The sequence below is a fragment of the Carboxylicivirga sediminis genome (genome assembly GCF_018156225.1).
GTDB classification, from domain to species: Bacteria; Bacteroidota; Bacteroidia; order Bacteroidales; family Marinilabiliaceae; genus Carboxylicivirga; species Carboxylicivirga sediminis.
The window spans coordinates 1-57671 of sequence record NZ_JAGTAR010000028.1 but is presented as its reverse complement, the minus strand read 5'-3'; the positions used below and the strand labels follow the sequence as shown (position 1 = coordinate 57671).

General features: G+C 39.6%; 43 protein-coding genes and 2 tRNA genes (1 of these 45 running past the window's edge). 29 read left to right on the top strand and 16 right to left on the bottom strand.

Translation table 11 applies throughout. The features are described 5' to 3' along the window. The 5 genes from KDU71_RS16705 to mutS all read right to left on the bottom strand — a co-directional run. Positions 1-506, bottom strand: partial view of an SDR family NAD(P)-dependent oxidoreductase gene (locus KDU71_RS16705; RefSeq protein WP_212192237.1) — the 5' portion only. The gene continues 445 nt to the left of window position 1, outside the view; the window shows 506 of its 951 coding nt (coding positions 1-506); its start codon is at positions 504-506; its stop codon lies off the left edge, out of view. 176 nt (positions 507-682) lie between these two features. Beyond that, entirely contained in the window at positions 683-1888 is a 1206-nt protein-coding gene (locus tag KDU71_RS16700) for a site-specific integrase (protein WP_212192236.1), read from the bottom strand. A gap of 280 nt (positions 1889-2168) precedes the next feature. Then, positions 2169-2255 (bottom strand) — tRNA-Leu (locus KDU71_RS16695). Between the two features lie 5 nt (positions 2256-2260). Further along, positions 2261-2336 (bottom strand) — tRNA-Gly (locus KDU71_RS16690). Between the two features lie 164 nt (positions 2337-2500). Continuing rightward, positions 2501-5083 (bottom strand): DNA mismatch repair protein MutS, encoded by a 2583-nt coding sequence (gene mutS, locus KDU71_RS16685; RefSeq protein ID WP_244828536.1) that lies wholly within the window; start codon positions 5081-5083, stop codon positions 2501-2503. 548 nt (positions 5084-5631) lie between these two features. On the opposite strand from mutS, the gene KDU71_RS16680 reads away from it, so the two are divergent. The 7 genes from KDU71_RS16680 (at position 5632) to KDU71_RS16650 (ending at position 21819) form a co-directional block, all read left to right on the top strand. Then, positions 5632-8730: a SusC/RagA family TonB-linked outer membrane protein gene (locus tag KDU71_RS16680; protein ID WP_212192234.1), complete on the top strand. Its 3099-nt coding sequence runs from the start codon at positions 5632-5634 to the stop codon at positions 8728-8730. Between the two features lie 22 nt (positions 8731-8752). After that, positions 8753-10168, top strand: coding sequence for a RagB/SusD family nutrient uptake outer membrane protein (locus KDU71_RS16675; protein WP_212192233.1), 1416 nt, complete (start codon positions 8753-8755; stop codon positions 10166-10168). Between the two features lie 361 nt (positions 10169-10529). Further along, on the top strand, positions 10530-13658 hold the full coding sequence (locus tag KDU71_RS16670; RefSeq protein WP_212192232.1) for a SusC/RagA family TonB-linked outer membrane protein: 3129 nt from the start codon (positions 10530-10532) through the stop codon (positions 13656-13658). Positions 13659-13689: 31 nt separating this feature from the next. Beyond that, positions 13690-15336, top strand: a complete 1647-nt coding sequence (locus KDU71_RS16665) for a RagB/SusD family nutrient uptake outer membrane protein (protein WP_212192231.1) — start codon at positions 13690-13692, stop codon at positions 15334-15336. 1104 nt (positions 15337-16440) lie between these two features. After that, a complete protein-coding gene (locus KDU71_RS16660; RefSeq protein ID WP_212192230.1) occupies positions 16441-19413 on the top strand; it encodes a SusC/RagA family TonB-linked outer membrane protein in 2973 nt (990 codons plus the stop codon). 20 nt (positions 19414-19433) lie between these two features. Then, a complete protein-coding gene (locus KDU71_RS16655) occupies positions 19434-20867 on the top strand; it encodes a RagB/SusD family nutrient uptake outer membrane protein (protein ID WP_212192229.1) in 1434 nt (477 codons plus the stop codon). Between the two features lie 19 nt (positions 20868-20886). Continuing rightward, the gene (locus KDU71_RS16650; RefSeq protein WP_212192228.1) at positions 20887-21819 is read left to right on the top strand and encodes a Calx-beta domain-containing protein; all 933 of its coding nucleotides are present in this window, start codon (positions 20887-20889) and stop codon (positions 21817-21819) included. Between the two features lie 307 nt (positions 21820-22126). Here KDU71_RS16650 and KDU71_RS16645 read toward each other — a convergent pair whose 3' ends face one another. The 3 genes from KDU71_RS16645 to KDU71_RS16635 are packed head-to-tail and all read right to left on the bottom strand — an operon-like array spanning position 22127 to position 24241. Then, positions 22127-22828, bottom strand: a complete 702-nt coding sequence (locus KDU71_RS16645; RefSeq protein WP_212192227.1) for a hypothetical protein — start codon at positions 22826-22828, stop codon at positions 22127-22129. 32 nt (positions 22829-22860) lie between these two features. Beyond that, a complete protein-coding gene (locus KDU71_RS16640) occupies positions 22861-23553 on the bottom strand; it encodes a hypothetical protein (RefSeq protein WP_212192226.1) in 693 nt (230 codons plus the stop codon). A 7-nt stretch (positions 23554-23560) separates the two neighbouring features. After that, a complete protein-coding gene (locus KDU71_RS16635) occupies positions 23561-24241 on the bottom strand; it encodes a hypothetical protein (RefSeq protein WP_212192225.1) in 681 nt (226 codons plus the stop codon). 200 nt (positions 24242-24441) lie between these two features. Between KDU71_RS16635 and KDU71_RS16630 the strand changes: the two genes are divergently transcribed. The 7 genes from KDU71_RS16630 (at position 24442) to folK (ending at position 31726) form a co-directional block, all read left to right on the top strand. Then, entirely contained in the window at positions 24442-24852 is a 411-nt protein-coding gene (locus KDU71_RS16630) for a hypothetical protein (protein WP_212192224.1), read from the top strand. Between the two features lie 30 nt (positions 24853-24882). Next, the gene (locus KDU71_RS16625) at positions 24883-28839 is read left to right on the top strand and encodes a T9SS type A sorting domain-containing protein (RefSeq protein WP_212192223.1); all 3957 of its coding nucleotides are present in this window, start codon (positions 24883-24885) and stop codon (positions 28837-28839) included. A 251-nt stretch (positions 28840-29090) separates the two neighbouring features. Beyond that, positions 29091-29591 carry an RNA polymerase sigma factor gene (locus tag KDU71_RS16620; protein WP_212192222.1) on the top strand — a complete coding sequence of 167 codons (501 nt, stop codon included), beginning with the start codon at positions 29091-29093 and terminating at the stop codon, positions 29589-29591. 156 nt (positions 29592-29747) lie between these two features. After that, positions 29748-30209, top strand: coding sequence for a GAF domain-containing protein (locus tag KDU71_RS16615; protein WP_212192221.1), 462 nt, complete (start codon positions 29748-29750; stop codon positions 30207-30209). Then, positions 30209-30928, top strand: coding sequence for an SDR family NAD(P)-dependent oxidoreductase (locus KDU71_RS16610; protein WP_212192220.1), 720 nt, complete (start codon positions 30209-30211; stop codon positions 30926-30928). Before KDU71_RS16615 ends, KDU71_RS16610 begins: the two co-directional genes overlap by 1 nt. 34 nt (positions 30929-30962) lie before the next feature. Then, positions 30963-31313: a FolB domain-containing protein gene (locus tag KDU71_RS16605; RefSeq protein WP_212192219.1), complete on the top strand. Its 351-nt coding sequence runs from the start codon at positions 30963-30965 to the stop codon at positions 31311-31313. 20 nt (positions 31314-31333) lie between these two features. Continuing rightward, entirely contained in the window at positions 31334-31726 is a 393-nt protein-coding gene (gene folK, locus KDU71_RS16600; protein ID WP_212192218.1) for a 2-amino-4-hydroxy-6-hydroxymethyldihydropteridine diphosphokinase, read from the top strand. 74 nt (positions 31727-31800) lie between these two features. Here the strand turns inward: folK and KDU71_RS16595 are convergent, their stop codons facing one another. Next, on the bottom strand, positions 31801-32574 hold the full coding sequence (locus KDU71_RS16595; RefSeq protein ID WP_212192217.1) for a hypothetical protein: 774 nt from the start codon (positions 32572-32574) through the stop codon (positions 31801-31803). Between the two features lie 245 nt (positions 32575-32819). Here KDU71_RS16595 and KDU71_RS16590 point away from each other — a divergent pair, with 245 nt between their 5' ends. The 5 genes from KDU71_RS16590 to KDU71_RS16570 all read left to right on the top strand — a co-directional run bounded on the left by KDU71_RS16590 (position 32820) and on the right by KDU71_RS16570 (position 38269). Then, complete coding sequence (locus KDU71_RS16590; protein ID WP_212192216.1) at positions 32820-34910, top strand: tetratricopeptide repeat protein; 2091 nt, start codon at positions 32820-32822, stop codon at positions 34908-34910. A gap of 13 nt (positions 34911-34923) precedes the next feature. Beyond that, positions 34924-36318, top strand: coding sequence for a sigma-54-dependent transcriptional regulator (locus KDU71_RS16585; protein WP_212192215.1), 1395 nt, complete (start codon positions 34924-34926; stop codon positions 36316-36318). Positions 36319-36603: 285 nt separating this feature from the next. Then, positions 36604-36957, top strand: coding sequence for a CidA/LrgA family protein (locus tag KDU71_RS16580; protein ID WP_212192214.1), 354 nt, complete (start codon positions 36604-36606; stop codon positions 36955-36957). Next, the gene (locus tag KDU71_RS16575; RefSeq protein ID WP_212192213.1) at positions 36950-37648 is read left to right on the top strand and encodes an LrgB family protein; all 699 of its coding nucleotides are present in this window, start codon (positions 36950-36952) and stop codon (positions 37646-37648) included. The genes KDU71_RS16580 and KDU71_RS16575 overlap by 8 nt, the downstream gene beginning before the upstream one ends. Positions 37649-38011: 363 nt before the next feature. Further along, positions 38012-38269, top strand: a complete 258-nt coding sequence (locus KDU71_RS16570; protein ID WP_212192212.1) for a hypothetical protein — start codon at positions 38012-38014, stop codon at positions 38267-38269. Positions 38270-38508: 239 nt separating this feature from the next. Here the strand turns inward: KDU71_RS16570 and KDU71_RS16565 are convergent, their stop codons facing one another. From KDU71_RS16565 to KDU71_RS16540, 6 genes are all read right to left on the bottom strand, one after another. Then, positions 38509-39969 carry a monomeric [FeFe] hydrogenase gene (locus KDU71_RS16565; RefSeq protein ID WP_212192211.1) on the bottom strand — a complete coding sequence of 487 codons (1461 nt, stop codon included), beginning with the start codon at positions 39967-39969 and terminating at the stop codon, positions 38509-38511. Next, positions 39956-40225 (bottom strand): NAD(P)H-dependent oxidoreductase subunit E, encoded by a 270-nt coding sequence (locus KDU71_RS16560; RefSeq protein WP_212192210.1) that lies wholly within the window; start codon positions 40223-40225, stop codon positions 39956-39958. The genes KDU71_RS16565 and KDU71_RS16560 overlap by 14 nt, the downstream gene beginning before the upstream one ends. Positions 40226-40238: 13 nt before the next feature. Beyond that, positions 40239-41426: a SpoIIE family protein phosphatase gene (locus KDU71_RS16555; RefSeq protein WP_212192209.1), complete on the bottom strand. Its 1188-nt coding sequence runs from the start codon at positions 41424-41426 to the stop codon at positions 40239-40241. Further along, positions 41419-43128, bottom strand: coding sequence for a [Fe-Fe] hydrogenase large subunit C-terminal domain-containing protein (locus KDU71_RS16550; RefSeq protein WP_212192208.1), 1710 nt, complete (start codon positions 43126-43128; stop codon positions 41419-41421). Before KDU71_RS16550 ends, KDU71_RS16555 begins: the two co-directional genes overlap by 8 nt. Beyond that, positions 43119-43385: a (2Fe-2S) ferredoxin domain-containing protein gene (locus tag KDU71_RS16545; RefSeq protein WP_212192207.1), complete on the bottom strand. Its 267-nt coding sequence runs from the start codon at positions 43383-43385 to the stop codon at positions 43119-43121. The genes KDU71_RS16550 and KDU71_RS16545 overlap by 10 nt, the downstream gene beginning before the upstream one ends. A gap of 187 nt (positions 43386-43572) precedes the next feature. Continuing rightward, positions 43573-45345, bottom strand: a complete 1773-nt coding sequence (locus KDU71_RS16540; protein WP_212192206.1) for a sigma-54 interaction domain-containing protein — start codon at positions 45343-45345, stop codon at positions 43573-43575. Between the two features lie 329 nt (positions 45346-45674). Here KDU71_RS16540 and KDU71_RS16535 point away from each other — a divergent pair, with 329 nt between their 5' ends. The 6 genes from KDU71_RS16535 (at position 45675) to KDU71_RS16510 (ending at position 51305) form a co-directional block, all read left to right on the top strand. Further along, positions 45675-46355: an energy transducer TonB gene (locus KDU71_RS16535; protein WP_212192205.1), complete on the top strand. Its 681-nt coding sequence runs from the start codon at positions 45675-45677 to the stop codon at positions 46353-46355. A gap of 403 nt (positions 46356-46758) precedes the next feature. After that, complete coding sequence (locus tag KDU71_RS16530) at positions 46759-47427, top strand: energy transducer TonB (RefSeq protein WP_212192204.1); 669 nt, start codon at positions 46759-46761, stop codon at positions 47425-47427. 203 nt (positions 47428-47630) lie between these two features. Continuing rightward, positions 47631-48647: a DUF4837 family protein gene (locus KDU71_RS16525; RefSeq protein ID WP_212192203.1), complete on the top strand. Its 1017-nt coding sequence runs from the start codon at positions 47631-47633 to the stop codon at positions 48645-48647. A 93-nt stretch (positions 48648-48740) separates the two neighbouring features. Then, positions 48741-49736, top strand: a complete 996-nt coding sequence (locus tag KDU71_RS16520; protein WP_212192202.1) for a tetratricopeptide repeat protein — start codon at positions 48741-48743, stop codon at positions 49734-49736. 101 nt (positions 49737-49837) lie between these two features. Further along, positions 49838-50032, top strand: coding sequence for a sporulation protein Cse60 (locus KDU71_RS16515; protein ID WP_212192201.1), 195 nt, complete (start codon positions 49838-49840; stop codon positions 50030-50032). Positions 50033-50591: 559 nt separating this feature from the next. Continuing rightward, positions 50592-51305, top strand: coding sequence for a phosphatase PAP2 family protein (locus KDU71_RS16510; RefSeq protein WP_212192200.1), 714 nt, complete (start codon positions 50592-50594; stop codon positions 51303-51305). 276 nt (positions 51306-51581) lie between these two features. Here the strand turns inward: KDU71_RS16510 and KDU71_RS16505 are convergent, their stop codons facing one another. Beyond that, positions 51582-52769, bottom strand: coding sequence for a hypothetical protein (locus tag KDU71_RS16505; RefSeq protein ID WP_212192199.1), 1188 nt, complete (start codon positions 52767-52769; stop codon positions 51582-51584). 111 nt (positions 52770-52880) lie between these two features. Between KDU71_RS16505 and KDU71_RS16500 the strand changes: the two genes are divergently transcribed. The 4 genes from KDU71_RS16500 (at position 52881) to KDU71_RS16485 (ending at position 57257) form a co-directional block, all read left to right on the top strand. Next, a complete protein-coding gene (locus KDU71_RS16500; protein WP_212192198.1) occupies positions 52881-53972 on the top strand; it encodes a hypothetical protein in 1092 nt (363 codons plus the stop codon). 80 nt (positions 53973-54052) lie between these two features. Then, entirely contained in the window at positions 54053-54505 is a 453-nt protein-coding gene (locus KDU71_RS16495; protein ID WP_212192197.1) for a hypothetical protein, read from the top strand. 142 nt (positions 54506-54647) lie between these two features. Then, on the top strand, positions 54648-56900 hold the full coding sequence (locus KDU71_RS16490; RefSeq protein ID WP_212192196.1) for a TonB-dependent receptor plug domain-containing protein: 2253 nt from the start codon (positions 54648-54650) through the stop codon (positions 56898-56900). A gap of 21 nt (positions 56901-56921) precedes the next feature. Continuing rightward, positions 56922-57257, top strand: coding sequence for a heavy-metal-associated domain-containing protein (locus KDU71_RS16485; protein WP_212192195.1), 336 nt, complete (start codon positions 56922-56924; stop codon positions 57255-57257). Positions 57258-57671 lie beyond the last annotated feature (414 nt).

Here is a 57671-nt window from a genome sequence, read left to right as displayed (position 1 = left end):
TTTATGGTTTTAATACCCATGTTATAGCCCATGCTGCCAACCGTTACTATACGTCCCTTCGACTTTTCAATAAGAGGATACAGCAAAGCCTGCTGTGTAAAATGCCCGAAATAATTCACCCCCATTTGACTTTCCCAGCCATCAACAGTAATTACTTGTTTGGGTACTTGCGCGATAGCTCCGTTACACATTAGTGCATCAATGCGCGAAACGGTATTTAGCACCTCGCTAGCAGCTTTCTTTACCGAATCCTGTATGCCCAAATCGATAGTGATGTACGATACATCTATGTTGTTCCCAAGCTCGTTTTTGTAGGCAGCAATCGTATCTTCCGATTTTTTAGGATTACGGTTTAGCATCACCACTTTGGCACCTTTCGATAAAAGTATCTTGGCAGCCTCATATCCTGTACCGCTTGTAGTTCCCGTTATTACAAATGTTTTACCATTTTGAGGCTTCATTAACTCAGGTGTCCAACCTTTTTTTCCAAATCTTTTGTCGCTCATCATTCAATTTTTTAATTTAAATTATCATGATACAAAGGTCGTGAGTAAAGCATGTTTGGCACTTAAACATTTTGGTAGAAGATGTATACATTCTAGTAACCTTCAGATATTTAACTATCGTATCTCCAAAGAATAAGTCAGCATGTCGGCAATATTCAAGTTTTACGTTGCGCCAATTACATCCCCAATTTACCTTTAATAGCCATCATATCTTCTGATATCTTATTTTCCAATACTCTGGCATAAATCTGAGTAATTTTTAAAGATTTATGTCCAAGTACTTTTGAAACCGTTTCAATAGGTACCCCGTTTGATAATGTCACAGTTGTGGCAAAAGTATGTCGGGCCATATGCATCGTTAGGTTTTTGTTGATGTTGCAGATGTTTGCCAACTCTTTTAAGTAGCTATTGAGTTTTTGATTGGAAGCAACTGGTAATACCCTACCTTTTAAAAGTGCCTCAGGATAATCGGCGTATCGTTCAAGTATTTTAAGAACATTTGGATAGATGGGGATACTGCATTGCGACTTGGTTTTTGTTCGATTAATAATTATCCATTGGTTACCATCGTCTCGTTTTTGAATATGACGCGGACTTAACTTCGAAATATCCGAATAGGCTAAGCCTGTATAACAGGCAAAAATGAATATATCTCTGACGATGGATAGTCGGTCAATTTCTAGGCTTTTTGTTTCGAGTCTGTGAAGCTCATCTTTGGTTAGGAAATTACGATTGGCCTGTTCTAATTTTGTTTTAAACTGATTGTACGGACTCTTTTGGATATATTCCATCGAAATGGCCAAATTCATCACTCTTTTGAGGTGTTTGTGGTAATTCCAGGCTGTATTCTGATGAACGCCATATTCTGTCTTCAAATGTATGTCAAATTGGTTAAGGAAATTGTAGTCAACATCTGTAATTGGAATATCCTTCTTTCGAAGTTGAGACTGGATAAACACAGCTAATTTTTTGCGCGAAACTCGATAGTGTTTTAAGGTGCGGTAGGCATAGCCATGACCAATATTATTTTCAATTGTCTTCAGATAATAATCAAAAACCTCCAATACACCCTTCGAATCGCTTTTCCCAAGGAATTCATTTTTAATATCGTCAACAGTAAAAGTTTTTCCTGATGACACTAATCGATTATAAGTGTCATGAAGTGCAGTGTCTACTTTCTTTAGCCTATTGTTTAACGTATCTGCATTTTTTGAGTTATCCTTGACTAACTGTTTGACTTCGTCCCAATCATCTGGTCTGATTATAACTGATGTAGAAAGTTCCAGTCGTCTTTTGTTGTAGGTAAATCTTGCAAAGACAGTACATGTTCCATCTTTGCGAATCCTCTCTTTGCGCAGGGCAAAACATAAATAAAACCTCATAACAATACTTTTTTTAAGGTTTTGAGCTTGTTCACTTTGTTCACGAAAGTTGAAAAGTTAAAATCTCAAAACCAAGTTCAAATAATATCAATATGAGTCAAATTGTATTCTGTGAACCAGTGGTTTAGGTGTTAGCGTGAACAGGATTCCAAAATAATGGCTGTTCACGTCTTGTTCACTCACACTACAGTTTTGAACATGTTTTATTGGGAGTTACTGATAACAAAAAAGCGCTTAAAACATTCGTTTTAAGCGCTTTTGGTTCTAGATGAATCTAGATTGGTACCCGAGGCGGGACTTGAACCCGCACGGCCTAATGGCCACAGGATTTTAAGTCCTGCGTGTCTACCAATTCCACCACTCGGGCATCCTTGGAGCGAAAAACGGGACTCGAACCCGCGACCCCGACCTTGGCAAGGTCGTGCTCTACCAACTGAGCTATTTTCGCAGTTTTGTATTTCACCAAACCTAGTTGGTGTCCTACTTTCAGTGTCATTTGCCCGCTCTGCGTGTCAGAGTTTGTTTCTCAAATGCGGATGCAAATATAGAGGCTTTTTTTTTATCTCCAAACAAAAAAATATCATTTTTTGCAGAAAAAATAGGGACTGGAAGCTATTTGCCTCCAACCCACCTTTTTATATCATTTAATTTATTCAGGGCCTCAACAGGGGTTAAATTATTTACATCCAAGGTGAGTATTTCATCGCGTATTTGTGTCAGAACAGGATCATCCAGTTGGAAGAAACTTAACTGCATGCCTTCGCGATTATTGGAGATGTCATCCATTGGTTTGTTTAATTCACCTTTGCGGTTTGACTTCTCCAACTCGCCCAATATATCGTTGGCCCGGTTAACGACACTTTTTGGCATTCCGGCCATTTTAGCCACATGAATACCAAAGCTGTGGTTACTGCCACCTGGCACCAGCTTGCGCAGGAATATCACCTTATTATCAACCTCTTTTACCGAAACATTATAGTTTTTACAACGTTTATGAGTCTTCTCCATTTCATTGAGCTCATGGTAGTGAGTTGCAAAAAGTGTTTTAGCTCCGGCGCGCTTATGTTCATGGATATATTCCACAATAGACCAGGCAATGGAGATGCCGTCATAAGTACTGGTGCCTCGTCCCAATTCATCAAATAGAACCAGGCTGCGGGGAGTCAGATTATTCAGGATGCTGGCGGCTTCATTCATTTCCACCATAAATGTTGATTCACCCAAACTAATGTTATCAGAAGCGCCTACACGTGTGAATATTTTGTCAACTACTCCGATGGTAGCTGACTCAGCTGGCACATAACAGCCTATTTGTGCCAATAGTGTGATAAGTGCCGTTTGACGAAGAAGAGCTGATTTACCGGCCATATTCGGTCCTGTGATGATAATGATTTGCTGCTTGTCGTTATCAAGGTAAAGATCATTGGGTACATATTCTTCACCGGCGGGTAACTGTTTTTCAATCACCGGATGTCGGCCTGCCTTGATGCTTAATTCCAGTTCATCATTAATGACCGGGCGAACATATTTTGATACTGTTGCCAGATTATTAAAAGATATCAATACATCAATTTTAGCAAGAAGAATAGCATTTAGCTGAATGGCCGGAATGAATTCAGAGAGCGCCAGTACTAAATCGTTGTACAGTTTTGTTTCAATGGCCTGAATCTTTTCTTCGGCCCCCAGTATTTTCGATTCATAGTCTTTTAGTTCCTCAGTGATGTATCGTTCGGCATTCACCAGGGTTTGTTTGCGAATCCATTCAGCAGGAACTTTGTCTTTATGCGTGTTTCTGACTTCAATATAATAGCCAAACACATTATTAAAGGCAATTTTGATGCTGGTGATATTGGTTTCTTCACTTAAGCGTTGTTGTAAGCTCGCCAGGTAATCTTTGCCTGAATAGGCAATTTTGCGCAGGTCATCCAGCTCGTTATTAACACCGGTTTGGATAACGCCTCCCTTGGCTATAAGTGTTGGAGGCTCCGCTTCAATCTCTCTATGAATACGTTCACGGATAGTTGTGCATGGATTAAGCTGGTCACCTATGTGTTGCAAATGCTCGTTTGTGCTTCTCAGGCAGCTTTCTTTTATAGGTTCAATGGCAAAAAGGGCTGTTTTTAGCTGAATGAGTTCCCGCGGCGTAATGCGTCCGGCTGCTACTTTTGCAACCAATCGCTCTAAATCACCAATGGAATGTAACTCATCGGTGATGTTGCTTTTGAGATCAGGTTCTTTAAAGAAGTGTTCAACTACTCCCAGGCGGTCTTCTATTGGCTTAACATCTTTCAGTGGAAGAGCAATCCAGCGTTTAAGCATTCGTGAGCCCATCGGACTAATGGTGCAGTCAATTACTTCGGTAAGTGATTTTCCCCCTTCGTTCAATGATGAAAATAGCTCCAGGTTGCGTATGGTAAACTTATCAAGCCACACATATTTGTCTTCATCAATTCTACTCAGTGTAGTGATGTGTTGTACTTTGTGGTGCTGAGTCAGGTCGAGGTAATGCAGTATAGCTCCTGCAGCCGTTATGCCATAGCTGAGGTTGTGCACGCCAAATCCTTTCAGCGAATTAGTTTCAAAGTGCTTTAAAAGGCGATCGTGAGCCGAGTCCGTGGCAAATGCCCAATCGTCAAAAGCATAGGTATAGTATTTGTCACCAAAATAGCTTTCAAAGTCCTTTCGTTTGCCTTTCTCAAATAAAACCTCTTTAGGTTTAAAATTGGTTAGTAATTTTTCAATGTATTCAAATGAGCCTTCAGCAGTCAGAAACTCACCTGTTGATATATCCAAAAAACCTACACCAGCTACTTTTTTATCGATGTGTACGCTGGCCAGAAAGTTATTCTCTTTATGCTCTAATATATTGTCATTGATGGCAACACCAGGGGTGACGAGCTCTGTAACACCACGCTTGACAATCTTTTTTGTCATTTTTGGGTCTTCCAGTTGGTCGCATACAGCCACTCTTTCACCAGCTCTTACCAGTTTAGGCAAGTAGGTATCTAAGGCGTGATGAGGAAAACCGGCTAATTCAACATAGGATGCAGCTCCGTTGGCTCTTCTTGTTAAGGTAATGCCCAATATTTCTGAGGCTTTAATGGCATCCTCTGAAAAGGTTTCGTAAAAATCCCCAACTCTGAATAGCAGGATAGCATCAGGGTATTTATCCTTAATGCTATAGTATTGTTTCATTAAGGGAGTTTGAACCGGAGCTTTTGTTGTTTTAGCCAAAGTATTGGTGTTTAAAAGTTTGAATCTAGTATTATGAGTAAGGCAATATCACAAAGGTTGCCTGCTGCTTATTTGGGTTTCAAAAGTAAAATTATTCAATCGAAAAACCGAATTCGATGAATGATATCAATATCACTTTTAAGGATTGTTTCGGAATGTTACCGCCCTTAAAGATTAATGAAAATTAACTAAAGACAGTTCGGAATTAAGACAAATTAACTTAAAAATAATAGTTTGAAAGACAACTTTTATTAAGAGATAAAAGTAGATAAAAAATGTTAATCTAATAATTGTATACTAGAGTACATAAGAGTTATGGAATAATTGTTATACTTGCGCCCGCAAAAAATATCAGATAGTAAATTGCTATAGTGCTTTCAAATTGAAAGCAAAAGAAAAATAGCATGACTATAATCATGAATTGTAGTTATTTTTAAATAGGAAGTAGTACTATTTTAGTGGCGTAATTTTTATAAACAACTAGTATATTAATTTAAAACCTTTAGTCTATGAAGAAAGTACTTTTCGCACTTTCGTTTTTGGTTATATTGGGTTTGCAGTCTGTTTTGGCTCAAACGACTAATGTAACCGGTACAGTGACTGACGCTACAGATGGAAGTCCCATCCCTGGAGTTTCAGTGTTTGTAAAAGGAACAACAATTGGTACAGTTACCACTCCGGATGGTACGTACACTTTATCGGTTCCTAATGATGCGCCTGCTGTTGTTTTCTCTTTTGTTGGTATGACAACCCAAGAGATTGCTTATACAGGTCAAACTGTTATTAATGCAGCAATGCAGAGTGATGCTGTTGATGTTGATGAAGTAATTGTAGTAGCTTATGGGACTGCAAAAAAATCTTCTTTTACAGGTTCAGCATCTAATGTAAAAACAGAAAAGATTCTGTCTTCAAAAACAGAATCTGTCGACAAGGCTCTTGCTGGTAAGGTCTCTGGTGTTCGTGTTGCTTCAACAACTGGAGATCCAGGAGCAAGTGGTGAAATTCAGATTCGAGGAATTGGCTCCATTAGTGGTTCTACACAGCCTCTTTATGTAATTGATGGCGTGCCTGTGACAACGGGTGATTTTGGAGCAAGAGTTTCTAGTAACATCTTGTCGACAATTAATCCTGATGATATAGAATCAATGACTATTCTTAAGGATGCAGCAGCTGCCTCTTTGTATGGTTCAAGAGCCGCTAATGGGGTAGTTATTATTACAACGAAGAAGGGTAAGTCAGGAGATACTCGTTTTAACTTGAAGGTAAGTCAAGGATGGTCTGAAATGGCTACTGATTCATACAAAATGATGTCAGGAGTGGACTATGCACAATATCATAAGGCAGCATTGGAAGGATACTATTTGCAAGGAGAAAAGGCGTTGGTTCCCGGTCAACCAAATTATGGTGATGCGACAATTCAGGCAGATGCTAAAGCTTGGGCTGAATCTAAATATATGGACCCTAGTTGGTCATATGTTTCTGAAGAACGTAATGGAGCAGATTGGCGTGATATTATTTATGATGGAGGAAGTGATCAGGATTATCAGTTTTCAGCAAGTGGTGGAAATGAAAAAACAGACTTCTATGCATCTGTTGGAATCAAGAAGGTAGAGGGTATAGTTCGGAATCGTAATTTTGATCGCTATAGTACAACCTTGAACGTAAATAATAAGGCTCGCAAATGGCTTGATCTAAGTTTTAAAACTCAATTGTCTTATACCGAGCAAGAAGGTAGGGGTGACCAGTCAGATCAAGGACAAGGTATTTCAACTGCAAGTCCGCTTTCGATGTTATATAGTTCAAATCCAACGATGGATGCATATAATGAAGATGGCACATTGAATATGGATGCATCATTTAACGCACGTGTTCAAAACCCAATACACGCGCTTTCTCCAAAAGAAGCATCTGTAACAAACAAAACTTACCGCGCTCTAAATAATATTGCAGCAAAAGTTCAAATTTTGCCTGAGTTGTCATTTAAATCAACAAATTCGGTTGATTACGTCTCGGTTAAATCATTTAACTATTGGGGGCCAAATTCAATTGATGGAGCTAGTTTAAATGGATTAGGAGAGAAGCAGGATAATGAAGTTATTACTATGACTTCAACTAATATGTTCAATTACATGAAAACTTTTAATGAAGTTCATAATGTAAATGGATTATTAGGTTTTGAGGTTCAGGATTACAAGAATAACTATGTATTTGCATCTGCATCTGATTATTCAACAGATAAGTTGCCCGAGTTAGGGAATGCACAGCCTCGCGAGGTTTCAAGTGGATTTTATAATCGCTTTATGATCTCTTACATTGGAAATGTAAACTATAATTATGCGGATAAGTATTATTTGGCTGCTAGTGTGCGTTCTGATGAATCTTCACAATTAGGTGCAGATAACAGGCAAGGTACTTTTTATAGTGGTTCTGCTTCGTGGAGATTTTCTCAAGAAGATTTCTTTAAAAATGAGATTATCACAGATGGTAAAGTTAGATTTTCATATGGTACAAATGGCGCATTGCCAACAGGTTCATACTCGCATCTAGGCTTGTATTATTTTGGAGGAGCTTATGGAGGTGCCCCTGCAATTTATCTGGATCAGGTAGCGAATAATGATCTTGGTTGGGAGAAAAGTCAGAATATTAACTTAGGTTTGGATTTGACATTCTTCCAGCGATTTACATTTACTGCTGAATACTTTAATAAATACACGAAAGATTTATTGTTGAATGTGCCAGCTTCATATTTAACAGGGGTGAGTAGTTCATTGCAAAATTATGGTGAGATTTCTAACAGTGGTTTAGAATTTGAATTCCATGGTCAAGATGTTTTAAAATCACAGGTTCGATGGGATGTTGATTTGTCTCTTGCTACTTTGAAAGCAAAAGTTGAGAAATTGCCTGGTGGTGAGGATATTATTCTCGGTGATGGAAATCTTTATTTATATCGTGAAAATGAGGATTTGTATACATTCTATCTGCCTACATATGTTGGCGTTGATCCTCAGAGTGGACTTGGTCAATTTCTGATTGATCCATCAAAGCCTGCAACGGATGATAATATGACGTATGTATATTCAGAAGCTGGCAGGGGACCTCAGGGTGCGTCTTACCCAACTATTTCTGGTGGATTTTCAAATACATTCACATGGAAGGGAATTTCATTGAACGTATTAATGACTTATCAATTTGGTGGTCAGTTGTTTGATTATCCTGGCTATTTCTCACACCATGATGGAGTAAGAAACTTCAGCTTTAACTTGCACGAGGATGTTGCAGGTAACTATTGGCAGAAGCCTGGAGATGTCGTGGATAACCCAAGGCCAGTTATTGGTAGTTCGTTAAGATCTGATAGATGGTCAACTAGACATCTGCATTCGACTGATCATATCCGTTTAAAAGAAGTTTCATTAAATTATAATTTGCCAAAGGATTGGTATCAGAAAATAGGTGTTGATAACGTATCTGTTAGCTTTAATGTTAATAATCTGGCATATTTGTATGCAGCTACAAAGGATATGGAGCTTGAAGTGTCTTTAAATGGTTATCGTACGGTAGATACTCCTCTTGCTCGTACTTATTCTTTTGGAGTTAATGTTGGATTCTAAGAAGCTAAAATAATAAGGAAATATGAAGAATTTATATATAATAGTATTGCTAATAGGATTATTTGCAAGCTGTACTAATGAATTGGAGCAACTGCCTTCAGGTAGTCTTCCTGGAGAAGAGGCAATTAGTAATGTGAATGACCTGAATAAGGCCGTTAACGGAGTGTATAGCACTTTGGTTCATCGTTACGGGTATGCTGGTGATTATGGCATTTATGCTGATGGTAAAGGAGGTGATGTTCAGTTAAGGGATTTGTCTGCAAACCACTTTCAACCTATAGTGATTTTTCAAACGGATGCTAACTCTGGTGTAGCAAGCGGTATATATCAGCGTTTCTATTACACTTCAGCAAGAGCTAATAATGTAATGTTATTCCTTGATGGGATTAGTGATAAGGACGAAAATAAAGAGGAGTTTGAAAGCTTAGTCGGTCAGCTGTATGCAATTAGAGCTTTATGTCATTTTGAACTTGCAAGAACATACGCACAATTACCTGGGGTAGCTGCGGATTTGAATGCTCAGAATTCAGGGATTGTCTTGAATGATGCATATTACGGAGTTGCTGAAAAGTTTAAGCGTTCAACGCTTAAGGAAACTTATGATTTTATAGTGGCTGATCTGGAGAAGGCAATTCCTCTTTTATCAGAGAAGAAGGTTGAGGCGTCAGGAAAGATTAACCAATGGGCAGCAAAAGCCTTGTTAAGCAGGGTTTATTTATATCTAGGAGAATATGATTCTGCATTAGAGTTGGCTCATGATGTTATTGATAATAGTGATTATGCATTATATACTCAGGATAACTATTTGAGTGTTTGGGCAAAAACAGGAACAAGTGAGTCTTTGTTTGAGCTTACAGTAACTGATAATGAGAATGCTCAACGAAATTCATTAGGTTACTATACAAATCCAGATGGATATGCTGAATGCTCAGCAAGTGATATATATGCAGAGTGGTTGTTAGAGCAAACTGACGATATTCGTTCACAATCTATTCGAGAAAAGGATTTGGATGGTGATTACCTTGCTTATTACACAGTTAAGTACGAAGGTCAAGAGGGAACCAGTACTCCCTTGTATACTAATAATGCTAAGGTTATCAGACTATCTGAGGTTTATTTAATTGCAGCTGAAGCCAAACTAAAAGGAGGAGTAGCAAGCGGTTCAAATGATGCAGTTTGGTACTACAATGAATTAAGAAAAAATAGAATTAACTCATATGTAGATGCTGTATCAGTTAACTTGGATGAGATTCTCGACGAAAGAAGAAGGGAGTTGTTCTGTGAGAATCATCGTATGTTTGATTTAGTGCGAAATAAGAAGTCTATTACATCTCCTTCGGTTGGAAATGTACATTACGATGATTACAGGATTATTGTGGCAATTCCGCAGCGTGAAAGGGATATTTCTCCGGAATTAGCTCAAAATCCAAAATACTAGTCATTGTGATTTCAACAAGTCAATCTTGTAAATGATTTGAGGTATAAATAGATTGATGAAATTTTTTATAAAAAAGGCAGCTATCAGCTGCCTTTTTTTTATGGCTGCATATGTCGGATACTGTTAATATTAAGGTTGTTATAAGTGGCTTTGAAAAGCTTATATGTGCAGTGGTAATCTGAAAAACTGATTTTTATCAGTTTATTTTGTAGCGCTATAAAATAATATTATGTATGAGGTGTGAAATAGCTGTATACGTATCAAAAGTTAAAAAGTTTTAAAATAAGGCAAATAGTGTTATATTGTATTCGGAAAAAATAACGGATAATTATCCTATTTATTAATTTTAAACCTTTTATCTATGAAGAAAGTACTATTTGCACTTTCGTTTATAGTTCTGGTGGGTTTACAGGCATTAGCTCAAAATACTAATGTTACCGGAACTGTTACAGATGCAGCCGACGGAACTCCTATACCTGGCGTATCTGTATTTGTTAAAGGAACAACCATTGGTACAATTACTTTACCCGATGGTACTTTTACGCTCTCCGTTCCAAATGATGCAGCAACTATTGTATTCTCGTTTGTAGGAATGACAACTCAAGAAGTGGCTTTTAACGGGCAAGTCACAATTAATGTGGTCTTAGAGTCAGATGCCCTTGGATTGGAGGAGGTGATAGTAACTGCTTTTGGAACAACAACTAAGGAGGCGTTTACTGGTTCTGCTGCCGTAGTGGGAGCGGAAGAATTATCATCTCGAAATGTGACCTCTCCAATTGCTGCCATTGAGGGTAGAGCAACAGGGATACAATTTACGTCTGCATCAGGTCAACCTGGTTCATCACCTGATATTGTTATACGCGGAGTAGGAACTTTAAATGGTAGTACAGATCCATTATATATTGTGGATGGTGTGCAGTATGAGGGTTCCTTAAATACGATTAGTCAGGATGATATCGAGTCTTTTACTATTCTTAAAGATGCCTCTTCAACAGCCTTGTATGGGTCGCGAGCGGCTAATGGTGTTGTAATGATTACTACTAAGAGTGGTACAAAAGGAGCAATAAGAACGTCTGTATCTGCTCAGGTTGGTGTGGTTAGCAGAGCTATTTCAAATTATGATGAAGTTTCTCCGGGGCAATATTATGAAACAATGTGGGAAGCTTTAAAGAATTCAAGTGCAGGAGGTGGAGATCCTGCCTATGCTTCTGCAAATATTTACAATAACTTAGGCTATAATCCATTTAATGTAGCGAACAATCAAATTGTAGGAACTGATGGAAAGTTAAACCCAGGTGCAAGGATAATTTATAAAAGTCTTGACTGGTATGATGCAATGGAACAGACCGGAGTGAGAACAAACTACAATGTTAATGTCGGTGGTGGAGGCGACAAGCATAAAGTATTTTTCTCCGCTTCTTACCTTGATGAAGAAGGCTACGTGGTAACCACCAATTTTAATCGTATTACTTCACGCTTAAATGCTGAGTTTGAGGCTACAGATTGGTTAAAGCTTGGTGGTAGTGGAAATATCACTATTTCGGAATCTGCCGGGCCTACTTCCGCAGGAGAAGGTAGTATTGCCAATCCTTTCGGATTTGCAAAAAACATAGGCTCGATTTACCCGGTGTATGTAAATGACTTAGATGGAAACTTGGTGTTAGATGCCGGAGGAAAGCCTGTCTTTGATGCAGGTGAAGGGTATTCTGAATACAACATTGGTTCAAGGCCAATATACCAAGGTCGTCATGCTCTTCAGGAATTACTGTTAAATGATGAGAGACAAAAAAATAATACATACGGACTTAGGTTCTTTGCTGATGCTGAAATAATTGAAGGTCTTAATTTTAGAGTAACATACAGTAGAGATATCAATGAAGGTCTTGTTAAAGAATATGAAAACCACATTATTGGTGATGCACAACCAACCGGAAGATATGGAGAAGAGCGGTATCGGAGAGATGTTGAAAACTTCAATCAGGTTTTGTCATTTAAAAAATACTTTAATGATGTTCATAGTGTAGAACTAACTGCTGGGCACGAAAGCTATCAAAGAATCTTTTCCGGTTTTGACGGTTCAGCCATTAAGCAAGTTGCCACAGGTATCTATGAATTTGATAATTTTGCAGAGCCAATTGGTTTAGGTGGAGCTACTACTGAAAAAACTATTGAAGGTTACTTCTTAAGGGCAAATTATAATTATAATGGTAAATATTATATTAGTGCATCAGTAAGAAGAGACGGTTCATCGGTTTTTGATAAAGAATCAAGATGGGGTAACTTCTATTCTGTTGGTGCATCATGGAGGATAGATCAAGAAAACTTCATGCAAGCTGTGAATTGGGTTAATCATTTGAAACTACGTGGTTCGTATGGTCAGGTAGGTAACGATAATTTGGGTGATTTCTTCCTGTCTCAGCCAAGATACGGTTTGACATCAAACGCAGGTAACCCTGCTATTTATTGGTCAGAAATAGGTAATTCTGAGCTGCAATGGGAAACTGTTGGTAGTTTTGATGTAGCTTTAGAGTTTGTGTTATTCAATAATCTTCTTGATGGTACTATTGAATATTATAAGAAAACTTCAACGGATCTACTTTATGATTTGCCAATACCTTTAAGTAATGGTTTAAATACTGTGCCATCGAATATTGCCGATATGTCCAATTCGGGAATTGAATTTGGTTTAACCGGACATCTCATTAATAAGGGTGGATTTAAATGGGATATGACATTACAGGCTTCAACCTTTAAAAATGAAATAACGAGTATTCCTGATCCTTTCATAGATGGTTCAAAACGGTGGGCAGAAGGAAGATCAGTCTATGACTTCTATATCCTTCAAACTGCGGGCGTAGATCCTAGCAACGGAGATCAACTGTTCTGGATGTATGAAATTAATGAAGATGGTGAAAGTGTACCTGTTTTAGATGCTAACGGAAATCAGGAAACAACAAATGATTGGGAGGCAACTGAACGAGCATACACTGGAGACTCTGCTATACCTGATTTGTTAGGTTCAGTATCTAATTATTTTAGCTATAGAGGATTTGACTTAAATGTGTTAATGACTTTTGGTATTGGGGGTAAATATTTAGACTATGGCTATGCGGCTATGATGCACAGTGGACGTTATGGTAGTTCACTTCATCCGGACATTCTCAATGCTTGGCGTAACCCGGACGATGTAACTAGTGTGCCTAGGATGGAAAATGGAAATGTTGATTTAGTACAGTCACAATCTTCCAGATTTTTAACAGATGCGTCTTTCTGGACATTGAAAAATATTAACATTGGCTATACTTTTAACAGTTCTATTACTGATAGATTAGGTGTTGATGATTTAAGATTATCACTTACTGGAGAAAATTTATTTCTTAAAAGTAAGAGAGACGGGCTCGATCCTCAATATAACTTGTCGGGAACAACTGATGGTGATGACTTTAGGCCATCAAGAATCATTTCGATAGGATTAAATGTTTCCTTTTAAATAATAAGCAAATAATTAAAACATAATAACTATGTTTAAAAAGATAATTGTGTTATTAGTGATAGTAGCTATTGCAATAACATCATGTAGCGATGATTTTCTGGAAACAAAACCAACAGATGCTATTTCTTCCAATGATGCATTAGCATCTGCAGAAAATATGGCTCTAATCCTTAACGGATTGCATCGTTTACTATATGTCCAGCCACAAACTCTGCTTTCTGGCGGAGATAGTTATAGATCCGGTAATCATTATTGGGTGCCAATGGGAGATAATTTAGCAGGAGGACTAATACACAGTGCCCCGGCAAATAATCTCGGGTGGCAAGACGAAACCAGATGGATTTCCCATAATCTGGAAACGTCAAGAACAACTAAGCAGTTGTGGTATCAGCGCTATCACATAATTGCAAGTGCCAATGCCATTATTAATAAAGCTGCTGAAGGAACGATTCCTGAGGATGCAAAAATGAAAGAAATCATCGGACAAGCGTATACATACCGTGCATATGCCTATCTTTCTTTGGTTCAGCACTATGCTAAAGGTTATCTAATTGGCAATCCGGCAACAGATCCTGGTGTACCGTTGTTATTTTCTTCTGAAGCTCCCTTTACCAGTGAGCCCAGATCAACAGTTGAAGTCATATATGACCAGTGCATGTCAGATGTTAATACCGCTATAGATTATTTTAAAGATGCAACTTCAAGGCCGACCGGCAATGCTTTTGACAAATCTCAACTAAACATTGATGTTGCGTATGGTTTGAAAGCTCGAATTGCATTAAATATGGGAGACTGGAGAACAGCTGCTGATGCAGCTAAGTTAGCACGTGAAGATTACCCTTTAATGGATGAAGATGATTGGAAGTCTGGATTTAATACAACACTTCTGCCTGAGGTTATTTGGGGGAGTAATGTAATTTCTACAGAAACTACCTATTTTCGTTCTTACTTTTATTTAATGAGTAATACATTTAATGGTAGTCAGGTGCGGAATAATCCTAAAATTATGGATAAGAGATTATACGCTCAGATTCCTGATACAGATTATAGAAAAGATCAATTCTTAAAAGATGCTCCAAATTCAAACTTATCTGCGTCGAATGGCGAGGGCGGTTGGGAAAATAATACAAACCCGATATATACTACGGAAGAAGAGTTTGATGCAGAAATTGATAGGCTTGCCAGTGTGTATGGATGGACTTCTGCACATAATACGCATCCATATATGCACGTAAAAATGAGAAATAAAGCACCTGGAACTACAGATCCGGATGATATTATTTTAATGCGTTCCTCTGAGATGTATTTGATTGAAGCAGAGGCAGAAGCTATGTTAGACAATATTAGTGCTGCACAAAATGCGTTAAAACCTTTAGGCGAAGAACGTGATAATGCCTATGATGTTACTATATATGATACTAAAGAAAAATTAATAGAACACATTAAATTCCAGAGAGCATTAGAATTATGGGGAGAAGGATTCCTTTATACAGATAAGATTCGTTGGGATGAGGGAATTGATCATGCTGCAAATGGTGGTTCTGGTGCATCTGCTGATTTGTACCAAAGTGGATTTCAACAAGCTAGGCCATCAGTAAATGATGAGTGGATATTTAAAATTCCTCAAGAAGAAATCGATGCGAATCCAAACTTAGGTCCTGAGGATCAAAATTAAACAGTGTTTTAATTAATGTGTGAATAGATAAGAAAGCTGTCCTTATAACTAAAGGGCAGCTTTTTTGCAGATAGGCAGGTAATTAACATGATTTCGACCTAATCAGTTTTTTAATTAATACATGATCTGTCAAACCTATTGAGGCTGATTGATGAATTCTTTAGACGGAAATGGTATGCAGTGAGTTCGACTACTAGGCTTGATAGAAAATTATTGAAACAACGATGTTTGGTGTATCTGATGTCTTAGATATTCCTATGTTCATAATTAATAGTTTTAAGAAGAGTTCTTTTGTAATGACGGATATTGGTGTTTGTGTAGTTTTATGTGGTTTTGCTTTGGATTTAATCTGGCCTTTTATGCGTATTTTTTCTCGATGGCATTTATTGTTTTCGTGGTTTGAGCGTTACTAAATTATTATGAAAATTAAAATAAATATGTATATTCACGGTCGAAGAGATTGTGCCACCTTGCTATTCTGTGGGTGTCCTAAAAATTATTAAGACTTCAATTATTGTAAAAAATACTAAAAAGAGATAATGATAGCTGTTAAAGAATAGCTACTTATTATGAAGCTAATGCTTAAATAGGATAAGTATTGGTTATTTTTTCCAGCAAAACCCGGTCATTAGATCGGGCTTTGTGCATGATCCTCCTAATTTTTCAACTCTCCCTTTTAATTATGTGCTTATTTGAATGCGAAGTTCTTTAGTGTAGACTAATGGATAGTTTCTTATTCGCAATTTTCGGTAAGATTAAAAGATTGCGCGACTTTTGGTGTAAAAAAAAATGATAAATGTTATGCAGTATAGGGTGGTTGAGTTAAAAAGTGTGCCTTGGGTAGTTGTTGGTTAAAATGTGTTAAATGGAATCTATAACGAAAAAGGTCAAAAACTATCAAAAAAGTTTGTGGCTGGCCGGTTTGAGGTTTTAAAATGTAAGATTATTAAGCGGACATGACTTATGTCAGTAAAATATAATGTTAAAAAGTTTTAAAACTAGCTTACAATTGTTATTTTTGAACCGATTAAAAAATTGTCCTATTTATTAATTTAAACCTATTAGTCTATGAAGAAAGTACTTCTCGCACTTTCGTTTATGGTTATGGTTGGTCTGCAAGTTATAGCACAGACTACTAACGTAACCGGTACTGTGACTGATGCTACGGATGGGAGTCCCATTCCTGGTGTTTCAGTGTTTGTTAAAGGAACTACTATAGGAACAGTAACCACCCCCGATGGTACTTATCGTTTGGCGGTTCCTAATGACGCATCGGCGATTGTTTTTTCTTTTGTTGGAATGACGACACAAGAAGTTGCCTATACTGGGCAAACAACAATCAATGCAATTATGAAAAGTGATGCAGTCGATGTTGATGAAGTAATAGTTGTTGCATACGGTACTCAGCGGCGTGAAGCCAATACCGGGTCTGTTGCTGTAATCAAAACGGATCAAATTAAAGATGTTCCAGTTGAAAGTGTTGATAAAGCAATTGCAGGTAAAATTGCTGGTGTGCAGATTAACTCGACAACTGGACAGCCAGGTGCAGCAACGGATATCCGTATTCGAGGAAACGGTTCTATTAATGCAGGAAAAGAACCCTTGATTGTTATTGACGGTGTACCAGTTTCTTCAGGAAACTTCTCATACTTTACCTCTACAGGTAATATTCTTTCAACAATTAACCCTAAGGATATTGAGTCTATGACTGTATTGAAAGATGCATCAGCTGCTTCTTTATATGGTTCTAGAGCATCAAATGGTGTAATCTTAATTACTACAAAATCAGGAAAGAAAGGTCAGAATCGTTTTTCTGTAACTGCCAACTTCGGAGTTTCGAAGGTTACAAATGATCATGATTACAGAGTAATGACTGCTGATGAGATTTATACCTATAAGCGTGATGCAATAATTAATTCAGGTAAGGACCCAAATACAGTTGAAGGCGGTTTCTTTGCTGCTGAGACATTGCCATCGGATATTGAAACATACAACTGGGAAGAAAGTGCATTTCGCACAGCCAGCATGCAGGATATAAACTTTACTGCAAATGGTGGAAATGAGGATACAAGGTATTTTATTTCTGGTGGATACTTTAACCAGGAAGGAATTATGACGGCTACATCACTTGAACGTTATAGTTTTCGTTCAAACATTGATAAAGATTTCAATGAAAAATTCTCAATTGGATTAAAAACGCAAGGTTCATATGTTTATCAAAAAGATAGACCTAACGAATCAATGTACTATGTAAATCCATTCTGGGCTTCTCAAAACCTCATGCCTTGGGATTTACCTTATGTTGATGCCGATGGAAATCCTACTTCAAGAAATACTGGAGTTTACAATTTTGATTTACCATCAAATAATAACTCAAATCACCTGGCAGCAGCAGAATATGACGATCAGTGGAGTAAGCAGTATCGTTTTATTGGAGCGTTAAGCTTGAAGTATGAGCCAATAAAGGACTTAGTGTTCAGAACGACAAATTCAATGGATATGTTATTTGAAGAAGGACGTCGATTCTGGAGTCCTTATTCAGGACCTCCGGGAGAAGAGTTGGGTACACTCCAGGTTTCTAATGGTAGAATGCAGAGATTGAATTCATCTAATATTGTTAGCTATTCAAAAATATTTGCAGAGAAGCATCGTGCAAGTGCTATGGCTGGCTATGAAGCAATGCATTATAAATATCAGAATCATTATGCTTCTGGAGAACAAGTTGGTGCAGTAATTCCTTACTTGTCTAATGCTACAGGCGAAAACTCAACTGTTGATTATGCTTATTCTGAGTATACTTTGTTATCATACCTTGGAACGCTTGAGTATAGCTATGATGATCGTTATTTTGTTAAAGGATCGTTCCGTAAAGATGGTAACTCAAAGTTTGGAGCAGATACACGTTGGGGTACTTTCTGGTCGGTTGGTGCCAGCTGGAATCTTCATAATGAAGCGTTTATAAATGATGTGCCTTGGATTAATATGCTGAAGCTTAGAGGTAGTTATGGTGTTGCAGGAAATGATGCTATTGGTATCTATGACCAGTATGGAACTTATGCATCTGGAGAATACAATGGTAAAACGATTTTAGGGCCTGAAAACCTGACAAATCCAAATCTAGGTTGGGAAATGTCAGCTACAACAAATATTGGTCTTGATTTCGCATTCTTCAATAAAGTTGATGGTACAATTGAAGTTTATAATAAGAAAACAACAGATATGTTGTTGGATGTGCCAATCTCACGTACAGCTGGTTTCGCAAGCCTTCGTCAGAATATTGGTGAGATGACCAATAAAGGTATAGAAGTTAGCCTTAACTATCGGGCTGTTAGCATGAGAGATCTTAAAGTTGATGTTTTTGGCACTTTAGCACATAACAATACTACTATTGATGATCTAGGAGGCGAAGAAGAAATTGGTGATGGATGGTGGAGAAGACATCGTGTAGGAGGCGACTTCTCTAACTATTATGTGTACGATTGGGCAGGAGTTAATCCATCTAATGGATTAGGAATGTGGTATACAGAAGATGGTTCTATGACCTATGATTATGGTAGTGCGCGTCGTGTTTACAAAGGAAAAGTTGAGCCAGATATTGAAGGTGGATTCGGTTTTAATGTGAGCTATAAAGGATTTTACCTAAATACTCAATTTAGATACATGCTGGGGCAGTCTGTATATGTAATGGAAAGTCGCTACACAAATTCAGATGGTTATAACTGGAGTTCAAATCAATCTGCTAATTTGTTAGACTACTGGAAGAAACCAGGCGATGTTACTGGCACACCTAAGCCATTAATGAATAATTCAACTGGTTCAAATGAGTGGGGAACAAGTCGTTTCTTGTATAAGGGTGATTTTGTTCGCCTTCAGAACTTGACTTTTGGTTACAATCTACCTAAGATAGTTTTAGATAAGATTGGTGTATCTGCTGCTAAGTTATATGTAAGTGGAAATAACCTTTATAGCTGGCACGATGTTCCATATTACGATCCTGAGCGAAGTAGTACTGGTGGAGGTTACATTATTTATCCTCAGACTCGTAACTTCACGTTTGGTTTAGAAGTAGGATTTTAATATTTAAAAAGATGAATAATATGAAAAAACATATAAGCTTAGTTGGAGTCTTACTTGCTGTTTTGTTCTTAACATCATGTGGGGATGACTTCCTGGAGAAAGAGCCGTTGTTGTCACAATCAAATGAGTTGACTTTATCTAACTTTGATGGTCTGAATCAGGCAACCATGGGGGCATATGCACCTTTATATAGTGTGAATTGGTATGGTGCTGAGTTTACTATTACTGCAGACCTAAAAGCAGATAATGCAAAATCCAGTCCTAAAAGTTCAGGTCGATATCAGACTGACTATAACTGGTCTCAGAATTCAGCAAATACCGCTGGATTATGGGCGACTGCTTATCAGGCTATTACAAGGGCTAGTAATGTAATTAACGCCATTGATGAAACTTACGATCCTGCAACTGAACCGGGAGTTGATCTGGAGGAGATAGATCATTTAAAAGCTGAAGCACTTTTTGTAAGAGCTCTTGGTCATTTTGATTTAGTGCGTGTATATGCACAACCATATACTTACCAAAAGGAGAGTCTTGGTGTACCAGTTGTTTTAGTTTCCGAGATTGGTGAACCAGCAAGAAATACTGTTGCTGAAGTATATAACCAGATTGTGACTGATCTTGAAGCGGCCTTACCATTGTTTAAAGATGGGGGTATTGCCAGAGAAGAGGTAGATAGTAAGGCGTTTGCTGATGCTGCTGCAGCTCAGGCTTTGTTAGCAAGAGTATATTTGTACATGGGTAATTACTCGAAAGCTGAGGAATATGCAAGTAAAGTAATCGCGAATGAAGATTTTGAAATTTATACTGCTGCTGAATATGGTTCAGTTTGGGGGACGAATGGTGCTTCTGAAATTATCTTTGAAGTATATGGTGACCAAAACCAATCATATGCGCCTTATTGGTCTGAAATTGGTTACATCTATGATCCAGACGGTTCTTATGCAGACGTTTGTGCTACAAATAACTTGTTGGCACTTTACGAAGAAACTGATGTGAGAGCTGATGTATTTGCAGAAGAGTCTAAAGGGAATTATCCTGGTTACGTGTGGCCAGATAAGTATCCTGGAAAAGATGGTGTTAATAAGCAGAATAACATTCCGGTATTGCGACTTTCTGAAATGTACCTAATTCGTTGTGAGGCATACCTAAATGGTGAAGGTACAATGGCCCAGGCTGTTGCTGATTTTAATAAAATTAGAGCCAACAGAGGGGCAACAGAGCTTGGTATCATTACTATGACAGATTTGTTTAACGAAAGAAGACGAGAGCTTTGTTTTGAAGGACATTTGCTTTATGACTATGCACGTTTAAACAAAACAATTGAACGAGTAGATGAGGATGATCGTATTACAGGTCCTGTTGATATTACATTCCCAGGCCACTTATGGGCTATGCCAATACCAATTGGTGAAATGGAATCGAATAGTAATATGGTTCAAAACGAAGGCTATTAATCACTAATTATTAGACATTATGAGATATTTAAAATATACATTGTTGTTCTTGGCAGGAATTGTACTTTTTGCTTCCTGTGATAAGAATGATCCTATAGTTTTTAAAGCTGGAGATCAGAGTGTTGCTTTTCTTAGTAGCAGTTTGCAGGTTGCAGAAGGTGGCAACGAGCTGAGTATACCTGTTTCTTTAGCTGGATTACCAGGTGGTGGTGCAGTTTCAATTAAATATGATGTTAGTATTGAAGGAATATCAAAACCAGCTATCGAAGGTACAGATTTTGAAGTTATTTCTTCAAAAACGATTGAGTTTTCAGAAGGCTATGGCGAGGCAGAGATACGAATACGTACAATGAATAATGACATTTACGAGGGTAATAAAATGTTCTATTTGGTATTTACTGACATTGCCAACACAAAACCTAGTGCTGAGAATATGTGTATGGTAACAGTTAGTGATGATGAGCATCCTCTTAATATCATTATTGGTACTTATGATGGTTTAGGAATTTCATATTTTAATGGTGAGACTGTATACACTGTATCTACTAAACCTGATCCGGATGATGTTAGCAAGATAGTATTTACTGGTTTTGTTCCTGGTGGTTCTAACTTAGATATATACGGGGTTGTGGATTTGGACAGTAAGGAGATTAAGATTCCAGTTGGTCAAGATATTGTTAAGGATGATACCAATCCTGCAGCTATAAATGGTTGGTATGGAGAAGAAGGAGATCCTGCAATACCTGCTGACGGCTTTATAACTGCCACATTCGATGACAATGGTACAATTACAATTCATGATTGGTTCGGTTCTAAAATAACTGAGGGAGTAAATGATGGATTGTGGTTTAATATTATGCAAGCTGGTAGTGTTTTAACTAAAGCTGCCGCTGGCGAAGCTAATATTAATACTACCAGCGAGGAGTTTACAATTGGCGAGTATAAAAAATAGAAGATATTTTCTAACTAAACGTTTTGTTTAGCGTTTAATTAAGAGCATAAGAAGAGCCTCCAGTTATTGACGACTGGAGGCTTTTTATGTATCGCCTTTAATGTTGAAGTTAAACGATGGATTCAGATTTATTACTTAATATTATAGATAAATAAACTGCAGAGTATAAATTAAGACTAATTCTGAGTATTGATTTTGGTGAGTTCGTCTGAATTATAAAGGCTTTGCAAGAATGTTATAAAAAAGGTTAAGCTATTGTGTAGCTTAACCCATATGCATCTCAAAATAAAAAAAATCTATAGAATATTTAATTGTTTAAATTGTCAAATAGTCTTACTAAATCTTCTTTATTCCAGAACTTTGTTTTATTCCCTTTCAGGTATTTGACAGCCTTATCTTGAAGGTCAGCTGGCAAAACCTTTAGTAAATCTTTTTTATTCTCGAATTCAAAAGGAGATTTATCCTGTGTACTACAAAAGAAAGACAGGCTTTGTTCCCTAAATTCAGCTTGTCTGGCCTCACCATAAGGATCAGCAGGCTTTGCAGGATAGAACCTAGTCCTTCGTCTGCAATAGAGTTTTACTGGCCCGTCTTCAACTAATTCAAGATAACCTATATGTTCTGTATTGTTTGACTTCATAAATTTAATTCGTTGAAAAACCCTGTGATTTATAACCACCTTCAAATAATCATAATTATAGGGCAGTTCATAGGCCTTGTCCTCTTTCTCAAATTCAATAACATCGTTATAGATGTTGTAACGTAAACGCAGACCAACAATGGAGTCCTTTTTTGTTAGTATATAACTGTCTGCAAAGTCTTTGCTAAGGTATGGACTGCCTTTGATTTCATCTAGAGTTAAGCCTTCAACTGTGCTGTTGGCTGCTTCTGTGCGATATTCAAGTGATAATAAGTAAGTGTCTCCTGAACGTATGATGCTATTGTTTTGTGCGTAACCATTAGTATAAAACAAATTGGCTACAAAGAAAATTAGTTGAATGCCTTTCATTGTTGTTTGTTAAAATTAATGTGTTTGAACGATTATTTATTGAGAGTGGTAAATAGATTTGTTAAATCCTCTTTGTTCCAGTATTTTATTGCTCTATTGCGCGATATTTTATGAATGGATTCTTGCGTCTTCTCATCCATCAAAGAAGATAATTGCTTTTTAGTGGAAAACTCTATAGGAGTAGTAAAGCTATCGGCATAAAAGAAAGATAGACTCTGCATTTTGAATTCAGGTTCTATTGCTTCTTTATATGCCTCTTCAGGTACTCGCGGGTAGTAGCGAATTCTATATCTGCAATACAATTCATTCTTTCCATGCGAAAGTAATTCAAGGTATCCGTTATGTTTTGTACCGTTTGATTTAATAAACTCTTTATACATAAAAACCCGCTCTTCAATGGTAACCATCTTTAGGCTTTCATTATTTTTTATAGCATAAATCTCATCATTAATTTTAAATTCAATTGCATCGTTATATACATTATAACGCAAAACGAGGGATATAATTGAATCAGATCTAGTTTGAATGAAGCCATTCTTGAATTCCTCATTCAGGAAGGGGCTTCCATTTATATTATCCAGGGGCATGTCATTAAATACAGTGCCAAGTCTGGCGTAATCCATATTAAACGCAAATAAATGATTGGTTGATGCGTCATTAACCTGTGATAAAACACATAGTGATTGAAACACCATTGTTAATGTAATAAAACTTTTTGCTTTCATGTCATTCCTATTTATTCGGGTTGTTAAGTTGATTAAATAAGTCAATTAAATCGTTCTTATTCCAGAAGCGAGTTTTGTTTTTTTCACTAATAATTTCCGCCTGATCCTTGATGGTTGAGTTCAATAGTGTATAAAGTTGTTTAGGAGAATTGAACTCAACAGGCATTTCATTGTCCAACTTTGAAAAATACGAAAGACTTTGAGTTATATACTCTGGTTTTTTAAGGCCGTTATACGAATCACCAATTTCTTGATTTGGCCTGTTAGGATAGTACTGTGTTTGGTGTCTGCAATACAAGCTAACTTTTCCGTCAGCTATTAATTCAAGATAGCTCTTTTGGGTTTTTGTATTAGATTTCTTGAACTCAAGAAACTGAAATACACGATCAGCAATCGTAATCATTTTAATATTTGGATGGCTCTGCAATTGATAGGTTTTTTCATCGTGTCTGAATTCTATGGCATCTGTATGGATGTTGTATCTTAGTTTTAATGGAATTAATAGTTCTGATTCCAAAAGAATAAAGCCATTTTGAAATGAATCTATGAGGTATGGGCTTCCGGTTATTTCATCAAGCCGAATATCTTCTATTTCGCGGGGTTCCCAACGTGTGAAGGAGGGATTGATTTGAGCGTTGACTGCAATAATGCAAGTTAGAAGGAGCGTTGTAGGAAAAAAAGCTTTCATTACATTAAATTTAGGGTCAATAGCTAATAATGGTCATTGTTTATTAAATGTACAAAAAATATATTAGATGACTGCAATGTAATAGTTTATAATTCGTTATGGCTTTATGAAATCGGGTTGCTATTAATGAGTCTTTTTGACAAAAGGCTGCTGTTACATGGGCAGGTTTAGTATATTTACATGTTTTTAATCCTCGAATTATGAGAAAGAATCTATTTATAAATTACTTAAGCATTGCGGTACTTGCAATGACATGTGTGTGTTGTGGTAGCGGAAAGAGTTTAGTTCATAATGAAAGCATCCAAGATATTGCGGTTGCTAAATTGGGAGAATCAGTTGTTGTAGAATTAAATGATTTAAAGTCATTAGCACTTTGCTATGTGATAGATAAACCATCTATGGAAATGCCGGGGAATAACTTGCGATTTTCAGTTTATGATGTTTTAGAAAGGAAGTGGCTATACAGTGAACAAAAGTATAATGCTACCGTAGAATGGCAAAGTAGCACGATATTGGTAATTCATTCAAAACCAGGTATGATTTCTAATGATCCAAATACCAATGAGAAGATGATTGACTATAAGGTTGATATACAGGATTATAAAAAATAAAATGGCATATAACTTAAACCTATATAATATATGAGAAAATTTTTGACTTTATTTTTAGCTGTAATTGCAATTATTAGTATTACAGTTGTTCTTCAACAAAGGCCAGAGGGGAAAATAAAAAAGTTCAGTAAAAAAAATGGGTATACCTCTGAAGAACTGATTGCAGATCAGGTGCAGAAAAAAATCGAAAGACGAAAACAAGGTTATGCCAAGCAAGATAAGCCAGATAAGTTTTTAGAGTATATTCATTTGCTTAAAACGGGTGGTGAACCAGATAACAACTATTTATTTAATCAGGCTTTACTTGAACTTAAAAAAGCCAGGAAAGTAAATGGCTTAAAAGCATCCGTTAGTTTAGATTGGAAAGAAAGGGGGCCAGGGAATGTAGGGGGCAGAACGCGTGGGTTTATTGCAGATCCGGATGATGCTACTGGTAATACATGGTTTGTTGGACCTGTTGGAGGTGGAGTTTGGAAAACAACTGATACGGGAACAAACTGGACAAGTTTAACCCCGGAATGGCCAAATCTGGCTGTTAGTTGTCTGGCGATGGCCCAGTCAAACACTTCTGTTATCTATGCTGGTACTGGTGAGGGGTTTGGCAACCTTGACGCGATAAAGGGAAATGGAATTTTTAAGTCAACTGATAAAGGTGAAAACTGGGTACAGTTAGGCTCAACCATAGGTGACTCAAATTTTGAGTATGTTAATCGGATGATTGTTAATCCAGATGATGAAAATGAAGTGGTTGTTGTTACCAATACGGGTATATTCAAAACGCTCGATGGTGGTGCAACTTGGAAAGAAAAATATAGTTTGGGTGCAAGTAAAATTCAGGATATTAGATGTTTGTCTGGTGATTTTAATAAGCAATTCGCAGCTGTTAATGGAAAAGGAATTATTAGTTCTATTGATGGTGGAGAGAATTGGTTGATGGCTAAAGAAATAAGTGAAGGTAGAATTGAACTATGTTTGTCAACAGTTGATTCGGATTATATGTATGCCTTAACATCGCAATCTAACCTGTATATTTCAACAGATGGTGGTGATAATTGGCTTGAAAGTACGCCTGAAGAAAAGGTTGTATTTTTATCAGGACAAGGATGGTACAATAATACAATGGTAGCTCACCCTTCTATAAAAAGTCAATTGTTTGTAGGTGGTTTGGATTTGCATAAGGTGGTTGTCGGGGCTAAGGTTTCTGGTCAGGGGACTGACGTGTACGATATTATAGATGGTACTTCGGAGATATTTACATTTCTTAATATTGAAGGACAATACCTGGGTGGTGGCGTTAATGTTGATTTTGCCAAAACTGATTTATTCCGGGATGTTAAAATACAGTTTGGTACTGGTAACTCACAGAAAGCTCACAGATTCACTGATTCGGCTGGAGAGGTTGCTAACCCATCATCATCTTCGTATACTTATAAGGACTATGTAGATGTTCCTTTCGTTGTGACAGATAATGAAACAGGTGAACAGCTAATGGTTTCTTTTAGGGATCATGATAATAATGGTGAGTATAATCTTACTGAAAACTCTTATGAGCAAATTTATGTGCATTCATTGGCCTACAATGCTGGTGCTGCAGATTCGGAAATTGGAATCGATGGAGGAGTTGATACGAAACGAATAATCAGTGTTAACCCTGCAATGGCAAACGGACTAATTTGGGATGTAAATGCGATTCCGAATGTTAGTATAGTTCTGGATAAATATGAACTAAAAAGCAGAAGCATTTCTTCAGAGCAATTGACAGTATGGTATGAAAATACGAGCAGCCCTACCTATGCTCATGCTGATCATCATAATCTTCATGTTATTGAAAGTGCAGGACAACCATTTAGAATTGTAAATTGTAACGATGGTGGAATTGCAATGTCAGATGATGGTGGAGTAAACTGGTCAAGCCCAATAAACGGCTATGTAACAACTCAGTTTTATGGAGTGTCAAAACATCCGGATATTGAAGTCTATATTGGCGGAACACAGGATAATGGTACTTGGTTATCTCCCGAGGGAAGTAGTAAGTTGGGAGCTTGGAGTCGAGCACTTGGTGGAGATGGTTTTGAAACTGCTTGGAATAATAATTCACCTGAAAAAATAGCCATATCGCTATATTATAATGATATACGAATAAGTCATAATGGAGGTGAAAACTGGTTTAGTGCCGGGATACCTGATATGGGTGAGGATAATTCACCTTTTGTAACCCGTATTGCAAACGAAATGTCAGCTCCAGATATGCTTTTGGTGGGTGCAAAATCCGGAATATGGGTGTCCTATGATTTTGGAATTAACTGGTCATCAACTCCGATGCCATCAGGAACCTGGCCTGCTGGCGATTATAATCCACATATAGCTGTTAGTCCAGTGGATAGTAGATATATATGGGCAGGCAACGCGATGTCAGCTAATTATGATATTGCAGTATCTTCCAATGGAGGTAAATCATATAGTAGTGGAAATAAGGCGGATAATGCTGGAGCATATATATCTGATATTATTGCTCATCCTACTGAAGAACGCAGTGCATTTGTTTTATTTGCTGCTAATAACCATTCTAAAATTCTTTATTCAAATGACCTAGGAGATAGTTGGACCGATCTTACTCAGTTTAATAATGGAGAAAGTCAGAATGGCTTTCCTAATGTAGCAGTTTATTCTCTTGCTGTAATGCCCTTTAATACAGATATTATATGGGCTGGTACTGAGATTGGAATTTTTGAGTCTACCGATAAAGGTGCTACATGGCATTTTGCAGATAATGGTTTACCGGCCGTTAGTATCTGGGATATGAAATTTGTTGGCAAACAACTGGTCGTGGGCACACATGGATTAGGAGTTTGGACATTGGATTTTAATGAAATTGTGGAGACTATTAAACCTCCGGTAATTACTTCGGCCTCTAAGTCGCCACTTGGTTATTTCGATTATAAGGTTGACTTATATCGTGATTACGATAAAGTAGAACTTTATATTGATGAACAATTACAAGCCACTTATGAAGATGTATCCGCTGGTGAGTTTCGTATGCAGGTTGAAGTTCAGTCGTTTAAAAGTCAACTCTCTACGCAGGTTTATGCTTACGTTGGTGCAGAAGTTAAGAAGTCAAATTACCTCTGGATGTCCAACCCTCAGTTTGAGGATGCCGTGGAGAAGTATATGAATAGCTTTGCTTCTAGAAGGAATGACTTTAGTGGGGAAGATTTTGTGATATCTGATATGTTGTTTAATGATGCTGCTATTCATTCGACACACCCATATGTTGAGAATAAAGAGTCATACTATGTATTAAACTACCCTATTAAAGTGTTGAATGATAGGGAGGATGCTATATTGTCTTATAGAGATATAGCATTGGTTGAGCCTGGAGAAGTCGGAACTAAATTCGGGGATCCGGAATTTTGGGATTATGTAGTTGTTGAAGGTACTGTTAATGGTTCGACATGGGTGCCATTGGCTGACGGATATGATGTCAATAAGTATGATAAATGGAAAGATTTTGCCGATTCTGCCAATGAATATTCAAATATTAGTTCTCAACCGAACTCTGAAGATTTATTTGTTGAGCATACCATTAACCTTCATGATAAATTTGAGCCAGGAGATGTTATTCTTATTCGTTTCAGAATGCACTCCGACGCAAATTCTGTTGGATGGGGATGGGTGATTGATGATTTAATTATACAGGAAACAGGTACAAGTATCAGTCCAATTAGGGGCGATGACAATGATGTATTTAAAGTTGGGCCGAATCCGGCTACCTCATTTGTTGATTTGACATTAGAGTCTGATGAAAGAGGCGAGGTATCCGTTGTTGTATATGATATGGCAGGAAGAGCTATTGTGGTTAGAGATTTCTATAAAAATTCAACTAATTGGACTCAGCAATTGCAGTTGGGTGATTTGCCAAAGGGCATGAAGATTGTGACCATGAGTATTAATGGTAAGACTTATAAGCAAAAACTATTAATTAAATAGGAACAACAACTTGAGAATAAAAAAGAGGCGCATTATGTGCCTCTTTTTTTGTCTAAATTTTTTTTGAAAGGTTGCTAATTTAGATTGAACATTAAATTAGTTCTGCAACTGTTGTTGTATAAGGATTGTGTGGTGTTGTTATTTAGAATGATTAAAATTAAAAAAGATAAAAGCATCTGAAAATATTGTAAGAAATGTTCTTTTGAAGTATATTTGTTCAACAATTTTGTAACGAAGTAAAACACAACGATATGACCGCAGTACAATTTGATCAACGATTACTTAGCATGCAGGATAAGCTTTTGTACTTTGCATTAAGTTTAACTGCCAATGATGAAGATGCCCGCGATTTGTTGCAGGAAACAACGCTGAAGGCTTTGACTTACCGGGACCAATTTGTAAATAACACCAACTTTAAGGCTTGGGTATTTACAATCATGAAGAACACGTTTATTAACAACTATCGCCGAGTGCAGAAAACCAGGAGCACTTTTGATAGCACAGAAGATGCTATTCGTGCGGCGTATAAAAGGAATTACGCATCCGAAACACCTGAAAATGTATATGCCGTAATGGAAATGAATTCCAAGGTAGAGAAGTTGGATGATGAATTCAGAATTCCGTTTAAAATGCATACGCAAGGATTTAAATACAAGGAAATTGCTGAAAAGCTGGATTTACCAATTGGTACAGTGAAGAGCCGTATATTCTTTACCCGTAAGAAGTTGCAGGAAATGCTTAAGGATAAATAGATTTCTGTTTTGAAAACATATTAACCGGTGTAAATTTGTAATTTGCACCGGTTTTTTATTAATAATAAAGTATTTCGGGGAAGATATTCCTCTCGGGTTTGACTAATTGAAGAAAAAAGTTAAAAATACTTAGATTAAATCTTAGCGATATTCTATATGAACGAACAAAGCAAAATTAAACGATACGAGCGCGTATATGAACAGATTAAAGAGCTCATTCAGGCAACGACTAATCCAGTGTCGCGCATGGCTACAATTAATGCTATTCTGCAACATAAATTTAGCTATTACTATTGGACTGGTTTTTATGAATTAATTGAAGGTGAATTGCTGGTAGGGGCCTATCAGGGACCCGTTGCATGCCTTAAGTTAAAAAAGGATACAGGTGTTTGCTGGGCCGGTATAAATAGTGGAGAAACTGTTGTTGTTGATAATGTGCATGATTTTCCGGGGCATATTGCGTGTTCATCGGCCAGCAATTCAGAGATTGTAGTACCTGTTTTTGATAAGGAAAAGCGTGTGGTAGCCGTATTGGATGTTGATAGTAAGGAATACTCTGCGTTTGACCAGGCTGATAAAGCTGGGCTAGAAAAGATTGTTGCACTAATTTACGGATAATGAATAAGCAGGTGTTAATTACAGGGGGAGCCAAGCGCGTAGGCAGGTATCTGTCACAGCATTTTGCAAGGGCTGGATACGATGTGCTGATTCATGTTAATCAAAGCCAGAAGGAAGGGGAGCTATTAGTGACCGAGTTGAGTGACAAATATCCTGACCAGCAGTTTACTCTCTTGACTTACAATTTAAGCGATTGGAAGCAACTACCTGCATATATTAAGCAGGTGTTCGGCGATTATGGTATACCCGATGTGATTATTCATAACGCCAGCCGTTATGCGCCAGGTACTTTGCGAGAAGTATCTTTGCAAGATATGGAAGAGATGATGGCCATTCACTTGTATGCCCCTATGATTATTGGGCAGCAGTATCGAAAAGTCGGAGGACATGGATCTATTATTAACCTGTTAGATACTGCCATCATTACCAATGATACGTCGCATGCCATGTATCTGTTAGCTAAAAAGAGTTTGGCAGAATATACCAAAATGTCTGCCTTAGAATGGGCGCCCGAGATAAGAGTGAATGGTATAGCGCTTGGTCCCGTGCTACCACCGGAAGGCAAAGATGATAGTTATTTTAATTCAGTGGTTGGAAGTACACCACTGAAAAACAAAGTGGAACTGGCTAATATTGCATCAACCATCGATTTGATTATTACTAATGAAAACATCAGTGGCCAGATTATCTATTGTGATTCTGCTCAACATTTAATATAGTTGTTCGTTTTATCCATAGACCAAAAACTATACTATGGGTAAATTAAAGATAAAGAACTTGTTGCTGCGGAGCTATGTTGGTTTTAATCCACATGAAATAGGTAAGCGACAAGATGTAATGCTGAATATCACCATTCACTACGCAAGCGGCAAAGAAGAATTAAGTGATTTGCCCGATGATGCCCTTGATTATCGCACCATTACTAAACAAATTATTGAGAAGGTAGAGAATAGCCGCTTTAACTTGCTCGAAGCGCTGGCACGCATGATTCTCGATACTATTATGCAGTATGAGCGGGTTCAGTCGGTCGAAGTAGAGGTGGATAAGCTGCATGCCTTGCGTTTCTCCGAGAGTGTTTCGATTACCCTTTCTGCTCAAAAATAAATGCTTTTAAGTTTTAGCCAATGAAACAAGATCGTGCAGTATATGCCGTTATAGGACTTGGCTCAAATATTAGTGCCGAGACGAAAATACCTGAAGCCTTGCATGAGCTTAATCGGATTGCAGAAGTCATTAAAACTTCTAAGGTGATGACCACACAACCAATTGGGATTACAGAACAGGCTGATTTTTCAAACTGTGCGGTGCTCATACTGGTGAAAATGCCTTTTGAAGTACTGAATGCAAAGCTAAAGGCGATAGAAGATAAAATGGGAAGGGATAGAAGCCGCCCCAAATTTGGTCCGCGCGAAATTGATCTGGATATTGTTGTTTACGATGATGAGATTACAGATGATGATTATTACACCCGCGATTTTTTGAAGGAGTTGGTTAATCAGGTGTGGGCAAAAAAATAGAGTTGGCTCGCCAGAACCAACTCTACACCTTTATCACCATTATTAACCTAACCTTTGCTAGGTATGAAAAGAAATTACAGTTTAAAACTCTTGCCGATATTTAACGAGAACCATAGCAGATCTTTATCTATTCCTGTTGGCTCAAGAGCCTCTAATGTTCTCTGATAGTTAATACCTGTTCGCAAAGATATTGCCTTAATATTAAAGGAACATGACAAATGTTGTGAGAAGAATCCCCAACCGGGCTCAATACGGTTATCTACCGCTCCTTGATTGTTGCTAATCACAGACTTAGCTTCCAGATTGACCTTCTTGTAACTTTTGTTAAATTTCATTAAAAATTCATGAATACCAGCAGCACGTATATTCATGTCCCTGCCCAGTTGATGATAGTAGTAAAAATCATAACCAGTTGTTAGCTTCAGACCGTTACTCTTGGATAACATAAACGGAAAATGGATGCCTGCATTATATTTCATACCCTGGTAATAGTTCTGTTTGTCCGACTCTTCGTTAACGGGCAGATACCAATAGTTAACATAGCCATGCAGGTTGATATTCCAATCCTGTTCTCGTTTGTAAATATTAACACTGTGATCGATTATGATGTCCCACTCATCCAGCGCATGAAATTGTCTGTCGTATGGAAGGCTGAACCAGGCCATAACAGTTGGGCCATTGTTAAAACTATAATACACGCCAGGTTGAAAACAGGCCTGATTGGCACTTAATGTACGACCGTGGGCAATGTAGTTAGTCGTGTTTCCCCAGTCGACGCTTAGGTTATTTTGGGCGTCAACCTGTGTCGCAATGACAGCAAATAGAGCCATCAAAACTAATTTTTTCATAGTGTTCCCTTAATATTGCATTGATAAAATCAGGACAAAAATAATGCGCTGAACCACTGATAAACAATGACTTTATGCGGCAAAAAAACATGATAAAAATCGCTGTGTTAACAGATGTGAATAGTTGCTGCTATGTGGCACTGCTACAGGTGCTTTAATCCGCCTTTTTTAAAGAAGTAGACCGTTGGCAGTAGTGTTTATAAAAACTTTTCTATTTTTAAACGACAAACGATTCCTTAAAACCCATGCGTCAGCCAACTATCTCAAAATACCTGTTTCCGTTAATTTGTTTGTTACTTGCATTGTGCCATTGGCCTGGTATAAGCGCTCAGGATGACAGCAATGAAGCCTTGCTGAAAAAGCTACAGAATGCCTCTACTAAAGAGCAGGTGCAGATTTACAATAAACTGTCTAAATCACATATCTACAGTGACCCACAGCGTGCCATTAAGTATGCCGAGCAGGCCCTGCAGATAGCCAGCCGCATTGATGATAAGCGCGGCAAGGCCGAGGCATACAATAACCTGGGGATGGGCTATTATTTTACCAACGACTATGAGCGCTTGCTGGAGTCGTATCGAAAATCACTTCTTGAGTATCGACTTATTGGTGATAACCAAAGTATGTCTACCCTTTCGTCTACCTATTTTCGTTTGAGTCAGTCCGAAAAAGCGTTGAAGAACTACAAGCGTTCGCTCAATCTGTATATCACTGAAAAGAACTGGAAAAAAATTGCAGAGACCTATAAGAATATGGCCGATGTTTACAAAAATATAGCCGACTATTCGCAGGCATTGACCTATTATGAGAAGGCACTGGAGATGGTAGAAGAAGAGGAAGGGGACGAAGCCAAAAGTGAGGTAATTCGACTGTTGGATCAGATTGGCCAGATATGGTTTTACCAGAAAGAGTATGATACAGCCCTGATTTATTTTACTCGCATGCAGCAGATGCTGGAAGAACGGGGCGATCGGCAGAATGTGTCCATACTATTGAGCAACATAGCCAATGCCTATTTTTTTAAAGGTGATTTGGAGCAGGCGCATGAGTATTACCAGAACGCGCTGAAGATGCAGATTGAGCAAAACGGGCACTGGGAAGCAGCTATGAGTTTGATGCGTATTGGTATGATTGAGGCGCAAAGAGAAAATTATCGGAAAGCCATTAGTAGCTACAATAAAAGTGTGAAGTTGGCAAAGGTGGCGGATGCCAATGATTTACTGCGCGATAATTACCTGGTGTTATCGGAGGCATATGAGGCACTTGGCAATTACCAGAAGGCCTATGAGTACCGGATTTTGCATTCCGATCTGTCGGAAGCTATGGTGATGGAAGAGAACATCACCAACTTTGTGGATGCCCTGGCTCTGCAGGCTCTGGAAGAGAAGCAGCGTGAGAATGAGATATTGCAAACCAAAAACAAAAACTACCTATTGGAATTGGAAAAGGAGAACCTTATAAAATGGCGCCTGTCATTTGGGTTTACCATTATCATTACTTCCATCCTGGTGTTTATCATCTATTACCGCTACTACCTCAAAGGGCAGGAAAATAAGAACCTGGAGCAGCGCATTGCCGAAGCCCTGAAAAAACAGGAGGAGCAACAGCAAATAATCATGCACCAAAGCAGTTTGACTTCGTTGGGTGAGCTGGCGGCGGGTATTGCCCACGAAATCAACCAACCCGTGCAGAACATCTCCTTGTCGGCCGAGAGTATTAAGTACGAGCTGATGGAGGAGCAGGCAGATAGAGAATTCCTCAATAAATCGGTGAATGAAATATTTGAAGACATTGTCCGGGTGCGTCAGATTGTGGATCATATACGCATATTTAGCAGTGGGCAAAAGGACGAGGTGGAAGAGGAGTTTGATGTGAGTGAATGTGTGCGTGCGGCCACCTCCATGATTGGTAGTCAGTATGCCAATCACCACATTAGCCTCTTTACAAATTTGTCTGGTGACTTGCCTTGCGTCTTGGGTAATCCCCACAAACTGGAGCAGGTAATACACAACCTGCTGTCGAATGCGAAAGATGCTGTGGAGGAACGCAAACACCAAGAACCAGAACTAAAGATGCAGGTGACCATAGAAACCTACTATGAAAATGAAAATGTGTATCTATGCATCCGTGATAATGGAGTGGGCATATCGCATAATCGTAAAACCGATATATTCCTGCCATTTGTAACCAGCAAACAGCTGGGAAAAGGTACTGGTTTAGGCTTATCAATATCATATAGCCTCATTAAAGAAATGCGGGGGCGCATTGAAGTAGAAAGTGAACCGGGCAAAGGAACCGCTATGGTGGTGATTTTACCACTGGCTGATAATTTATAGAAAACAGAATTAAATGAACGAGCTGAAAGTACTCATACTAGACGATGAATCTCGTATAACCGAAAAGCTGAAATATCACCTTGAGAAGCGTAAATTCAATGTTTTTACTGCTAATACGCCCAATGAGGGCTTTGCGGTGTTGGAAAAGGAGCGGCCAGGGGTGCTTATTCTGGATGTGATGCTGCCGGGCATGAACGGGCTGGACATCCTGAAGAAAGTCAAGCAAGAGTACCCCAACCTGGAGATCATCATGATTAGCGGTTATGGTGATATGGACATGGTGATACAGGCTATGCGGCAGGGTGCATCGGATTTTATTCGTAAACCCTTTCAGATTATGGATATACAGCTGGCTATTGAGCGTACTGAGAAGTTTCTGCTTATGCAGTCGAAGCTCGAAGCAGCTGAAAACCGTGGGGCACTGGTGTCAAAGGAGTTGGAGGGCATGATTGAAAAGGATTTTGTTGGCGAGAGTCTGCAGATAAAAAAGGTGCTGCAGATGGCTCTGAAGGCGGCCGAAGATGGCGATGTAAATGTGCTGGTGACTGGCGAGAACGGTACTGGTAAGGAAATCATCTCACGCATCATTCACTTTGGCAGTCCGCGTAAGAAGCAGGTGTTCGCGCCTGTTAATAGCTCGGCCATTCCTGAAACCTTGCTCGAGAGTGAGTTTTTTGGCCATGTAAAAGGTGCTTTTACCGATGCGCGCGATGAGAAGAAGGGCTATTTTGAACTGGCTAATAAGGGCACCCTGTTCCTGGATGAAATTGCAGATATGCCTTATGCCTTGCAGGCCAAACTGCTGCGGGCTATCGAAGAAAACCGGATTAAACGTGTTGGTAGTAATAAAGAGATACCGGTTGATGTGCGCATCATTTCAGCCACCAATAAAAACATCGAGGAACTGATCAACGAAAAGCAATTCAGAATCGACTTGTTTCACCGGATTAACACCATTGAAATAAACATACCGCCACTACGCGAGCGCCCCGAAGACGTGTTGCCCTTGTTGAAGCATTTTGTGAAGGACATTGCCAAGCGCAAGCGTAAGAGTGTGCCTGCAATTGCTCCAGCATTAGTGAATAAGTTGCAGCGCTATCACTTTCCGGGCAATGTGCGCGAGCTGCGCAATATGGTGGAGCGGGCCATGATTTTAGCAGATAGCGACACCCTGCAACCCGAAGATTTTCCTTTAAGGGGAGAAGATACAGCAGCTAAGCCGGCTGTGACCAACGGCACGCTTAATATTGATGAGCACGAACAGCAGCTGATTGAGGCCGCCCTGAAGCAAACTGAGTTTAATCAGACAAAGGCAGCAACTCTGCTCGGTATCAGTCGTGATGCCCTCAAACGAAAAATCAAGAAATTCAATATTGAAATAGTGAAGGGGATAGGGCTGGATGAGTAATGCCTATATTCTCCACCGCAGAGTTGAAGGAACAAGCAGAGTATGTCCAGTAATTCTCTCAGCTACCATGCGTAAAGACACGGTTAGTCCGCTTAATTGATTTTACTGCAGAGGTAAAGAAGTAAAAAGAGAATTTTTAGCAATTCTCTTTGTTATCGGAGTTCTCTGCGGTTAATCCAAGTATTGTAAATCAATCTTAACGCTTGTGTCTAAAGTTTAACAAGTCATATTATTGTCCACTATTCCCTTATCTTTGCACACTTCAAATACACATAGGGGAAGAGAATGAGAATATTTAGGCAATTAGCCATTATACTATCAATCAATTTTGCGGGCGAACTTCTTAGTAAAGGCTTGTCATTGCCCTTACCCGGAAGTATTGTGGGCATGCTAATCTTACTTATCCTTTTAATCACCGGAGTTGTAAAGGAGGCGCATATTGCCGAAACGGCTAACTTCTTTCTTGAGAAGATGCCTTTCTTTTTTATTCCTGCCGGGGTGAGTGTGATGGTGGCCTACCAGTTAATTGACGGACACCTGGCAGGGGTTATCGGCACCATTGTACTATCTACTCTGCTTGTAATGGTGGTTTCAGCGCTGGTTACTCAATTCATAATTAAAAAGAAGAACAATGATTGAGGCTTTAACCAATAATCACCTGTTTGGCATACTGCTTACCGTAGGTCTGTTTTATGGCGGCATGTGGCTGCGCAATTACTTTCGAAAGAACTGGATTAACCCATTGCTCATAAGCATATTTGTGATTGTGGTGCTATTGCAGTTGGCCCATATACCCTATGAGCAATACATGCAGGGAGCCGGTATTATTCATGATTTCCTGGGGCCTGTTACGGTAGTGCTGGCCTTACCCTTGTATCGTCAGCGCAGGCTGTTGGTGAAATATAAGCTGGCTATTATCAGTGGTATTGTCAGTGGCGTGTTGGCCTCTCTTGTTTCGGTGTTACTTTTGGGGCGTGTGTTTGGCCTCAACGACATGCTGGAACGCTCCCTTTTGCCGCATTCCATTACAACGCCCATTGGTATTGCGCTTAGTAATGATATAGGCGGTATCGAAGGGATAACGGTGGTATCTATTATTCTGACCGGCCTGATAGGGGCTTCGATGGCAAGTGTAATTTTTCGTTTATTGCGCATCACACATCCTATAGCCAAAGGTTTAGGCTTAGGTACTGCGGCCCACGCCATAGGCACTTCCAAAGCCATTGAAATGGGCGAAACAGAAGGTGCTGTCAGCAGCTTGTCCATCGGGGTAGCTGCTATTATCACGGTTGTGTTGGTGGCCATTATGCAAATAGCAGGCTGGTACTGATTTGTTATGTATATCTGCCCCTCGCTACCTTCTGTGCATTCTAACTTTATTAAAGATGCTCGTGCTTAAGGACACGCCAGATAGCAGAGGGAGAGTAGATAATATCAGGCATCATATTTTTGATACTACTTGAAGATGGCGTAAATTATTATACCTAAAAACTTTAATATTAGGATGATGAGGCCTTTTTCTATATCTGTCATTTTTCTTGTGTTCATCACAATTGGATGCGACAATGATTCGGCTTTGGAGGATTTTCTGCAACAGGAAAGCTTGGATGTTGAGTAGCTCATTGGTGACTGGAACTGGGAGGCTACTAATGGAGGATGGACTAATATTACTCTGGAGACAGAGGGTTATGAAATGACCATATCCTTTAATAGTAACCGACTTTTTAGGGAGTGTGTGGATGCAAAACTTAGGCGAGAGACCTATTACCGGATAGATACGGTTGTAAGTGCAATGGATGATAAGAAGCTCTACAAAATCTATTATTTTGATGGTGAAAGAGAGCAGCGTTTCGTGTTTGATTTTGTGAATGAAAAGTCCGGGTTATTTCTTTACGATATAGGTTGTTTTGATTGTGCTAGTACGCATGCTTTCTCCAGAATTACCGATTAGACTTTTTTCTATCATAGATTGCTGCCAACACCTGTGTTTCCGCATGTAGTTAACTGCAATAAGTAAAAGATTCACTCATGATAGCAAAGCTCTATGACTTAATGGGATACCACTATTACGCATTAAACCCACCCGGCATGTGGAGACCGGATGGGTTCAATTAACCAAAAGGAATGTATAAAAAATAACCGAATGGGTGTGTGACTGCTCGTTAGCAGTGGCCATTCGCTTATGTGCAATTACTCGTTAAGTGCTTCTGCGGGTTCAATCTCCCGAATAGCATTTTTTAGTTTGTTCTGGCTCACTTTTAATGGGGCCACATTAACGGGCCCGCTGATGCATCCGCCGTCGCAGGCCATTACTTCATAAAAGGCTGTGGTATGTTGTTTTTTTCCAGGCAGTGCTTTCAGCAGACGAATACTTTTTTTGTCGATACCATCTATTAGCTCGGTACTGATTTGCAGGCCGGCCGATAGTACTGATCGAATGGCATTTGTTACGCCACCCGAGGCTGCGTAGCCACGGCTTTCGGGACGCACATTGTCAGATATACCAGCGTTGGGACTTACCGTTTCCAGGTCGATCTTCAGCGCGGCAAACAGGGCGCCCAGTTCTTCGGTGGTAATCACATAGTCGATATTCGGATTCTGATAGGCTTCGGAACGTTTAGCCAAGCAAGGGCCAATAAACACGGCCTTATGGTCAGGATAACGTTCTTTGGCTATGTCTGCCGTATAGTCCATTGGTGATGGCGTATGACTGATAAATGGTTTCAATTCAGGTGCATGCTTCTCAGAAAACTGTACATAAGAAGGGCAGCATGAGGTGGTCATAAATGGAGCACCTTCCTCCAGACGTTCCAGTAGTTCGCTGGTTTCATGGTCGGTGGTCATGTTAGCCCCTTCGGCCACTTCAATCACGGCATCAAAGCCAATTGACTCTATGCTGCTTAATATTTGTGTGGCACTGGCTTTAAACTGGCTCAGAATGGCGGGTGCCACCATGGCTACCGTTTTCTCTTTCTGATGCTTGATATTATAAAAAAGGTTTAATATCTGCGATTTCTCAGAGATGGCACCAAAGGGGCAGGCCGTCATGCATTTGCCACAATGGATGCACTTATCAAAGTCAATCTTTTCAATGCCATCGGCATTTTTGCGAATGGCTTTTACCGGGCACGATTCTTCACAAGGAACAGGCAGATAGGCAATGGCATGAAAGGGGCAGGCTTTATGGCAAATGCCGCAATTAACACATTTTTGATGGTCAATATTGGCTTTGCCGTTAATCACCATGATGGCATCCTTGGGGCAGTTGACCTGGCAGGGACGCCCTTCGCAACCCTGGCACAAGTTACTTACTGTGTAGTTGACCTGCACACACGAGCTACATGCTTCATCTACCACTGTCAGGAAATTGCCATTCTGCGTATAGCCTTTTAATGCCTGTTCAGCATACTCACGTAATGGCGTTAATTCGTCCTCCTCATCGGCTATGTTAAACCCAAGCAGTGCCATAATCTTGTATTTGAGTACAGCCCTGTCCTTATGCACACAGCAGCGGATGGGTGAGTTGGTGCGTGGCCGCATCTGCAGTGGTATGCGATCAATCTCATCCAGCAGTGCGTCGTTGTTCAGTAGCTTAATCAGGCGCACCAGCAGCTCCCTCTTCGTTATAACAGCGTTGTTATAATACGTCATTATTATCGAGTGTTAGTAGTTGTTTAATAATCTTTTGTGTGCTTGCGTTGTTGAGTTCTTCACCGTTAATAAGAACACAGGGATGCAGCTTTTCATTGGTATCGCATTTACCAATGCATGGAATCCCTTCAATGCTCACTTTGTCTTTCAATTGGTCAGGTAATGCTTCAATAAGCAAGTGTAACTCGGCACCGCCCATTATATAGCACATGGTGCCACAGCATAACTGAACTTTGTATTTTGGTGTTGTCAGCATAATTGATTGTTGCTTACAGGTATTCTATTTCCAGTGTTTTTAAAAACTTATCTTCCAGTATGGCCGCTATCTTTTTAATGATGTTGCGCCTTATCTCCAGTTCAACGGGCAGATTAGGGTCCTGGTGAGCATTATTAATTTGTGTGCCCGCCAGTATGAGTATCGAGTCGCTATCAAGAAATAGTTTGACCATCCTTTCAGCCGGTCCGTCGCCTGTTACCGAATGACTGTTTAATTGCTCCAATATTGATGAAACTTTTCCCAGTGTGAGGATGCCCTCTGTTATCAGGTCAATGCCATCCATCTCTGCCACAGGCGGCAGTTCTGGGTTATAGTTGTTCAGTTCAATGCTTATCTCGCGTTTCAGTTCGCGCGAGATAATTTTTGAGGTGGTACCTCCACAGATGATTTTCTTACCCTTAAAGTTATCAATACGTTCGGCCAGCAGGGCATCGTAGTTTTTATAATACGGAGGTCCTGAAGCCAGTACCAGTTTGCGTGGCTCTCGGCAATAGATGACCTGGCAGGTGGCATCGTCTTTGAAGCTGTTGGCATCATTGGCTTTGGCCCGTTGCATAATTTTGCGGGCCAGCTGCCGGGCCGACAGGTCGGGGCAGCTTCTGATGTTCTGGCGGATAAACTCCTTGAGGCCATCGGTTCCCCAGCCAAAAGGGGTGTTGGCATTACCCATGCCCGATTGTGTGATGCCGTCCGACACCATAATAATGCGATCCTCCTTCAATAATTTAAGACTCGAATATAGTACCTCTGCCGACTGACCTTCGGGACGCTGCACCTTTTTTGCCGTGGGCTTTAGGTCGATAAAGTCGCCGTTGCGATATATTAGAATAGGCGGATTATCGTATTCTACAATGTTGGCATCGCCAAAGCAGTTAATATCCAGAATGCTAAAGGTAGAATAACTTATCTGACGCTTCGAATCTACCGGCAGCGTATTCATGATAAAGTCGGAGGTGTGCTCCAACGGATCGTTCTTGGCAGTAAATTGAAGGGCCATGCTGGTGGTCATGGTGGCCAGTATATTAGCTTTTACGCCTGAGCCCAATCCATCAGACAGCACAGTAATCAATCTGTCTTCCTCTTTTAGCTTGCGCGACTCACATGAATCACCGCAAACGTTTTGCAAGGCTTTGGTCTCCTGGCACAATTCTGCTTCTATGTAAAAACACCGGTTATGCATGCTCATTATTTTGGGCATCCAATATGGAGTTCAGCAACGAATCGGTGAATGAGGCATTCTCACCCAGCAAAAACGCAATCTTCTGAACCGTCTCCATGTTCTTTTTAATCACCTCTTTGGTTCTTTTCTCCACAATGTCTTGTCTGAATTGTGGCTGCTGGGCGCTCTGTATAATACCGGTTACCAGCTTGTGTTTTTGAATGTTGAAGATGGATAACTGAAGGTTACGGTTATTTTCCTGTACAGGAAGCTCGTAATATTCTTTCCCGGTGTGAATGGCTGTTTTAAACAGCTTGGCAAAGGAGCTTAATTTGCTCATGTCGGCCCCGCGCATGACCGGATTGGCCTCGTAGCACAGCTCGGTTTCGTTACCCATCAAGCGGGCAAAGCTGGCATTCATCTCCACCACTTTGCAGTTTTCATCCACTATGACTACCCCCGATGGAATTTTTTGTAACAGAATAGTGGCTTTATGGTGAGCCACCATGCGCATGTATGAAACACACATAGCTGTTTCGGCATTGCCACTTAGCAGTGCGTGGGCAAAATCGCGACAAGTATCGTAACCGCAACCGCTGCAGTTGAGCTCGTCAGCCACGCTGTTTTTCCCGATGCTGTGCAGGGCTTCCTTTATCTGTTCTGCTCCGAATGGTTCCTTCTCCACCGTTTCTATATTGAAAAAGTCGCGTTCGATATTCACAGCCTGTTCTTCTTTTCTGTCTGTTTCGCAGCTGTTTTGACGCTGGCAGAAGCTGTTACGAACCTGGAGATATTTACTGGCAACAGCGGATTTAGCGCTCATGCCCGGCCCGTTAAGACAGCCCGTTTCGCAGGAAAGCAGCTCCAAAAATAGAGGTTTGTCGTGGCCCAGTTCATCTAAATTATCCAGTACATTACGTACCATGTTCTGACCAGTAAAGCTCATGAAGGTGCTTTCATCATTCTTGTTTTCTCGCCTGATAGTTTCTACCATGCCACCATCCAGGGGATAGATGACACCTTCACGAGCTGGGTAAGGGCTAAAGGATATTTGTTTATCTGTTTGTGTGTTTATTTTTTCTGATTTGATCCAGTCGTTAAGCTCCTGAAAGGTCAAGGATACATCAACCAGATCAGAATAATCAGCTTCTGATTTCTTGCCGATGCATGGGCCGATGAATACCACACCTATTTCCTGACCATACCATTGACGCAGCATGCGTGCATGTGTCAGCATGGGTGACATATAGGGTGTAATAGCCATGGTGTGTTGAGGGTAGTATTTGCGTATGAGCTCTACCACCACTGGGCAAGCCGATGAAATATATACACCCGATTGGCGTACGTTCAGATAATTAGCCACTTGCCTGGATACCTCCTGGGCTCCAATAGCAGTTTCTGAAACACCTGTAAATCCCAGAGCATTAAGTTTACTCAGGAGGTTTTGTGAGTCTATTCCGTATTCGGCAACGTAAGATGGTGCCAGTGATACATACACTTCCTTTTTTTCTTTCAGCAGCAGTTTGGCTCTGGAAATACCGTCTCTTACTTTTTTGGCACCGGTAGGGCAGATGGCCACACAATGCCCACAATAGATACATAAAGAATCAACCACCGAGGCCCGGTTGTCACTCACCTTAATGGCTTTGGTAGGGCACTCGCGGATGCATTTGTAGCAATCCTTACAGTCGTTTGTTTCGGTATATATTGGTTTTAAATGCATGTGGCCTTATCAAAGTGTTTGGACAAAATAGTTGGAAGGTTGCTCGGGGTGACTTCTTCAAAAACAATTTCATCAAGTTCAATAACCGGCCCCCTGTTGCACATCTCATGGCACAGGTGTCCTCTGAAATCAATTTGAGAATCGATCTTTCGCTCTTTCACGAAATCCTGTATTATTTTCAGATTCTCGGCATTGCCCCTGGAATGACATGAGCTGCCGAGGCATATCAGAATCTTGTGAGAAATTGTTGCTTCCATGGTCATTTTGTTTGATGCCATAAGAGCGAAGCTTGTGCCAAAAGACTTAATGGTAAGTATTTCAGCCAATAAAGAAAATCATCTTTAATTAAAGTATGGAGCCAGTAAATGAAGTGTACTAAAAGTACACACTTGTAGTTTGAGAGTGTCCTAATTAAATACAGTGTAATTATATAGGACAGTTGTATTAAGTAATAGGCAGGTCGTACTTTTTAATCTTGAGGTATAAGGTATTTCTGCTTACCCCTAAGGAATTGGCCGCATGCGTCATGTTGTTGTTGAAGTGCTTTATGGTTTTTAAAATAAGTTCGCGCTCCATTTCTTTTACGGTGGTCAGCTTAAGCGGTGTATCGCTGTTATTCGTCTGAGGCGTGTTTGTTGGTTGTTTAACGTGCTGCGGACTTTGCAGCTCTTTCTTCAGATTTTCGAAGGAGATGTCGCCATCCAATATGACGTATTGTTCAATGGCATTTTCTAGTTCGCGGATGTTGCCTGGCCAGTCGTAATCCAAAAACTGTTGTAAAGTGGAATAGCGAATTTGTGGTACTTGTTTTTGTAGCCGAACTGATTTTTTATTCAGGAAGAAGCGAATAAGCGATGGCAGATCTTCCATGCGCTCTCTTAATGCAGGTATCTTTAATGGGATAACGCTTAGTCTGTAGAATAAATCTAATCGAAAATTACCCTTTTCAACTTCTTCTTTCAGATTTTTATTAGTGGCAGCAATAATGCGCACATCAACGGGAATGTTTTTTTCTCCCCCTACGCGCGTAATAGCACCTTCCTGTATGGCGCGCAATAGTTTTACCTGTACCTCGGGTTTCATGTCACCAACTTCATCCAGGAATAAAGTACCGCCATTGGCCAGTTCAAATTTACCAGGATGACCACCTTTTTTAGCGCCGGTGAATGCTCCGTCATCGTATCCAAATAGTTCACTTTCGATGAGGTTGTCGCTGATGGCCGCGCAGTTAATGGCGACAAAACCCTTGTCGTGTCTGCTGCTGGCATTATGTATGCTTTGTGCAAATACTTCCTTGCCGGTGCCACTCTCGGCTTCTATCAATATGGTCGACGGGCTGTCAGAAATATTCTTGGCAAAGTCCACCAGTTTGCGCATCTTCTGGCTTTTGGCAATAATATCTTTAAAGGTAAAGCGAGCCTGCATGCCAGTGTATTTATTCACCAGATGATACACATTTTCCAACTCGCGGATGGCAATGACCATACCAATCAAGCTTACCTGCTCTTGATTAAGAATGGGTGTGACGGTGACATTGAACTTGGCTTTGCGGTCGGGTGTGGTGATGGCTATTTCTTCATTGAGAAACTTTTCGCCGGAGCTCACCAGCTGATAAATATTTTTCCAGTTTGGGATGAGGTTTTTAATGGGAATTTTCAGCAAATCGCGTCTGCGAATATTGATCCATTGACAGGCCTGATTATTGACGTATCGTATTTCACCTGCAGTACTGACCGATATAATTCCCACTTTTAAAGCGTTCATCATCGCAAACGTGAACTGATGCGTATTATCCATCTGCCTTTGCATGTCAGCTCCTTTTAATAAGGCTAAAATATTCGTGTTGATTACTGAGGTAGCCAGTTTAAGCCAGGGGAAATCAATGTCGATGGATGAAATAAGAAATACCTTATAAGGCAGTTGCACAGTGCCTTCCTCCTCATATTTGATGAGGTTATAAACAGAATTGCCTAAACGAACAATACCTTGCTGTTTGCTGGTTTCCCATTGAATGCGCTCTTCAAGCATCAGCCAGTTTTGTCCTTTGTTAAGCGTAAACTTCTTAGGAAAAGACAATTGGCCGTGTAACTGGATAATGAGGCCCTGCTCATCTATCACCACCAGTTTAAAGAAGGCCGTATCCATGTTCTTAACAAACATGTTTAAAGCTTCATTAAGCAGCTGTTGATGTGAAGATGAGGTCTCGTTTGAATTCATTGTTAGCCAGTTTGTTGTTTGCTTACAGTCTGTGTTGGCTGCAAAATTACTCTTTTAATTCTCAATCGCCTAAGTAGTCAGTCTGTTTTCGCCCAGCTGGGCGGCATTAATGCACAACTGAGTCAGAGCTTATGACTAATTCAAAGTATTTGTGTGAGTATTTAACTGGCAGTTATATAGTGGGTTGTTGCTTAATTCGGAAAGGATAGATGACTTAACAGGAAGGTTTGGTATGCTACTTGGCAATAAATGAATACGCCATTGGTTAGTTGGGCTGATAGTTGCAATGCGACCAATGATGATGTGTAACTTTTAAAAATCCGTTGCCTATGGAAGTAAAGAAAAGTAAGAAAGCCGACCTGGAGCGCAAGCGGTCTCTGTTTTTTCAAATAGGACTGATTATTACCTTGGGAGCCATATTGGTGGCTTTTGAGTGGAGCAGTATGGATGCCACATCTGACGCCCTGGCGTGGGTGGATGAAGAGGTGTTTGAAGAAGAAGCTCCGCCAATAACCCGGCAGGAAGAGGTAAAACCTCCGCCACCGCCTCCACCACCCCGTGCAACAGATATTATTCAGATAGTGGATAATGATGTTGAACTGGAGGAAGAGCTGGAAATTGATGATGTTGACGTTGATGAAGATTTCGAAGTTGACTTGTCAGAACTAAACATGGAAGAGGAAGATACCGATGACCAGATTTTTATAATTGTTGAGCAGATGCCTGAGTTTCCGGGGGGCGATGCGGCCTTAATCAAGTACATTACCTCGCACGTGAAATATCCGGTCATTTGCCAGGAGAATGGCGTACAGGGAAGAGTAAGTGTTTCATTTGTGATTAATGAAAAAGGGGAGGTCACCAATGTGAAAGCCTATCGTGGTGTCGATCCCAATCTGGAACGGGAAGCTATTCGCGTTGTGCAGTCCTTACCTAAATGGAAGCCGGGCAAGCAGCGTGGACGTCCCGTAAAAGTATCGTACTCTGTTCCTGTTGTATTTAAGCTGCAATAGCAGTGATGTTTAATTTATGTAAAAAGTATTGTGTATGAGAAAATGATTTAATGAAGACCCTTTTTTAGTTGAGAAAACGTTCTCAATAATTTTTCAGAATAAAAGCCGATGCGTTCACAACGACCCTGCAATATTCGAATCGAAAGACAAAAGGTGAACCATCGGCTTTATTGTGCGCTTTTGCGGATGAGGCATGGGCGAAATCGCCCGGCCGGGCGATTTGAATAGAGTTTGGTCGCCTGGTATTTAATCCAGTAAGTGAAAAGTTGAGGTTTGTAAAATGCAGTAATAGAGGCGGTAATGGATTTTGTAAAGATTTTTATTCGCAACAGTACAAATAATGGAATGCTGCTTGAAACTAACCAAACAACTAACATTAGTAACCTCACAAAACCATATCGTCATGAAAGCAAAAAAATACAGACACGCAGATTTAGAGAATAAGAGAGGTATCTTTTTTCAGGTTGGTTTAATAGTTGCATTGGGGGCATCCTTGGCCGCCTTTGAATGGGGAACAACTGCCTCAGTACCTTATCAACCAATTGAAGATGATCCTTTTATTGAGGTGCAGGACATTATACCAATAACACATCCTGAGGAACCTAAAAAAGAATTGCCAAAGCCAAAAATACTTACGGAGATAAAATTGGTTGTTGATACTTATGATGGGCCCGATTGTGATCCGGATATTAATAGTGAAGATACAGGGGTGTCTATAGAAATTCCTGAGATTGCTCCTGAGCCTGATGCCGAACCATCTACTTTTTACGTGGTAGAGCACATGCCTCAATTTCCTGGAGGGCAGGCAGCTTTGCTGAAATATATAGCGACAAGTATAAAGTATCCGGTGATTTGTGTAGAGACTGGCATTACCGGTAAGGTTTTCATCTCATTTGTAGTAAATGAAAAGGGCGAGGTAGTTGAAGCAAAGGTGGCTCGTAGCCCCGATGCCAATTTATCTGCCGAAGCCTTGCGGGTGGTTAATAATATGCCTCAATGGACACCAGGCAGGCAGCGGGATAAAGCGGTGCGGGTGGCTTACACCATTCCTGTCAACTTTGTTTTACAATAACTCTTCAAACCAATCTATATATAGAATCGACACTGGTTGAGCTAATAAAAATTGTTTCATCCGTGCCTAAAGATTAAGCGATTATAAAAGCTTAGCCGGTGTCGTTTTCCTTCTGCAACCTTACTTTATTAATGACTATCCTGGCTTAATCAGAAAGCTTCTGATGCTGACCTTATTTATTATTAACTCAAAACCCCAATGGTATGAAAAACTATATGAATAATATTAGCAATCGTATTTGGTTATTGGCTATTACCGTAGTGGTGTCGATTATTATTGTTGCTGCTTGTGCTGATGAACCAACGACATTTAAAACTCGTGCCATTGGCTCGCCTGGCGAATTGTTGGTGGTGGTAGAAGATAAATATTGGGAAGCTGATGAAGGACAATATCTAAAAGCCATATTAAAGGACGAGTTTCCTGCTTTGCCGCAAGAAGAAACCATGTTCAAAAAAACGCGCATTAACTATGAACAGTTTAAGCGTCACTTCCGAACCTATCGTAATATCATGTTAGTGTCAGTTCGCCCGCAGGAAGTTGTTAATAGGGTCGAGTATCGCAAGCATGAGTGGGCCATTAATCAATATGTGGCTGAAGTGATTGTCCGATCGCCAGTCGATTTAAAGTCGCTGCTTAAGCAAAAGTGGCCGACCATGAAAGGGTTCTTTTATGGTGGAGATATTCAGTCAATGGCAGATTCATACATCAATCTGTATCAGCCAGAAGCCGTATCGCATATAAAGTCTAATTACCCGTTCACCATTTATTTTCCCAAGGGTTTTAAACTCAAGAAAAATAAAGGACAGTTTAGCTGGCTCGATACACAGCGACTTGGGAGTCAGTTGGGTATATTTGTTTATCAATGCCCCTTGGACTCTTTAGGAGAAATCAATGCCCAAAGCTTATTGCGATTTCGGAATAATTTATTGCGCAAACAGGTGCCAGGTGAGAATCGGGGATCGTTTATGACTACAGAGGAGCAGTTTCCGGTATCTGTCAATAAAGCGAAGTTTGCCAACCGGCAGTGGATAGAGCTTCGTGGCTTATGGAAAGTACAAGGTGATTTTATGGGAGGCCCTTTTGTTGATTATTTCTATAAGGATACCGACAACAACCAACTGCTGATGATTAGCGGGTATGTATATGCGCCAGCCAAACCTAAGAAGGGTATTTATATGCGTGAGGTAGAGGCTGTTTTAAAAACCATTCATGTCAATTAGAAGGTGCATGAGCCATAAAGTTAACAAGCGTTAAAGAGTTGCCGCAGGTTGAAAAAGTTTGATGGATAACAAATAAAAGTCTATCATTACAGCATGAGATATTTAGTATTGGTGCTGATGATGGGCTTTTTTTCTGTAAAGGCTCAGCAGAGCGAAGCTGATAAATTCATCAGGCAAGGGCAGGCATTATTCGGACATGAATTGTATCAGGATGCCATCAATAAATATAAGCAGGCAATCGCTTTTGATAAGAAATGCGTAGAAGCTCATTATGAGTTGGCGTATACTTATTTGACGATTAAGGATTATGATGAGGCCCTGTTTTATAGTCGAAATGTGTTAGGCGAGAAAAGTGATTATTGGTTGGATGCCCTTTTAATATATGGCGCAGTGCTTAATAATAAAGGCAATATTAAAGGAGCTATCAGAGAGTATAACAAGGCACTGAAGAAGTATCCTGATGAGTATTTGCTTTATTATAACATAGCAGAAAGTTACCAGCGTATCAATGAAGATGAAAAGGCGGAAGACGCACTGTTAAAAGCTTTACGATTGAATAATAATCATATCCCCAGTCATCTGTTGCTGTCGTCCATTATGAAGTCTCGTGGAGAAGTGCTGAAAAGTATGTTGCCGTTGTATTACTGTTTGTTGATTGAAGTTGATGAAGAAAAGAAATCAACACTACTTGATGATTTGCAGGTGAGGTGGCATGTGGCGATGGTTCAAAAACCGGCCTTCGCAGCTCCGGTGAGTAAGCATGCAAGAGTATCAGGTTTAAAAGTGGCCGAATCAAAACTAAACGCCATTGCCAGAGAAGCGGTAGTTAATAATCCTGATGAACCTTATACCTTAATAAATCAAACATTGGCTCTGTTTTCTATGCTGAATGAGGAGCAAACAGGGGAGATGGATTTTTTTGATATTCAGTATGTCGATTTTTTCAATCAGTTATACGTTGCAGGCCATGCGCAGGCGTATGCTTACTTTATTTGCAATGCCAAATACAGCACAGAAGTGTTGCTGTGGTTAAACGATAACCAATCGCAATTTAGTGCATTCATAAACTGGATGGAGCTGCAGCAGTAAGCAATTGGTTATTTCGTCAAAAATTGAAAATCTTTTTGTATCTTAAATAGCCCTCAGCCGTAGGAGTAGGAAATTGATGTTGAATTTTAAAAAGAGGTGTTATGAGTAACGTACTAACAAAGCATTTTCAATATACTGGAACGGATGATTTTGATAAGTCTTTAGATGAGCAAATCAATGACTTTATTAAAAAAGAAGTAATAACAACCGATAATTTGATTGACATTAAGTTTAGCGGACACTCCGATCAGGGTGTGGCCACCTATTCGGCATTGTTGCTTTATAAGAAAAGCTAAATGCATGAAGGGGATGAATGACTTATGAAGCATGTCGTTCATCCCATTGCTTTCTTATGGAGAGGATACAAAAAGGTCAGCACCGGTATGTTAACTCTTCCAGTCTTATTTGTGTTATACCTGCCAGAGAAATCGCCTTTAGCCCGGGTTAATGCAATAATGAGGCACTAAACAGCCATTCTCTTCCTTCCAAATTATTCAAAACAACCCGCTATCCTTTCATTATTTTGGGTTGAATCTCACTATTGTTAAGTCTGTCAATCCTGCCATGGGAAAGCGTGTCTGGTTAAAAAGATGGTCAATCCCATGGTGGGAAACCATGTTTTTTTTGACAGACAACCATTCCCGCCATGGGAAAGAGCGACTGAAGTAAATGTTATGAAATCCTGTGGTAGGATGACTTGCCTGGTGTACAAAACACCTTTTCCTGCGGCAGGAACGCCTATCTGGCGCAAAAAACAAGCTTTCCCACTGCAGGAATGCGTTGGCGGCCTGTGAGCGCTCTGATATACCAGCGATATCAATCTTCACTTTCATAGTCAATTGCTATCTTTGTTTGATGATTAAAAAACTCACTTTAACATTGGCTGGTATACTTGTCTGTTATACCATGCATGCCCAGTATGCTGATGAAACACAGGATTATCAGTTGCAACTGAAAAACTACCGAAAAAATGTTACCCGTATTTCTGTTATCGGCACTTCGTGTGTGGCCTTGGCTTTTTTAGTGGATCAGCCACTTAATACTTGGATGCAAAATAACCAGGGAGGTGCAGGTGATGCGATTTCCGATGTGGCAAATGTGTTTGGAGAGAAGCTATTGATTGTGCCGGCTGTTGGCTTATCTTATGGCGCAGGATATGTCTTTAAAGATGAAAAGCTGCGTTCAACTTCCTGGAACGCCATAAAGGCGATTGCCACTACAGCTGCAGCTACCGAAATCATAAAAATATCCCTAGGTCGTGCCAGGCCATTTGTAAGCGAAGGCGCATTTGAATTTGATCCGTTCAATGGCAATGATGCTTATAAGTCAATGCCATCAGGACATGTATCACTGGCCTTTGCAGCCTTTACTCCTTATGCCGAGACCTATAGCCGCTGGCTGTATGTTGCTCCGGCATCAGTAGCTTTTGCCCGTATGTATAAAAACAAACATTGGCTTTCAGATACAGTTTTGGGGGCAGGTTTGGGCTTTTTAAGCGGATGGATGTTTACTCATCATCCCAGGAGTAATGTGCAGGTGTCTGCCAATGGTGTAGTTGTTTTCTTCTAATAATGATGGGTTATTAGATGTCAATAACATTGCTTGTGATCACCTAAAGAGTAAAGGTATTTTAACGCATGTATTAAAAAAATCTAAAGCATGAGTTGTGGTGTTTTTTGGCACGTATATTGAAATAACCCTATCAGTAGATTTTTTTCATAGATTTGGGTTTAGGTTATTGAAAAACCGGCTTTACTAACGAGTAAGGCCGGTTTTTTTTATTAGAAACGACTAAAACTCTTCGGAATGAGAGAGACACGAGTCCGTGTCATTGATGCATTACAGTCAATTATCAGCAATACCCCATGCTGCAAATCGGCTGTTTGAATGAAAAGGGGTTAGCGGAAAAAAGCCTTTAGTGATTTTGCCATTACTTATTTCAATAGGGTGGGCCTGAAGTTGCCGGTGGTAGAATTCATCCGCTTCTCCTGGTTTAAATTGTGATATTTGCCAGCTTCCCGATGCATCTGGATGTATCAGGCGCTTAATGCTCAGGTTGACTAAGCCCATGTTGCATCTTAAATTCGCTTCCACCAAAGGGTAAAATCTTACTGCATTGTCATCATTGATAATAAACATGGCATCAATGCCTATTGGGCCCTGGTAGAAATCCGGAATATGCAATGCTTGCAGGCTCAAGATAATTTTATCAGCTGTATCTTTCAACCAGCTATTGTCTATAGGAAGGTGTTTTTTTATAGTGTCAGGAACATGAAAATATTCTTTCTCAAAATGGCCACTGCTATCAGCATCAAAAAAATTAATGTCTATAAATTCAATGGATCCGTTTGTCAATACATTAAACTGAAGAGAGGCATCCTGTATTTTTGTGTAGATAGGTTCCAGTATTAATGAACCATGTTTTTTAATCTGGGCCTCCGCCCATTTCGTGCTATTTTCAAGCTGCTGTTGGTTACGGATAAAAAGTAGTCCGCGTCCCGAGGAGCTCCAAAGGGTTTTTAGCACAATGCCCTGGCTGGAATGATTAAACTGCTGATAGATGTCCTTAATGTCAGAAACAACGCTAGGAAGTGTTGGTAATTCAATAAAGTGAGGTAGTGAATGGCTGCTTAATTCATTTATCAGGTTTACACTGGTTTGTCTGCTAAAGAAGTTCTTGAAAGTGTCTGGACTAGCATTAATTCGAAGTGATTCTGATTGGCATAGCTTGATATATCGGTGCCCGATAAGTTGACTCCATCCCCAAGGGAAAATCCGATTAACGACAATGTTTTGCAGATGCTCTTTATTGATAAACTGTGGTAAGTTTACCTTTAGCTTTTCCCAGAATTGTTCAAAACTCAACGGTCTTTCACTTTCATATAACACAAAGTCGTTGGCTTGTCCCAAAAATGCCATTATGGGACTGATGTCTGCTTCGAATTTAGCAAGCTGTTGTGGAGGCATATAACTGAATGTCCCGTTTTCAACAGCCATGTCGCAAGTCGGATTGTATATGAAAAGTGTTGCCATCAACGGCAAAATTAGATGGAAAAAATGAATAATGAGCTTATGCAGCTAATTTCACCAATAACTTGACTAATGCGAAATTCTTAAATATCTTCCTGCTCAAACTTGATGACTATGAAACTAACATGTATCTATTTATTGGCATTTGGCATGTCGGTATCGCTATTTAGCTGTAATGAAAAGGAAAGTAGTAAACCTGTTGATGAACAAGAGGAAAGGGTTGAGGAAGAGGATGAAGTGGTTGGAGATTTTGAATTAAATGAGTTGACCGGTGATAAATTCATAGCTGATTATCTGGTTGCAAAGGAGGACGTGGTGAGGTCGATACCTCAGAAATATATCGATATCGCCCGAAACAATCTGCACATTGCCTATCAGCATACATCGCACGGAACGCACGTTACATATGGGCTGTTTGGTCTTCAGGATTATAAGACAGGTGATGATGCATTGTTTGCGGTTACAAAGTCTTACGTAGATAAAGACGGAAAATTCAATGATAACTCAGAGCAGGGGAAGTTGGATCTCCAGGATTACGTAATTGAATATTATGCCGAGGACGGCGTTGATGCTTCTGATTTGAGCCGTGATGAGTCCGCCTTTATTCAAACCACTCGCAATTACCTGGATGATCCTGATAATGCGGAAATAAACGTGGTGATGTGGGCCTGGTGCAGTATTCGTAATCATGATTTGGAAGGCGTTTATCTGCCTGGAATGAAAACGTTGATTGATGAGTATGGTGTAGGTGGAAGCAAAATAGGCAGTGGAGATGGACTGCGTCAGAATCCGGTGTATTTTGTTTTTATGACAGGTCATGCCAGTGATAGTGGTAATCTGGATGAGGGCGATCCTGCTCCTCAGGCAGCCATTGTTAATGAATATTGTCAGCAGAATAAGTTCTTATGCCTCGATTATTTCAGTATTGACTCTCATTGTATGAATGATAATTATTGGGATGATGCCGGGGATGATGGAAACTCCTATAAATATAACAATAGCTCTACCGAGGAAGGCTATTTTTATCAAGATTGGCAAGATACGCATCAGTTGGGCGTTGATTATTTTGAAAACAAGATTTATCCCAACAGCAAAGTGGCCTTTGGGCAGCATACCACGCAACATATTACAAGTAATCGTAAAGCTTATGCCATGTGGTGGATTCTGGCTCGCATTAGTGGGTGGGACGGCATAAGTGAAGATTAATCAGTGATGTAAATCAGTTGTTAAAATTTTGGGCGGCATTGCAAAATTTTGTTGTTTTGCATGTGATGAAGAAGTATGCAATGAAATATAGAGTTTTAAGCCTGTTACTGGTAATGGCTGTTTTGCCATCGGTATTGGGTGTGCATATTTTTCAACATCATTGTAATGGTTGTGACGAAAACGAAACTATTACACGGATAATAACTACCGTGCATTCGCACGACCATGCCTGCAGCGATTGTAGTTGCGCGCATCAGTGCATGACATGTCAGGAGGAAACAGGTCAACATGTTCATCACCACGCATCAGAAGAGGGGAGTTGCAAGCATGATTTTAAGAAAGCTTCCTTACTGGCGAAAACAAATATAGGCCAGATCCGTTTCGAAGCTGCAGCGCTTGAGGTCTTGTTTCATGAAAAGTTTTATGCTGAATTAAAGGTTTCATCTTATAAAACCGCAAAAAATCATTATAACGTAATTCAAAAAGTATCCAACGAGCCTTCGCCGGAGATGAATTGCGTTTTTCTGTTATGATTCATTCATCAGTTCATGTATTTGAAATGAAATAGATGAGTACTTTGTTTGAGTACTCGCTATTTGCCTAACCTGTGTTATCAACCTAATAACATGGTCTTTGCACATAATTGGTGCGAATGACCCGATGAATGAATTAAAAATGAATCGAATAATTTTTATTTTACTGCTGGTAGTTTGTGAACTATCGCTTTATGCTCAGGCTACAAAGGAGATTACTGGCGTTGTTAAAGCCATCGAAAAGGATAAAACCCTTGAGTTGGTTGGTGCCAACGTGTACTGGGCCAATACCCAAATTGGTACGGTGACCGACTTTAATGGCGAGTTCGTAATTGAACAACCAAAGGGCAATAGCCTGCTTGTGATTAGTTACATAGGGTATAAACCGGATACTATAATTGTTAACGATGAACAATCTTTGGAGGTTGTTCTTAAAAGCGACGAATTGGATGAGGTATTGGTTGCCGGCAAAAAAGCAGGCTCCCACATGTCGCGTATCGATCCGCTGACGAAGGTGAACATCACGGGTGCTGAGCTCTGTAAAGCTGCCTGCTGTAATCTTAGTGAGAGTTTTGAAACGAATGCATCAGTTGATGTGTCCTACTCTGATGCGGCAACAGGTGCCAAGCAAATTCAGTTGCTCGGTCTGTCAGGTAACTATGTGCAAATGATGACCGAGAATATTCCTAATTTCAGAGGCTTAGCAACTTTATATGGCTTAAACTATATACCAGGTGCCTGGATGGAATCGATTCAGATTTCCAAAGGGACATCAACTGTTGTTAATGGATATGAATCATTAACCGGGCAAATAAATGTCGAATACAAAAAGCCAGTCAATTCTGAAAAGTTCTTTTTGAATATGTATGCCAATCATACGGGCCGTTGGGAAAGTAATGTGAATGGTTCCATTCATATTAATGACAAATGGACCACTGCTATTTTGGCACACTATTCAGAAGATCAGAAATCAACCGATGATAATAATGATGGCTTTCGTGATGAACCCTTGTTGAAACAAGTAAACTTTATAAACCGATGGGACTACAATAATAAGAACGGATTTACATCTCAAGTAGGCATTAAGGTTTTGGATGAGAATCGCTTGGGTGGTCAAATGGGTTTTAATGGAACGCGGCCTGAAGATCAGCAAATTGGAGCATCAAACCAGCTGTATGGTATCAATATTGATACCCGCCGATATGAAGGATTCTATAAAGCGGGTTATGTTTTTGACGATGAGGTAAGCAGTTTGGCGTTGGTGGCTAACTATGCTTATCACCAGCAAAACTCTTTTTATGGAAGAAAAGTATATGATGCTGAGCAAAAATCGTTCTATGCCAACCTGATTTTTCAGTCAGTCATCGGTAATGACAATAACAAATTTAATACAGGTTTGAGTTTTCAGTCCGATGAATTCGATGAAACGCTCATGATGAATTTTATGTCGCCAGCCGATGTGCAAATGTTGGGCAGAAAAGAGCTGGTGCCCGGGGCTTATTTTCAGTACACCTATTCATTGCCCGATAAATTAACGTTGATTGCTGGTGGACGCGCTGATTTTCATAACGAATTTGGAACGCTACTGACTCCTCGTTTGCATATCAAATACAATTTAATGCCCAATACCATATTACGGGCCTCTGCTGGAAAAGGCTACCGTACACCAAATGTATTAGCTGAAAACAGCTATTTGCTGGCCAGTGCTCGTGAGGTTAATATCGCCAATAATATAGATCAGGAAGAAGCCTGGAATTATGGCGCAAATATTACACAGTATATAAAGGTTGGAGGAAGAGAGCTGACATTAAATGCAGAGTATTATCGGACGGATTTTCAAAATCAGCTGATTGTCGATATGGACCAAAGCTCAAGTGCGGTTTATTTCTATAACCTGGATGGTAAATCATATGCCAATAATTTCCAGGTTGAAGGAAAGTATGAATTACTAAGAGGTTTGGATATGGTGGCTGCCTGGCGTTTGAATGATGTAAAAGCTACTTATAGTGGAGAGTTAATGGACCGTCCGCTGATAAGTCGTACGAAAGGATTAATCAATCTCTCGTACTCAACGCCCCTTAAAAAGTGGCAATTTGATTTTACTACGCAGTTCAATGGGAAAGGGCGTGTGCCTTCAGTAGCTGATAATCCTGCAGAATATCAACGCCCGGAGTCTTTTGATGCATATCAGGTTGTTAATGCACAGGTGACAAAATACTTTCGTAAATGGAATGTGTATGTTGGAGCTGAAAACCATGGAAATTTCAAGCAAGATAATCCGATAATTGCCGGTGATGATCCATTTGGTAACTATTTTGACAGCTCTCTTATCTGGGGGCCAATTATGGGGCGCCGTTTTTATTTCGGACTCCGTTTTTCAATAGATAGAGATTAATAATTTGTAAATCATAGAATCATGAAAAAACTATTAGTATTAGTTGTGATGGCATTATTTGTAGTAAGCACATATGCCGACGATAAGAAAAAATTGACTGAGGTAACCTATAAAGTAGAAATGGATTGCCAAAGTTGTGTGAATAAGATTACCAAGAATATGCCTTTCGAGAAAGGGGTCAAAGATCTGAAAGTTGACTTTGAAGGCCAGACGGTCACCGTTAAATATCGTGAAGATAAGACAACTAAAGAAAATCTGGTTAAAGCTTTTGAGAAACTCGAGTTTGAGGTTGAAGAATTAAAGGATGGTGAATGCGTTAAACCCAAAGCCAAGTGTTGTGAAGGGCATCACCATTAATGTTATCCCCTGAAAAGAATCAAAGCTCCCCATTCGGGAGCTTTTTTTTTTATAAATTTTTATTCTCTCCAACTCTCACCCATTCAGCCTCTAAGCTGTCAAGGCCTCACGTGCGCCATCATTTTTCTCGATTTTCCATTTGGATAATAAAAAAATCCTGTGTTATTTTGCAGCCGCTTTTGAGAACAATGGTTGTCATGAAAAGCAGGATTGATAGGGGCTACAGGCTTATGTCGATACGTATTGAGAGGTAAAAAGGGCGTAGTCTTGACAAGGAGGATAAGAGGTAATATCTTAGTTTTCCTGATTCAAAAAAAGACTAAAAGTTTTTCAAAAATAGTTTTGGATATTAAAAATAAAAACCTTTATCTTTGCAGCCGCAAAAACAACAAGGGTTGTTAGTCACGGCGGGGT

Coding starts and splice junctions, on each gene's coding strand:
- KDU71_RS16505 (WP_212192199.1), bottom strand. CDS start 52,769: ATGGCAACACTTTTCATATACAATCCGACTTGCGACATGGCTGTTGAA.
- KDU71_RS16575 (WP_212192213.1), top strand. CDS start 36,950: ATGATTGAGGCTTTAACCAATAATCACCTGTTTGGCATACTGCTTACC.
- KDU71_RS16490 (WP_212192196.1), top strand. CDS start 54,648: ATGAATCGAATAATTTTTATTTTACTGCTGGTAGTTTGTGAACTATCG.
- KDU71_RS16660 (WP_212192230.1), top strand. CDS start 16,441: ATGGTTGGTCTGCAAGTTATAGCACAGACTACTAACGTAACCGGTACT.
- KDU71_RS16530 (WP_212192204.1), top strand. CDS start 46,759: ATGAAAGCAAAAAAATACAGACACGCAGATTTAGAGAATAAGAGAGGT.
- KDU71_RS16555 (WP_212192209.1), bottom strand. CDS start 41,426: ATGCATAACCGGTGTTTTTACATAGAAGCAGAATTGTGCCAGGAGACC.
- KDU71_RS16550 (WP_212192208.1), bottom strand. CDS start 43,128: ATGCATTTAAAACCAATATATACCGAAACAAACGACTGTAAGGATTGC.
- KDU71_RS16565 (WP_212192211.1), bottom strand. CDS start 39,969: ATGACGTATTATAACAACGCTGTTATAACGAAGAGGGAGCTGCTGGTG.
- KDU71_RS16700 (WP_212192236.1), bottom strand. CDS start 1,888: ATGAGGTTTTATTTATGTTTTGCCCTGCGCAAAGAGAGGATTCGCAAA.
- KDU71_RS16525 (WP_212192203.1), top strand. CDS start 47,631: ATGAAAAACTATATGAATAATATTAGCAATCGTATTTGGTTATTGGCT.
- KDU71_RS16645 (WP_212192227.1), bottom strand. CDS start 22,828: ATGAAAGGCATTCAACTAATTTTCTTTGTAGCCAATTTGTTTTATACT.
- KDU71_RS16545 (WP_212192207.1), bottom strand. CDS start 43,385: ATGGAAGCAACAATTTCTCACAAGATTCTGATATGCCTCGGCAGCTCA.
- KDU71_RS16560 (WP_212192210.1), bottom strand. CDS start 40,225: ATGCTGACAACACCAAAATACAAAGTTCAGTTATGCTGTGGCACCATG.
- KDU71_RS16675 (WP_212192233.1), top strand. CDS start 8,753: ATGAAGAATTTATATATAATAGTATTGCTAATAGGATTATTTGCAAGC.
- KDU71_RS16510 (WP_212192200.1), top strand. CDS start 50,592: ATGATTAAAAAACTCACTTTAACATTGGCTGGTATACTTGTCTGTTAT.
- KDU71_RS16495 (WP_212192197.1), top strand. CDS start 54,053: ATGAAATATAGAGTTTTAAGCCTGTTACTGGTAATGGCTGTTTTGCCA.
- KDU71_RS16515 (WP_212192201.1), top strand. CDS start 49,838: ATGAGTAACGTACTAACAAAGCATTTTCAATATACTGGAACGGATGAT.
- folK (WP_212192218.1), top strand. CDS start 31,334: ATGAAACAAGATCGTGCAGTATATGCCGTTATAGGACTTGGCTCAAAT.
- KDU71_RS16500 (WP_212192198.1), top strand. CDS start 52,881: ATGAAACTAACATGTATCTATTTATTGGCATTTGGCATGTCGGTATCG.
- KDU71_RS16595 (WP_212192217.1), bottom strand. CDS start 32,574: ATGAAAAAATTAGTTTTGATGGCTCTATTTGCTGTCATTGCGACACAG.
- KDU71_RS16605 (WP_212192219.1), top strand. CDS start 30,963: ATGGGTAAATTAAAGATAAAGAACTTGTTGCTGCGGAGCTATGTTGGT.
- KDU71_RS16635 (WP_212192225.1), bottom strand. CDS start 24,241: ATGAAAGCTTTTTTTCCTACAACGCTCCTTCTAACTTGCATTATTGCA.
- KDU71_RS16590 (WP_212192216.1), top strand. CDS start 32,820: ATGCGTCAGCCAACTATCTCAAAATACCTGTTTCCGTTAATTTGTTTG.
- KDU71_RS16650 (WP_212192228.1), top strand. CDS start 20,887: ATGAGATATTTAAAATATACATTGTTGTTCTTGGCAGGAATTGTACTT.
- KDU71_RS16540 (WP_212192206.1), bottom strand. CDS start 45,345: ATGAATTCAAACGAGACCTCATCTTCACATCAACAGCTGCTTAATGAA.
- KDU71_RS16655 (WP_212192229.1), top strand. CDS start 19,434: ATGAAAAAACATATAAGCTTAGTTGGAGTCTTACTTGCTGTTTTGTTC.
- KDU71_RS16615 (WP_212192221.1), top strand. CDS start 29,748: ATGAACGAACAAAGCAAAATTAAACGATACGAGCGCGTATATGAACAG.
- KDU71_RS16520 (WP_212192202.1), top strand. CDS start 48,741: ATGAGATATTTAGTATTGGTGCTGATGATGGGCTTTTTTTCTGTAAAG.
- KDU71_RS16570 (WP_212192212.1), top strand. CDS start 38,012: ATGACCATATCCTTTAATAGTAACCGACTTTTTAGGGAGTGTGTGGAT.
- KDU71_RS16640 (WP_212192226.1), bottom strand. CDS start 23,553: ATGAAAGCAAAAAGTTTTATTACATTAACAATGGTGTTTCAATCACTA.
- KDU71_RS16625 (WP_212192223.1), top strand. CDS start 24,883: ATGAGAAAATTTTTGACTTTATTTTTAGCTGTAATTGCAATTATTAGT.
- KDU71_RS16535 (WP_212192205.1), top strand. CDS start 45,675: ATGGAAGTAAAGAAAAGTAAGAAAGCCGACCTGGAGCGCAAGCGGTCT.
- KDU71_RS16485 (WP_212192195.1), top strand. CDS start 56,922: ATGAAAAAACTATTAGTATTAGTTGTGATGGCATTATTTGTAGTAAGC.
- KDU71_RS16585 (WP_212192215.1), top strand. CDS start 34,924: ATGAACGAGCTGAAAGTACTCATACTAGACGATGAATCTCGTATAACC.
- KDU71_RS16630 (WP_212192224.1), top strand. CDS start 24,442: ATGAGAAAGAATCTATTTATAAATTACTTAAGCATTGCGGTACTTGCA.
- KDU71_RS16580 (WP_212192214.1), top strand. CDS start 36,604: ATGAGAATATTTAGGCAATTAGCCATTATACTATCAATCAATTTTGCG.
- KDU71_RS16680 (WP_212192234.1), top strand. CDS start 5,632: ATGAAGAAAGTACTTTTCGCACTTTCGTTTTTGGTTATATTGGGTTTG.
- mutS (WP_244828536.1), bottom strand. CDS start 5,083: ATGAAACAATACTATAGCATTAAGGATAAATACCCTGATGCTATCCTG.
- KDU71_RS16665 (WP_212192231.1), top strand. CDS start 13,690: ATGTTTAAAAAGATAATTGTGTTATTAGTGATAGTAGCTATTGCAATA.
- KDU71_RS16610 (WP_212192220.1), top strand. CDS start 30,209: ATGAATAAGCAGGTGTTAATTACAGGGGGAGCCAAGCGCGTAGGCAGG.
- KDU71_RS16620 (WP_212192222.1), top strand. CDS start 29,091: ATGACCGCAGTACAATTTGATCAACGATTACTTAGCATGCAGGATAAG.
- KDU71_RS16670 (WP_212192232.1), top strand. CDS start 10,530: ATGAAGAAAGTACTATTTGCACTTTCGTTTATAGTTCTGGTGGGTTTA.